General features: G+C 51.9%; 69 protein-coding genes, 1 pseudogene and 3 other annotated features (2 of these 73 running past the window's edge). Of the genes and pseudogenes, 2 read left to right on the top strand and 68 right to left on the bottom strand.

Features of this window, described 5'->3' with window-relative positions; genetic code table 11:
• Nucleotides 1–277: a sequence feature (mutual gap in cmsearch alignment for this rRNA model is longer than 100), on the bottom strand (it extends 2295 nt beyond the left edge of the window).
• A 605-nt stretch (nucleotides 278–882) separates the two neighbouring features.
• Complete coding sequence (pdaB, locus tag CD000_RS14790; protein WP_011229660.1) at nucleotides 883–1638, top strand: polysaccharide deacetylase family sporulation protein PdaB; 756 nt, start codon at nucleotides 883–885, stop codon at nucleotides 1636–1638.
• A 135-nt stretch (nucleotides 1639–1773) separates the two neighbouring features.
• On the opposite strand, the gene CD000_RS14795 is transcribed toward pdaB, so the two are convergent.
• Nucleotides 1774–2373 carry a KinB-signaling pathway activation protein gene (locus CD000_RS14795; protein ID WP_011229659.1) on the bottom strand — a complete coding sequence of 200 codons (600 nt, stop codon included), beginning with the start codon at nucleotides 2371–2373 and terminating at the stop codon, nucleotides 1774–1776.
• 149 nt (nucleotides 2374–2522) lie between these two features.
• Between CD000_RS14795 and gerD the strand changes: the two genes are divergently transcribed.
• The gene (gene gerD, locus CD000_RS14800; protein WP_096225947.1) at nucleotides 2523–3149 is read left to right on the top strand and encodes a spore germination lipoprotein GerD; all 627 of its coding nucleotides are present in this window, start codon (nucleotides 2523–2525) and stop codon (nucleotides 3147–3149) included.
• Between the two features lie 86 nt (nucleotides 3150–3235).
• Here gerD and CD000_RS14805 read toward each other — a convergent pair whose 3' ends face one another.
• The 67 genes and pseudogenes from CD000_RS14805 to clpC form a co-directional block, all read right to left on the bottom strand.
• Nucleotides 3236–4252 (bottom strand): Mrp/NBP35 family ATP-binding protein, encoded by a 1017-nt coding sequence (locus CD000_RS14805; RefSeq protein WP_011229655.1) that lies wholly within the window; start codon nucleotides 4250–4252, stop codon nucleotides 3236–3238.
• Between the two features lie 183 nt (nucleotides 4253–4435).
• Nucleotides 4436–5152: an N-acetylmuramoyl-L-alanine amidase CwlD gene (gene cwlD, locus CD000_RS14810; protein WP_096225948.1), complete on the bottom strand. Its 717-nt coding sequence runs from the start codon at nucleotides 5150–5152 to the stop codon at nucleotides 4436–4438.
• Nucleotides 5153–5218: 66 nt separating this feature from the next.
• Nucleotides 5219–5659, bottom strand: a complete 441-nt coding sequence (locus CD000_RS14815; protein ID WP_011229653.1) for a YbaK family protein — start codon at nucleotides 5657–5659, stop codon at nucleotides 5219–5221.
• 119 nt (nucleotides 5660–5778) lie between these two features.
• Nucleotides 5779–6171 carry a 30S ribosomal protein S9 gene (gene rpsI / locus CD000_RS14820; RefSeq protein WP_011229652.1) on the bottom strand — a complete coding sequence of 131 codons (393 nt, stop codon included), beginning with the start codon at nucleotides 6169–6171 and terminating at the stop codon, nucleotides 5779–5781.
• A 20-nt stretch (nucleotides 6172–6191) separates the two neighbouring features.
• Nucleotides 6192–6629, bottom strand: a complete 438-nt coding sequence (rplM, locus tag CD000_RS14825; protein WP_011229651.1) for a 50S ribosomal protein L13 — start codon at nucleotides 6627–6629, stop codon at nucleotides 6192–6194.
• A gap of 179 nt (nucleotides 6630–6808) precedes the next feature.
• On the bottom strand, nucleotides 6809–7585 hold the full coding sequence (truA, locus tag CD000_RS14830) for a tRNA pseudouridine(38-40) synthase TruA (protein ID WP_096225949.1): 777 nt from the start codon (nucleotides 7583–7585) through the stop codon (nucleotides 6809–6811).
• Nucleotides 7586–7597: 12 nt separating this feature from the next.
• A complete protein-coding gene (locus tag CD000_RS14835) occupies nucleotides 7598–8395 on the bottom strand; it encodes an energy-coupling factor transporter transmembrane component T family protein (protein WP_011229649.1) in 798 nt (265 codons plus the stop codon).
• Nucleotides 8388–9260: an energy-coupling factor ABC transporter ATP-binding protein gene (locus CD000_RS14840; RefSeq protein ID WP_096225950.1), complete on the bottom strand. Its 873-nt coding sequence runs from the start codon at nucleotides 9258–9260 to the stop codon at nucleotides 8388–8390. The genes CD000_RS14835 and CD000_RS14840 overlap by 8 nt, the downstream gene beginning before the upstream one ends.
• Nucleotides 9236–10075, bottom strand: coding sequence for an energy-coupling factor ABC transporter ATP-binding protein (locus CD000_RS14845; RefSeq protein WP_011229647.1), 840 nt, complete (start codon nucleotides 10073–10075; stop codon nucleotides 9236–9238). Before CD000_RS14845 ends, CD000_RS14840 begins: the two co-directional genes overlap by 25 nt.
• A 117-nt stretch (nucleotides 10076–10192) precedes the next feature.
• On the bottom strand, nucleotides 10193–10555 hold the full coding sequence (gene rplQ, locus CD000_RS14850; RefSeq protein WP_096225951.1) for a 50S ribosomal protein L17: 363 nt from the start codon (nucleotides 10553–10555) through the stop codon (nucleotides 10193–10195).
• Between the two features lie 100 nt (nucleotides 10556–10655).
• The gene (locus tag CD000_RS14855; protein WP_011229645.1) at nucleotides 10656–11600 is read right to left on the bottom strand and encodes a DNA-directed RNA polymerase subunit alpha; all 945 of its coding nucleotides are present in this window, start codon (nucleotides 11598–11600) and stop codon (nucleotides 10656–10658) included.
• Between the two features lie 150 nt (nucleotides 11601–11750).
• Nucleotides 11751–12140: a 30S ribosomal protein S11 gene (gene rpsK / locus CD000_RS14860; protein WP_011229644.1), complete on the bottom strand. Its 390-nt coding sequence runs from the start codon at nucleotides 12138–12140 to the stop codon at nucleotides 11751–11753.
• 25 nt (nucleotides 12141–12165) lie between these two features.
• Complete coding sequence (gene rpsM, locus CD000_RS14865) at nucleotides 12166–12531, bottom strand: 30S ribosomal protein S13 (RefSeq protein ID WP_008881920.1); 366 nt, start codon at nucleotides 12529–12531, stop codon at nucleotides 12166–12168.
• 20 nt (nucleotides 12532–12551) lie between these two features.
• Complete coding sequence (rpmJ, locus tag CD000_RS14870; protein ID WP_011229643.1) at nucleotides 12552–12665, bottom strand: 50S ribosomal protein L36; 114 nt, start codon at nucleotides 12663–12665, stop codon at nucleotides 12552–12554.
• Between the two features lie 36 nt (nucleotides 12666–12701).
• Nucleotides 12702–12920: a translation initiation factor IF-1 gene (gene infA, locus CD000_RS14875; RefSeq protein ID WP_011229642.1), complete on the bottom strand. Its 219-nt coding sequence runs from the start codon at nucleotides 12918–12920 to the stop codon at nucleotides 12702–12704.
• 95 nt (nucleotides 12921–13015) lie between these two features.
• Complete coding sequence (map, locus tag CD000_RS14880) at nucleotides 13016–13783, bottom strand: type I methionyl aminopeptidase (protein WP_096225952.1); 768 nt, start codon at nucleotides 13781–13783, stop codon at nucleotides 13016–13018.
• Nucleotides 13780–14433, bottom strand: coding sequence for an adenylate kinase (locus CD000_RS14885; RefSeq protein ID WP_096225953.1), 654 nt, complete (start codon nucleotides 14431–14433; stop codon nucleotides 13780–13782). The genes map and CD000_RS14885 overlap by 4 nt, the downstream gene beginning before the upstream one ends.
• Nucleotides 14434–14476: 43 nt before the next feature.
• Nucleotides 14477–15769 carry a preprotein translocase subunit SecY gene (secY, locus tag CD000_RS14890; protein ID WP_096225954.1) on the bottom strand — a complete coding sequence of 431 codons (1293 nt, stop codon included), beginning with the start codon at nucleotides 15767–15769 and terminating at the stop codon, nucleotides 14477–14479.
• On the bottom strand, nucleotides 15769–16209 hold the full coding sequence (gene rplO, locus CD000_RS14895) for a 50S ribosomal protein L15 (protein WP_011229638.1): 441 nt from the start codon (nucleotides 16207–16209) through the stop codon (nucleotides 15769–15771). Before rplO ends, secY begins: the two co-directional genes overlap by 1 nt.
• 24 nt (nucleotides 16210–16233) lie before the next feature.
• Nucleotides 16234–16422 (bottom strand): 50S ribosomal protein L30, encoded by a 189-nt coding sequence (rpmD, locus tag CD000_RS14900; RefSeq protein WP_014194602.1) that lies wholly within the window; start codon nucleotides 16420–16422, stop codon nucleotides 16234–16236.
• 13 nt (nucleotides 16423–16435) lie between these two features.
• Nucleotides 16436–16936, bottom strand: coding sequence for a 30S ribosomal protein S5 (rpsE, locus tag CD000_RS14905; protein WP_011229636.1), 501 nt, complete (start codon nucleotides 16934–16936; stop codon nucleotides 16436–16438).
• Between the two features lie 19 nt (nucleotides 16937–16955).
• Entirely contained in the window at nucleotides 16956–17318 is a 363-nt protein-coding gene (gene rplR, locus CD000_RS14910; RefSeq protein ID WP_096225955.1) for a 50S ribosomal protein L18, read from the bottom strand.
• 33 nt (nucleotides 17319–17351) lie between these two features.
• A complete protein-coding gene (gene rplF / locus CD000_RS14915) occupies nucleotides 17352–17888 on the bottom strand; it encodes a 50S ribosomal protein L6 (protein WP_011229634.1) in 537 nt (178 codons plus the stop codon).
• A 32-nt stretch (nucleotides 17889–17920) separates the two neighbouring features.
• A complete protein-coding gene (gene rpsH / locus CD000_RS14920; RefSeq protein WP_033008676.1) occupies nucleotides 17921–18319 on the bottom strand; it encodes a 30S ribosomal protein S8 in 399 nt (132 codons plus the stop codon).
• Nucleotides 18320–18352: 33 nt separating this feature from the next.
• Nucleotides 18353–18538, bottom strand: a complete 186-nt coding sequence (locus tag CD000_RS14925; RefSeq protein WP_003247599.1) for a type Z 30S ribosomal protein S14 — start codon at nucleotides 18536–18538, stop codon at nucleotides 18353–18355.
• Between the two features lie 29 nt (nucleotides 18539–18567).
• Complete coding sequence (gene rplE / locus CD000_RS14930; RefSeq protein ID WP_033008675.1) at nucleotides 18568–19107, bottom strand: 50S ribosomal protein L5; 540 nt, start codon at nucleotides 19105–19107, stop codon at nucleotides 18568–18570.
• 27 nt (nucleotides 19108–19134) lie between these two features.
• A complete protein-coding gene (gene rplX, locus CD000_RS14935) occupies nucleotides 19135–19446 on the bottom strand; it encodes a 50S ribosomal protein L24 (protein ID WP_011229631.1) in 312 nt (103 codons plus the stop codon).
• Between the two features lie 36 nt (nucleotides 19447–19482).
• Nucleotides 19483–19851: a 50S ribosomal protein L14 gene (rplN, locus tag CD000_RS14940; RefSeq protein WP_011229630.1), complete on the bottom strand. Its 369-nt coding sequence runs from the start codon at nucleotides 19849–19851 to the stop codon at nucleotides 19483–19485.
• A 49-nt stretch (nucleotides 19852–19900) separates the two neighbouring features.
• Nucleotides 19901–20164 (bottom strand): 30S ribosomal protein S17, encoded by a 264-nt coding sequence (gene rpsQ / locus CD000_RS14945; protein WP_011229629.1) that lies wholly within the window; start codon nucleotides 20162–20164, stop codon nucleotides 19901–19903.
• Nucleotides 20165–20188: 24 nt separating this feature from the next.
• Entirely contained in the window at nucleotides 20189–20389 is a 201-nt protein-coding gene (gene rpmC / locus CD000_RS14950) for a 50S ribosomal protein L29 (protein WP_011229628.1), read from the bottom strand.
• Nucleotides 20389–20814, bottom strand: a complete 426-nt coding sequence (gene rplP, locus CD000_RS14955; RefSeq protein ID WP_011229627.1) for a 50S ribosomal protein L16 — start codon at nucleotides 20812–20814, stop codon at nucleotides 20389–20391. The genes rpmC and rplP overlap by 1 nt, the downstream gene beginning before the upstream one ends.
• A gap of 2 nt (nucleotides 20815–20816) precedes the next feature.
• Nucleotides 20817–21473 carry a 30S ribosomal protein S3 gene (rpsC, locus tag CD000_RS14960; protein ID WP_011229626.1) on the bottom strand — a complete coding sequence of 219 codons (657 nt, stop codon included), beginning with the start codon at nucleotides 21471–21473 and terminating at the stop codon, nucleotides 20817–20819.
• A 3-nt stretch (nucleotides 21474–21476) separates the two neighbouring features.
• Entirely contained in the window at nucleotides 21477–21818 is a 342-nt protein-coding gene (gene rplV, locus CD000_RS14965) for a 50S ribosomal protein L22 (protein ID WP_011229625.1), read from the bottom strand.
• 18 nt (nucleotides 21819–21836) lie between these two features.
• On the bottom strand, nucleotides 21837–22115 hold the full coding sequence (gene rpsS, locus CD000_RS14970; protein ID WP_011229624.1) for a 30S ribosomal protein S19: 279 nt from the start codon (nucleotides 22113–22115) through the stop codon (nucleotides 21837–21839).
• Nucleotides 22116–22148: 33 nt separating this feature from the next.
• Entirely contained in the window at nucleotides 22149–22979 is an 831-nt protein-coding gene (gene rplB / locus CD000_RS14975) for a 50S ribosomal protein L2 (RefSeq protein ID WP_011229623.1), read from the bottom strand.
• A gap of 27 nt (nucleotides 22980–23006) precedes the next feature.
• Nucleotides 23007–23294 (bottom strand): 50S ribosomal protein L23, encoded by a 288-nt coding sequence (gene rplW, locus CD000_RS14980; RefSeq protein WP_011229622.1) that lies wholly within the window; start codon nucleotides 23292–23294, stop codon nucleotides 23007–23009.
• Nucleotides 23294–23917 (bottom strand): 50S ribosomal protein L4, encoded by a 624-nt coding sequence (rplD, locus tag CD000_RS14985; RefSeq protein WP_011229621.1) that lies wholly within the window; start codon nucleotides 23915–23917, stop codon nucleotides 23294–23296. Before rplD ends, rplW begins: the two co-directional genes overlap by 1 nt.
• Nucleotides 23918–23946: 29 nt before the next feature.
• On the bottom strand, nucleotides 23947–24588 hold the full coding sequence (gene rplC, locus CD000_RS14990; RefSeq protein ID WP_011229620.1) for a 50S ribosomal protein L3: 642 nt from the start codon (nucleotides 24586–24588) through the stop codon (nucleotides 23947–23949).
• Between the two features lie 20 nt (nucleotides 24589–24608).
• Complete coding sequence (rpsJ, locus tag CD000_RS14995) at nucleotides 24609–24917, bottom strand: 30S ribosomal protein S10 (protein WP_008881945.1); 309 nt, start codon at nucleotides 24915–24917, stop codon at nucleotides 24609–24611.
• Between the two features lie 296 nt (nucleotides 24918–25213).
• Complete coding sequence (gene tuf, locus CD000_RS15005; RefSeq protein ID WP_011229619.1) at nucleotides 25214–26401, bottom strand: elongation factor Tu; 1188 nt, start codon at nucleotides 26399–26401, stop codon at nucleotides 25214–25216.
• 128 nt (nucleotides 26402–26529) lie between these two features.
• Nucleotides 26530–28608: an elongation factor G gene (gene fusA, locus CD000_RS15010; protein WP_021322059.1), complete on the bottom strand. Its 2079-nt coding sequence runs from the start codon at nucleotides 28606–28608 to the stop codon at nucleotides 26530–26532.
• Between the two features lie 180 nt (nucleotides 28609–28788).
• Nucleotides 28789–29259, bottom strand: coding sequence for a 30S ribosomal protein S7 (rpsG, locus tag CD000_RS15015; protein WP_011229617.1), 471 nt, complete (start codon nucleotides 29257–29259; stop codon nucleotides 28789–28791).
• A 39-nt stretch (nucleotides 29260–29298) separates the two neighbouring features.
• The gene (rpsL, locus tag CD000_RS15020; protein WP_011229616.1) at nucleotides 29299–29721 is read right to left on the bottom strand and encodes a 30S ribosomal protein S12; all 423 of its coding nucleotides are present in this window, start codon (nucleotides 29719–29721) and stop codon (nucleotides 29299–29301) included.
• A gap of 96 nt (nucleotides 29722–29817) precedes the next feature.
• Entirely contained in the window at nucleotides 29818–30066 is a 249-nt protein-coding gene (locus CD000_RS15025) for a 50S ribosomal protein L7ae-like protein (protein WP_011229615.1), read from the bottom strand.
• A 134-nt stretch (nucleotides 30067–30200) separates the two neighbouring features.
• Entirely contained in the window at nucleotides 30201–33800 is a 3600-nt protein-coding gene (gene rpoC / locus CD000_RS15030; protein ID WP_096225956.1) for a DNA-directed RNA polymerase subunit beta', read from the bottom strand.
• A gap of 92 nt (nucleotides 33801–33892) precedes the next feature.
• Nucleotides 33893–37465, bottom strand: coding sequence for a DNA-directed RNA polymerase subunit beta (gene rpoB / locus CD000_RS15035; RefSeq protein ID WP_096225957.1), 3573 nt, complete (start codon nucleotides 37463–37465; stop codon nucleotides 33893–33895).
• A gap of 413 nt (nucleotides 37466–37878) precedes the next feature.
• Nucleotides 37879–38481, bottom strand: a complete 603-nt coding sequence (locus CD000_RS15040) for a class I SAM-dependent methyltransferase (RefSeq protein WP_096226307.1) — start codon at nucleotides 38479–38481, stop codon at nucleotides 37879–37881.
• A 112-nt stretch (nucleotides 38482–38593) separates the two neighbouring features.
• Nucleotides 38594–38962 (bottom strand): 50S ribosomal protein L7/L12, encoded by a 369-nt coding sequence (gene rplL, locus CD000_RS15045; protein ID WP_012820484.1) that lies wholly within the window; start codon nucleotides 38960–38962, stop codon nucleotides 38594–38596.
• Between the two features lie 54 nt (nucleotides 38963–39016).
• On the bottom strand, nucleotides 39017–39517 hold the full coding sequence (rplJ, locus tag CD000_RS15050; RefSeq protein ID WP_011229610.1) for a 50S ribosomal protein L10: 501 nt from the start codon (nucleotides 39515–39517) through the stop codon (nucleotides 39017–39019).
• A 47-nt stretch (nucleotides 39518–39564) separates the two neighbouring features.
• Nucleotides 39565–39728: a sequence feature (ribosomal protein L10 leader region), on the bottom strand.
• 47 nt (nucleotides 39729–39775) lie between these two features.
• On the bottom strand, nucleotides 39776–40477 hold the full coding sequence (gene rplA, locus CD000_RS15055; RefSeq protein WP_011229609.1) for a 50S ribosomal protein L1: 702 nt from the start codon (nucleotides 40475–40477) through the stop codon (nucleotides 39776–39778).
• A 181-nt stretch (nucleotides 40478–40658) separates the two neighbouring features.
• Complete coding sequence (gene rplK, locus CD000_RS15060) at nucleotides 40659–41084, bottom strand: 50S ribosomal protein L11 (protein ID WP_011229608.1); 426 nt, start codon at nucleotides 41082–41084, stop codon at nucleotides 40659–40661.
• Nucleotides 41085–41318: 234 nt separating this feature from the next.
• Complete coding sequence (nusG, locus tag CD000_RS15065; protein WP_096226308.1) at nucleotides 41319–41852, bottom strand: transcription termination/antitermination protein NusG; 534 nt, start codon at nucleotides 41850–41852, stop codon at nucleotides 41319–41321.
• A 114-nt stretch (nucleotides 41853–41966) separates the two neighbouring features.
• The gene (gene secE / locus CD000_RS15070; protein WP_012820481.1) at nucleotides 41967–42149 is read right to left on the bottom strand and encodes a preprotein translocase subunit SecE; all 183 of its coding nucleotides are present in this window, start codon (nucleotides 42147–42149) and stop codon (nucleotides 41967–41969) included.
• 40 nt (nucleotides 42150–42189) lie between these two features.
• A complete protein-coding gene (rpmG, locus tag CD000_RS15075; protein ID WP_369792889.1) occupies nucleotides 42190–42345 on the bottom strand; it encodes a 50S ribosomal protein L33 in 156 nt (51 codons plus the stop codon).
• 156 nt (nucleotides 42346–42501) lie between these two features.
• A pseudogene (locus CD000_RS19300) lies at nucleotides 42502–42633 on the bottom strand (RNA-guided endonuclease TnpB family protein); the annotation flags it as partial.
• Between the two features lie 100 nt (nucleotides 42634–42733).
• Nucleotides 42734–43420: an RNA polymerase sporulation sigma factor SigH gene (gene sigH, locus CD000_RS15080; RefSeq protein ID WP_198962519.1), complete on the bottom strand. Its 687-nt coding sequence runs from the start codon at nucleotides 43418–43420 to the stop codon at nucleotides 42734–42736.
• Between the two features lie 36 nt (nucleotides 43421–43456).
• Entirely contained in the window at nucleotides 43457–43969 is a 513-nt protein-coding gene (locus CD000_RS15085) for an NYN domain-containing protein (protein ID WP_011229603.1), read from the bottom strand.
• A 3-nt stretch (nucleotides 43970–43972) separates the two neighbouring features.
• Nucleotides 43973–44710 carry a 23S rRNA (guanosine(2251)-2'-O)-methyltransferase RlmB gene (gene rlmB, locus CD000_RS15090; protein WP_011229602.1) on the bottom strand — a complete coding sequence of 246 codons (738 nt, stop codon included), beginning with the start codon at nucleotides 44708–44710 and terminating at the stop codon, nucleotides 43973–43975.
• Nucleotides 44710–45135 carry a Mini-ribonuclease 3 gene (locus CD000_RS15095; RefSeq protein WP_012820476.1) on the bottom strand — a complete coding sequence of 142 codons (426 nt, stop codon included), beginning with the start codon at nucleotides 45133–45135 and terminating at the stop codon, nucleotides 44710–44712. The genes rlmB and CD000_RS15095 overlap by 1 nt, the downstream gene beginning before the upstream one ends.
• Nucleotides 45136–45141: 6 nt before the next feature.
• Nucleotides 45142–46542 (bottom strand): cysteine--tRNA ligase, encoded by a 1401-nt coding sequence (gene cysS / locus CD000_RS15100; protein ID WP_011229600.1) that lies wholly within the window; start codon nucleotides 46540–46542, stop codon nucleotides 45142–45144.
• The gene (gene cysE / locus CD000_RS15105) at nucleotides 46520–47257 is read right to left on the bottom strand and encodes a serine O-acetyltransferase (protein ID WP_075261495.1); all 738 of its coding nucleotides are present in this window, start codon (nucleotides 47255–47257) and stop codon (nucleotides 46520–46522) included. Before cysE ends, cysS begins: the two co-directional genes overlap by 23 nt.
• Nucleotides 47255–47490: a binding site (T-box leader), on the bottom strand. Its footprint overlaps the gene before it by 3 nt.
• Nucleotides 47491–47562: 72 nt before the next feature.
• Nucleotides 47563–49035: a glutamate--tRNA ligase gene (gltX, locus tag CD000_RS15110; protein WP_096226309.1), complete on the bottom strand. Its 1473-nt coding sequence runs from the start codon at nucleotides 49033–49035 to the stop codon at nucleotides 47563–47565.
• A gap of 201 nt (nucleotides 49036–49236) precedes the next feature.
• Nucleotides 49237–49713, bottom strand: coding sequence for a 2-C-methyl-D-erythritol 2,4-cyclodiphosphate synthase (gene ispF / locus CD000_RS15115; RefSeq protein ID WP_011229597.1), 477 nt, complete (start codon nucleotides 49711–49713; stop codon nucleotides 49237–49239).
• 14 nt (nucleotides 49714–49727) lie between these two features.
• Nucleotides 49728–50414 carry a 2-C-methyl-D-erythritol 4-phosphate cytidylyltransferase gene (ispD, locus tag CD000_RS15120; protein ID WP_096225959.1) on the bottom strand — a complete coding sequence of 229 codons (687 nt, stop codon included), beginning with the start codon at nucleotides 50412–50414 and terminating at the stop codon, nucleotides 49728–49730.
• A gap of 21 nt (nucleotides 50415–50435) precedes the next feature.
• Nucleotides 50436–51530 (bottom strand): PIN/TRAM domain-containing protein, encoded by a 1095-nt coding sequence (locus CD000_RS15125; protein WP_096225960.1) that lies wholly within the window; start codon nucleotides 51528–51530, stop codon nucleotides 50436–50438.
• 309 nt (nucleotides 51531–51839) lie between these two features.
• Nucleotides 51840–53213, bottom strand: a complete 1374-nt coding sequence (gene radA / locus CD000_RS15130) for a DNA repair protein RadA (protein WP_011229594.1) — start codon at nucleotides 53211–53213, stop codon at nucleotides 51840–51842.
• Nucleotides 53214–53290: 77 nt separating this feature from the next.
• Nucleotides 53291–55230, bottom strand: the 3' portion of a protein-coding gene (gene clpC, locus CD000_RS15135) for an ATP-dependent protease ATP-binding subunit ClpC (protein WP_096225961.1). Its footprint extends 493 nt past the window's final position; the window shows 1940 of its 2433 coding nt (coding positions 494–2433); its start codon lies beyond the right edge, outside the window; it ends in the stop codon at nucleotides 53291–53293.

Consider the following 55230-nt stretch of genomic DNA (forward strand, 5'->3'; position numbering starts at 1 on the left):
TGGTTTGGGCTGTTCCCGTTTCGCTCGCCGCTACTTGGGGAATCGCGGTTGCTTTCTTCTCCTCCGGGTACTAAGATGTTTCAGTTCCCCGGGTGTGCCCTCCATGCCCTATGGATTCAGGCATGGATACTGCCCCATTACGGACAGTGGGTTCCCCCATTCGGACATCTCCGGATCAACGCTTGCTTACAGCTCCCCGAAGCGTTTCGGCGTTTGCCCCGTCCTTCATCGGCTCCTAGTGCCAAGGCATCCACCGTGCGCCCTTTCCAGCTTAACCTATCGCGCTCTCGGCTTCTTCCTTTGCTTTTCCGGTTATCTAGTTTTCAAGGAACGAAGTAGCTCCTTTGAATTCGCTTCTTCGCTGGTTTGCGTCGAGGAATTCGGCTTCTCCGAATCCGCTTGTAGACGCAGACGCAAACGAGACTGCTTCTTGAATTTGCTTCTCTGCAGTCTTGCATCGAGGAATCCCACTTCCTCGAATCTGCTAGAAGACGCAGATGCAAAGTTGCTGCATTGAAACAACTTCTCTGCTGATTTGCAGTCTTGAACTGAAGAATAGTTGAATCTTCCTCTTGCAAACAGCTCTTTTATACTAACATGCCTCTTTTTTCTTGTCAAGATCTTTTCCGTTGCTTTTCGTCACTCACCGCTATCGAACACTCTGTCCGATTAGCGACGATTTTTAATATACCACTTACCAATCAAAAATGCAATATCTTTTTTAGGGGAATTTCAGGAACCGACGCCAGACCGTTCCTTTAGGCTTCCTCCATCTCTTCGACGGTAAGAGGACTGGCAAATAAGTTTCATAACCGCCATGGCTGTCCGCATAAGATGTTATTAGGACAACGATTTTACAATGCAAAAAAGGGGGCCGATGTCATGTTTTACGCGTTGAACGGACGGACGCTGAAAAAAGCTCTCATTATTATCTGCTCCGCCTTTTTCACCGCCGTCGTCTTGTACGCTTATGAAATGAACCGTCCAGTTTTTTCGCTTCCTTCTGGGCCGAAGGCGGTATATAAAGTGGACAACGCCCGCAATGAGGTGGCGTTGACGTTCGATATCAGCTGGGGAGATGAGAATGCAGACAAAATTTTGGATGTCTTGAAGCAGCACGGGATTCAAAACGCGACCTTTTTTTTATCCGCCTCATGGGCCGAACGCCATCCAGCCGTAGTGAAGCGGATCAAAGAGGAGGGGCATGAGATTGGCAGTATGGGATATAACTTTGTCAACTATACGGAACTTGAGAACGCCAAAATCCGTCAAGATTTAATCATGGCGAAAAAAGTGTTTGACATGTTGGGAATTAAACAGGTTGAGCTGCTGCGCCCCCCTGGGGGGAACTTCAACAAAAATGTGTTAAAAGTTGCTCAGTCCCTCGGCTACACTGTCGTCCATTGGAGCATTGACTCGAAAGACTGGCTCAACCCTGGGACAGACCAAATTGTTGAGAACGTCACGAGGGACCTGGAACCGGGCGATATCGTGCTCCTTCACGCATCTGATTCGGCAAAACAGACAGCCAAAGCGCTGCCGAAAATTATCGCTTCCATGAAAGAAAACGGCTACAAAAACGTCAACCTCTCCGAGCTGTTGGCGAATGGCGAAGCCGAAAGCCGCGGGATCGAGTGACACGTTCCGACAGCGGCCTGCGCCGGTGCGGCTGGATTGCGGCGGCAGACAAGCCGCCAATTGGAATGATTGGCTTTTGGCGAACAGCCGTTTTTTCGCGGCTGCCATAAGAAAACAGGCGGCGCCTTGCTTTCTTTATTGTTTCGCGCTGCCTGTCAATTTATGCAGTATAAGAAGCTGGTATGCATTGCATACTAATAAAGGAATCAACATCAAATACAGCCAATCACGGTCGTTGATGCGCAACACGGGAAACCATTCAATGACCGTAACGACGACCATAAAGAACAAAGCCGGAACGAACGCCCCTTTGTTCGTCTGTGCGCTCTTGACGTAGGCAACAACGAGACCAACCACCAAAATGAACAATGCGGTCAATAGATACGGAATGATTGAATCGCCCTTGTCCGCAAACGCCATGTAGCGGAAATACACTAAATCGAACAGCACGAACATGATCAAAACAACCTGCACAGCGTTCCATAGCGAACGGAAGATGCCAAGCCCGAACCGGTGGACGGTTAAATAAGCAAAAAACCCCGCCTGACTGATGACGCTGAAAATAAAGCCAACACCGATATGCCATAACAAAACAGCCATAAATTCGACCATTTCCAGGCGCAACAGCAAGCGCCCGAATTCTTCCCAGTTGAACACAATGCCGACGGCCGCCGTGGCGATGCCGCCGATCAGCAGCGTCGATAAAAATAAACGCACCCATTTGCGGCTGTTCACAGCTTCATCCTCCATCATTTCAGCATAACCCGCTTACCATTTTACCAGCGCCCTTGTGAAAAAGCCAGCTCCGATCTCCCCCATGTATATTTTTTTCGCCAACATTCATATTAAGGGTGAGGGATTTTTGCAGAAAGGAGCTCACTTTCATGAACAAATGCCTACCGCTCCTCTTGCTCAGTTTTCTCGTTCTTGGTTCCTGTGCCCCTCAAGAAATCAGCCCCCCTCCCCCGGATTATGACGAAACGAAAAAGATGGTTGTTGACATTTTAAAAACCGACGAGGGGAAAAAGGCGATTCAAGATATTATGTCGGAAGATCAGATGAAGCAGCAACTAGTCATAGATCAAAAAGCTGTAAAAGAAACGCTGCAACAAATGCTGACATCCGATCAAGGAAAAAAGTTCTGGGAAAGTGCGTTAAAAGACCCGAAATTCGCTGAAAGTTTTGCCAAAGGGCTGCAAGCAGAACATGAAAAAATGATGAAGGCGCTCATGAAAGATCCCGATTACCAGGCGCTGATGATCGATATTTTAAAAGATCCAGAAATGGAAAAAGCCATGGTCGATGTCTTAAAAAGCAAAGAGTTCCGCCAGCATTTGCAAAAGGTGATCACGGAAACGTTGAACAGCCCGCTGTATCAGGCGAAAATTCAAGATATGTTGATGAAAGCAGCTGAAAAGGTTCAGCAAGGCGGAGAAAAACAAGAAGAAGGCGGAGGGGAAGGGGGAGAGGGAGAAGAAAGCACCGGCAACCAACAAGGCGGAGGAAGTTAATCAAGCAAAAAAAGCGTCCGTGCGCTGAAAACCGCCAACGCTCTAATCGGCGGTTTCTCGCCATCGGACGCTTTTTGTGAAACCGATTAATATTTTGCAACGATTTTGCGGGCGATATCCATATAAATTTTCCCGATCGGATGATCTTCTGCGTAAACGGACGGAGCGAAGTCGTCGTCGTTCCAATCCGGCTGCTGAAGCGGCAGCTGCCCTAACAGCTCGGTTTGCAGCTCTTTAGCCAGCTTTTCTCCGCCACCCTTGCCGAAGACATACTCCCGCTCCCCTGTTTTCCGGCTCTCGTAGTACGACATATTTTCGATCACGCCGATAATTTCATGTTCGGTGCGCAACGCCATTGCCCCAGCGCGGGCAGCGACAAACGCAGCGGTCGGATGCGGAGTCGTGACGATAATTTCTTTGCACGACGGCAAGAGCGTATGGACGTCCAAGGCGACGTCGCCCGTACCAGGCGGCAAGTCAAGCAGCAAGTAATCCAAGTCTCCCCATTCGACCTCTTTGAAAAAGTTGTTCAACATTTTCCCAAGCATCGGGCCGCGCCAAATGACCGGGGCGTTGTCCTCGACGAAAAAGGCCATCGAAATGACTTTTACGCCAAACCGTTCGACCGGGATGATTTTGTCGCCCCTCACCGTCGGGCGCTCGGTGATTCCCATCATGTCCGGAACGCTGAACCCATAAATGTCCGCGTCAATCAACCCGACTTTTTTGCCGAGCCGGGCGAGCGCGACCGCCAAATTGACGGAAACGGTCGACTTGCCGACTCCACCTTTGCCGCTGGCAATGGCGATATACGTCGTTTTTTGCTTGTTTTCGCTATATTTCTCCACCACGTCGCGCGGCAGTTCGGCGAACCGCAGCCCGACCGTCGCAGCGCCCGCGTCTTTCAGCTGCTCGACGATCGCCGTTTGCACGCGAAGCTGCTCGGGCGTTCCGGTTTTGGCGAGCGCGATTTTCACGCTGACATGGTTTTTCTCTTCCTTAATTTTGATTTCTTGGATGGCATTCGTCTCTTTAAACGTTTTGTTTAAAAAGGGATCTTTCATCTTTTCAAGAATGGCGCGCACTTCAGTTTCCGTCAACATCGTATTCACCAACCCTTTTGCAAATCAATGACTGTTTCTATAATTGACTATACCATAAACTGTTGGGAAACCGCCATGTTCAGCCTCCATTCCCACTTACTTATAGTGGGAATGGGGATTTCTGGTTCCCTTTGGCAAAGAGCATGTTTAGCCGCCACTGTCCTACTCACAAAAAACCCCCCGCTATTCGCGAGGTGTGTGTTCGTTCGAAAAGTAGCGCAATACCCCTTTGTAAATGGAGGCGGCGAGCTGCGTCTGGTAATGGTCAGAGGCGAGCAGTTCCCGCTCGTCCGGGTTCGACAAAAATCCGACCTCCACAAGCGCGCCAGGTTTTTTCGCATGTTTCAGCAAATAGACCGTGTCAATCATTTTCGCCACCCGGTGAGTGTTTTCCAAGTTCCGCCGCAACTCAGCCTGAATAAATTTCGCCAGCCGCTCGTTTTCGATGAACGACCCGTAATAAAACGTCTGCGCTCCTCGCCAGCGTGGGGATGGGATGGCGTTTAAATGAATGCTGATAAATAGATCGGCATTCGACTTGTTAATGAATGCTGTTCGTTCGCGCAAATCCTCCATTTTCCGTCGGCTGTAGCCGCGTGTGGACGGGCTGGCCAAGTCCCGATCCGTCTCGTGCGTCATCAGGACGAGCGCCCCTTGCTGCTGCAGATAATCGCGCAGCTTTTTCGCCACGTTGAGCGCGATGTCCTTTTCCACCGCCTCGCCACCGACGGCGCCGCCGTCCGGCCCACCATGGCCGGGGTCCAATACGATGATTCTCCCCGATAATGGGAGATTCCATGGTTTTGTTGATGTCAAATCGGAAAATAAAGACGGAAATAGCAAAGTGCTCATAAGGGCGACGGCAGCAAAAGCGACCAGCCACTTCCATTTTTCTCTCATTGTTTCTCCTCCCGCACGTTTCCCTTCTCTATCTTATATGGGACAAGGCGCGGGAATAGAACTCATTCAGCGAAGTTTTAGACGACGCCGTTTTTTGCCCCGCTCAAATCCTTCCGTCCACCAGTTGCCGATATATTGTTCACACGCGTCATACAGCGACTGGCTGAGGAAATCGTTGTCGATATTGCCCCAAAAGCAAAGAAAATCAAACAGCGTATCGATCAAATATTTTTCTTCTTGAGCACATCGACAACGTACGCTGGCCGCCGGCTCCCCATAATAGCCGAATCGGCTGTAGCGAGCGCCGAGCAAATACGCTTCAATGGCCAGATCAATACAGCCTTCCTCAACAACGGATGGGAACATCCGATACGCCGTATAAAACGGAACAAAGTGCTCAAGCGCTTTGGTCCGTAATTTCTCAAGCGACAGTTCGCGCAACATGTTCCGTTCATAGCGAAGCTGCTTTTCCTGCCTTTTTTCCGCCAATGAAGTGATGACTGTCATCGTCTTTCACGCTCCTTTACGATGTAGTGTCTAACGATCGCTCACAATCATACGCGCGGGCGAAAGGCAGAAATAAGCAAAAAACCCAGCCAAATCGGCTGGGTTGGAACATCACGCGATTAACGTTTCGAGAATTGCGGAGCGCGGCGGGCGCCTTTGAGCCCGTATTTTTTGCGTTCTTTAACGCGAGCATCGCGCGTCAGCAAACCGGCCCGTTTCAGCACCGTGCGGAATTCCGGATCGACTTCAAGCAACGCACGGGCGATGCCATGGCGAATCGCACCGGCTTGGCCGGCAAATCCGCCGCCTTGGACATTCACCAAAACGTCGTAGCTGCCAAGCGTTTCCGTCAATACGAGCGGCTGTTTTACCATTTCGATGAGCGCTTCCGTCGGGATGTACTCGCGAATGTCACGCTTATTGACAATGATGCGGCCATCGCCCGGGACAAGGCGGACACGGGCGACCGAGCTTTTGCGACGACCTGTGCCGTAATATTGTACTTGTGCCAAAATCATACCCTCCCTTATGATTATCCGCGAAGTTCATACACTTCTGGTTTTTGTGCTTGATGCGGATGTTCGCTTCCACGGTAAACGTGCAACTTTTTGAACATTTGCCGGCCAAGGCTGCCTTTTGGAAGCATGCCGCGCACCGCACGTTCGATCATTTGTTCCGGGTAGTTCGTACGCATTTCCAGCGCTGTTCTTACTTTTAAGCCACCCGGATATAAGCTGTGGCGATAGTACAGTTTTTTCGTCAACTTTTTCCCAGTCAGTTCGACTTTGTCCGCATTGATGACGATGACGTGATCTCCGCAATCAACGTGCGGAGTGAACGTCGGTTTATGTTTGCCGCGCAACAGCGCCGCTACTTCGCTGGCTAAGCGGCCTAACGTTTTGCCAGCTGCGTCGACAACGTACCATTTACGCTCTACTTCATTCGGTTTCGCCATATAAGTCGTACGCAATGCAGTTCCCTCCTAAAATAAAAAAATGAACAAACAAAATGGTCGTTTATTTCAACACGATTATGGTCCGGGGCTAATCGTGGAAAATACATGCCATATGATATAATAGCTTGCCGGCGCGCCAATGTCAAGAAGATGTTACACAAGGACTCGTTGTCTTAAAAAGCCGGAGAAAACCATCAGCCATCCACCAATGAGTGAACCAAACATTCATCCTCATAGTATACGCGCCATAAATACAGCCCTTCGGCCGGCGCGGTTGGACCAGCGAGGCGCCGATCTTTCGCCGCAAGCAGTGTCGAAATGTCGGCGGGAGAACGCTTCCCTTGGCCGATCTCCAACACCGTGCCAACGATAATGCGCACCATGTTGTACAAAAAGCCGCTGCCGACAAACCGAAACTCGAGCATCGGGCCGTCGGCCTTCACTTCAGCCCGATACATGGTGCGCACCCGGTCTTCGATCAACGTTTTTGCGGAACAAAAGCTTGTAAAATCGTGCGTTCCATGAAGCAAACGAAGCGCCTCGTTCATCGCGCTGATATGAAGCGAATATGGATGCCATGCGCAATAATGGCGGCGAAACACGTCGCGCTCGGCAGCCGTCCATACTTTATAGCGGTATTCTTTCGCTTTCGCCGAAAAACGGGCGTGGAAGTCTGCATCGGCCTCCTGTACAAAGCGAACGACGATATCATCCGGCAGCTGGGCGTTCAACGCCTTTTTCCACTGCTCCGAGGAAAGGGAAAGCGGCGTATCAAAGTGGATCACTTGCCCATAGGCATGAACGCCGGCATCCGTCCTTCCGGAAGCCGCCACACGCACTTTTGTCCCTTTATGCATCCGCCGAAGCACTTCCTCAAACTCGCCTTGCACCGTCCGCTTTCCCGGCTGGATTTGGTAGCCGGAAAAGTGGGTGCCATCATAGGCGATGATGCATTTGATCCGTTGTGTCATGGCCTTCCTCCGCTATGAGCGTAATAAACAAAGCAATACGGCCAGCAGCGCCACAGCCGCTAAAAACGCGATGTCCACCGGCTTCCAAGCGAGCTGGCGGAATTTCGTCCGCCCTTCCCCGCCGCGGTAGCCGCGCGCCTCCATGGCTGTCGCCAGCTCATCGGCTCGTTTGAACGAGCTGATAAACAGGGGCACAAGCAGTGAGACAATGGCTTTCATCCGTTCGGAAAAACGGCCGCCAGAAAAATCAACACCACGAGCCGCCTGTGCTTTCATAATTTTTTCCGTCTCTTCCATCAATGTTGGAATGAATCGAAGCGAAATGGCCATCATCAAGGCGAGCTCATGGACAGGAACGCGCATCTTTTTGAGCGGCCCGAGCAAACTTTCGACGCCGTCGGTCACTTCAATCGGCGTCGTCGTCAACGTCAACATCGTCGTCATCAATACAAGGAGCAAAAACCTTAGGGAAATAAAGACCCCTTGCTTGATGCCGCCTTCATATACAGAGAGCGCACCGATTTGGTAGATGACGTCTCCTTCTTTCGTCATGAATAGATGCAACAGCAATGTAAACAAAACGACCCATAAAATCGGTTTCAAGCCGCGGGCAATGAACGAAAACGGGATGCGAGACAGAGCTGCAAAGGCAAACGCAAACAGCGACAGCAGTGCATACGTCGCCGCATTGTTCGCCAAAAAGACGATCAGGACGTAAGCAAACACGATCAATAGTTTGGCGCGCGGGTCTAAGCGATGAATGACGGAATGACCAGGTACATATTGCCCGATAATCAAATGATTAGTCATGGACGCTCACCTTGGAGAACAATTGCTGGATGGCTTCCGCTGTCTGTTCCAACGTCAAGCATGGCGACGGAATGACAACGCCGAACCGCTTTTCGAGCTGCTGTTTCAATTTGACCGTTTCCGGCACACTCAAACCGATGGCAGCCAGTTTGTCAGCGTCGCGAAACATCTCTTCCGGCGTTCCGTGGCCCCATACCGTTCCTTCATGCATGACGATGATTTCATCAGCGTACCGAGCTGCATCTTCCATGCTGTGGGTGACGAGAACGGTTGTCAACTGCTTCTCACGATGGAGGCGATAAAACATCTCCATCATCTCTTTGCGCCCGCGCGGATCAAGGCCCGCGGTCGGTTCATCGAGCACGAGCACTTCTGGTTCAAGCGCGAGCACGCCGGCGATGGCAACGCGCCGCATTTGCCCTCCGCTCAAATCAAACGGCGATTTCTCCAATACGTCTTCACTCAATCCGACGAGCTTAATGAGCTCCCGCGCCTTCCGCTTCGCCTCGTCTTCCGGTACGCCAAAATTGAGCGGGCCAAAACAAATATCTTTCTCCACCGTTTCTTCAAACAACTGGTGCTCCGGGAACTGGAAGACGACCCCGACCTTTTTGCGCAGCGGTTTCAGCTGCTTTGGCCGCTTATGGCTCGTGATCGTCTCTTCGCCGATCTTCACCGCGCCGCTTGTCGGCTGCAGCAACCCGTTTAAATGCTGAAGGAGGGTCGATTTTCCTGAGCCCGTATGCCCAACCACGGCAACGTACGCCCCGCTTCGGATTGCGACATTGACATCATAGAGCGCCCGACGGGCAAGCGGTGAACGGGCGTTGTACACATGCTCTACTTTTTCGAATACAATGTCCATAGCTCCTCGACCAACTCCTCTGTCGTGAAATATCCAGCCCGAAGCGGAATGCCTTGTTCCCGCAAGCGACTGCCCATTTTCACGGCAAACGGCAAATCAAGACCGATGCGCTCGAGCTTGCTTCCGAGCCGAAAGATTTGCTCCGGCGTCCCTTCTGCCATCACTTCGCCTTTGTTCATCACAATGAGGCGGTCCGCCTTCGCTGCCTCTTCCAAATCATGGGTAATTGACAAGACGGTAATGCGCTGCTGGCGGTTCAGGCGTCGCACCGTCTCAAGCACTTCTTCCCTTCCACGCGGGTCAAGCATCGATGTCGCTTCGTCCAAAATGATCATATCGGGGCGGAGCGCCAAAATGCCAGCGATGGCGACGCGCTGTTTTTGCCCCCCAGACAACCGGTGCGGCTCATAATGGAGAAACGGCTCCATATGGACTTGGCGAATGGCCTCGCGAATGCGCTCGACCATTTCCAAGCGCGGAATGCCGTTGTTTTCAAGGGCAAAAGCGATGTCGTCTTCCACGGTCGCACCGACAAACTGGTTGTCCGGGTTCTGGAACACAAGGCCGACGCGGCGGCGCACCTCCCAAACGGTTGCGTCGTTCAAAAGGCGTCCAAACAAGCGAATGGCGCCCCGCTCCGGCCGAAGCAAGCCGATCAGCATCCGAGCGATGGTCGATTTGCCGGATCCGTTATGGCCGACGATCGCTAACCACTCCCCACGCTCGGCCGTGAAGCTGACGTTTTGCACCGCATAGTCGGATTGATTTGGATAGCGAAAGGACACTCCCTCGATCGACAAGATTGGTTCGGCCATGATCGTTTCCCCTTGCTTCGCCGCGTTGCAAACGCAGCCTGCTAAATGATGGTAAACAAAAAAAGGGCATAGATCCAGTTCAAACGAAACTGTCTCGCCCTTGTTGAAATGAAACCGTTACACGAGTTCAATAATGACCATCGGCGCCCCGTCACCGCGGCGAGGACCAAGTTTCATAATGCGCGTATAGCCGCCTTGGCGATCTTGGTAGCGCGGCGCAATGTCGCTGAACAACTTTTGCAACGCATCCTGGCCGGTTTCGCTGTTGGCGACCTCCTTGCGGATGAATGCCGCTGCTTGGCGGCGGGCATGCAAATCGCCGCGTTTGCCGAGCGTAATCATTTTTTCCATGACCGAGCGCAGTTCTTTCGCCCGCGCTTCCGTCGTTTCAATGCGTTCGTTGATGATTAAGTCTGTTACCAAGTCGCGAAGCAGTGCTTTTCGTTGCGAAGTCGTGCGTCCTAATTTTCTGTACGACATCAAATGTCCCTCCCTTTTAAAGTGATGTGTTCCTCATGGTGGCCATCATCAAAGCAATATGGTGAAAGTGTGTTTCCGGCTTGCCGGCGGAGGCCGGCACTTAGTCGTCTTTGCGCAGGCTGAGGCCAAGCTCAGCCAGTTTCGCTTTTACTTCCTCAAGCGACTTGCGGCCGAGGTTGCGCACTTTCATCATATCTTCTTCCGTTTTTTGCGTCAGTTCTTGAACAGTGTTGATGCCGGCCCGCTTCAAGCAATTGTAGGAACGAACCGAAAGATCGAGTTCCTCGATCGTCATTTCGAGCACTTTTTCTTTTTGATCGTCCTCTTTCTCGACCATGATCTCCGCATTTTGCGCCTCATCCGTCAAGCCGACAAAAATGTTCAAGTGCTCCGTTAAAATTTTCGCTCCAAGGGAAATGGCCTCTTTCGGCCCAATGCTTCCATCCGTCCACACATCAATGGTCAGCTTGTCATAGTCCGTCACTTGGCCGACCCTTGTATTCTCGACTTGATAGGAAACTCGGGAGACCGGCGTATAAATGGAATCGATCGGAATGACGCCGATGGGCTGGTCTTCGCGCTTATTCGCCTCAGCAGGAACATATCCGCGCCCCCGCTTGGCAGTCATGCGCATGCGCAGGCGGCCGCCTTCCGCCAGCGTAGCGATATGAAGGTCCGGGTTTAAAATTTCTACATCGCTGTCGTGAGTGATATCGGCAGCCGTGACAACTCCTTCACCCTGCACATCAATCTCCAACGTTTTCTCTTCGTCTGAATAAATTTTCAACGCTAGTTTTTTGATATTCAAAATGATGGCTGTCACATCTTCAACGACGCCGTCAATCGTTGAAAACTCATGCAAGACGCCGTCGATTTGCACCGATGTTACAGCTGCACCAGGGAGTGAAGACAATAGGATACGACGTAAGGAGTTCCCTAAAGTTGTACCATATCCACGCTCAAGCGGTTCGACGACGAATTTGCCATATTTGGCATCTTCGCTCAGTTCGACCGTTTCAATTTTCGGCTTTTCAATTTCAATCATCGATTATTATACCCTCCTTCAAAACGTCGAGACCCCGATCAAACGGTACACGCCTAACAACATTCCCCCATGAATCTCTCTTTACGCTTGCCTGCCATGGTCTTTATCATATCCCATTATTGACAATGGTGCAAATTCTATACAGGGGCGTTACACACGGCGACGTTTTGGCGGACGGCATCCATTGTGCGGGATGGGAGTGACGTCTTTGATCGCCGTAATTTCCAACCCGGCTGCTTGCAATGCACGGATCGCTGCCTCGCGGCCAGCCCCCGGACCTTTGACGTTCACTTCGACCGTTTTCATGCCATGCTCCATCGACGCTTTCGCTGCTGCTTCAGCCGCCATTTGCGCCGCAAACGGCGTTGATTTGCGCGAACCTTTGAACCCCAGCGAACCAGCGCTCGCCCAAGCAATGGCGTTGCCATGAACATCCGTAATCGTCACGATCGTGTTGTTGAACGTTGAACGGATATGGGCGATGCCTGTATCAATATTTTTTCTTACCCGGCGTTTACGAGTGTTTGTTCTGCGTGCCATTCGTCAAATGACCTCCTTTGCGTGATTATTTTTTCTTGTTCGCTACCGTGCGGCGCGGACCTTTGCGCGTGCGGGCATTGTTTTTCGTGTTTTGGCCGCGAACCGGCAATCCGCGGCGATGGCGAAGACCACGATAGCAGCCGATCTCCATCAACCGTTTAATATTTAACGATACTTCACGCCGCAAATCGCCTTCCACTTTTAAGCGGCCGACGATTTCACGAATGCGGCCAAGCTCTTCTTCCGTTAAGTCGCGAACGCGTGTGTCTTCCGATACGCCGGCTTCTTTTAAGATTTTTTGTGCTGTCGGTTTGCCGATCCCATAAATGTATGTTAACGAAATGACTACCCGTTTATCACGCGGAATATCGACACCTGCAATGCGTGCCATATGATACACCTCCTTGAAAATTACCCTTGGCGTTGTTTATGCTTCGGATTTTCACAAATGATCATAACTTTGCCGCGTCTGCGAATAACTTTGCACTTTTCGCAAATCGGTTTGACAGATGGTCTTACTTTCATGTTGTTTACCTCCCTAATTGAACGGAGTGCATTCCTTTATTTATATCGATACGTGATCCGTCCACGCGTCAAATCATACGGCGACAGCTCCACCGTCACCCGGTCGCCAGGCAAAATGCGAATGAAATGCATGCGGATCTTGCCGGATACATGAGCCAACACCGTGTGCCCATTTTCTAATTCTACACGAAACATCGCATTTGGCAATGTTTCGATGACGGTGCCTTCCACTTCAATTACATCATCTTTCGCCATCGAGCGGCTCTCCCTCCTTCGAATGAGTAACATTGTGTTACGCAAAACCGAACGTGATATCCATGATGATCGAGAAGACGTTTACCCCTTCCCACTTATGAAGTGGGAGACTCATTTCCACAATGTGTTAAAATTTCGCAGCCATCTTCTGTAATGACAATCGTATGTTCGAAATGGGCGCACCGTTTTCCGTCCGCCGTCACGACAGTCCAGTCATCAGCCAACGTTTTGACATGGCGGCTGCCCGCATTGACCATCGGTTCGATGCATAGCGCCATCCCTGGCCGCAAAATCGGCCCTTTATTCGGCGGCCCATAATGCGGGACTTGCGGGTCTTCATGTAAGTGTTGACCAATTCCATGCCCCACATACTCGCGAACGACGGAAAAATGGTGCGCTTCAACATACGTTTGAATCGCATGAGAAATGTTCGTCAAACGAGCGCCTGGCTTCGCCTCGGCGAGTCCGACATACAACGATTGTTCTGTTACGTCGAGCAGCCGCTTCGTCTCCGCATCGATCTCCCCAACGGGATACGTCCAGGCGGAGTCGGCGTGATAGCCTTCATACTGGGCGCCCACATCGATCGTAATAATGTCGCCCTCGCATAACACACGGTCGCCGGGAATGCCGTGCACAAGCTCCTCATTGACTGAAGCGCAAATGCTTCCCGGGAACCCTTGGTATCCTTTAAACGATGGAACGGCGCCATGGGAACGAATCACTTCCTCCGCGATGGCATCCAGTTCCTTTGTCGTGACCCCGGGGCGAATGTGCTTTTGCAATTCTTTCAATGTAAGGGAAACGATTTTTCCCGCCTCGCGCATGAGGGCGATTTCGTGCGCGGTTTTGCAAATGATCATCGAGCAAGTCCCCCGAGCAATTCACGAATATCGGCAAACACCTTTTCCATGTCCTGTTCGCCGTTAATGTGGCGCAAATAGCCTTTTTGCTCGTAAAAATCGAGGAGCAGCTTCATTTGTTTCATATTCACCTCAAGCCGATTGGCCACCGTTGCTTCATTATCATCGGGGCGCTGGTACAGATCGCTACCGCATTTATCGCATACGCCCGGTTTCGCCGGCGGATGAAAAACGAGATGGTACGTTGCTCCGCAGTTGCGGCAAATACGTCTGCCGGTCAGGCGCTCCATTAAGACCTCTTGGCGAACGTCGATATGGATGACATAGTCAAGCTTGCGCCCGATTTCCGAAAGCAACGTTTCTAGCGCCTCCGCTTGAGCGACCGTGCGCGGGAATCCATCGAGCAAAAAACCGTTTTGGCAATCCTCTTTGCTCAGCCGTTCACGGACAATGCCGATCGTCACTTCATCCGGAACAAGGTCGCCGCGGTCCATATACTGCTTTGCCTGCAACCCTAACGGCGTCCCTTCTTTGATCGCCGCTCGAAACATATCTCCCGTTGAAATGTGCGGAATACCGTAAGCCGCTACGATTTTCTCGGCCTGCGTGCCTTTGCCGGCACCCGGAAGCCCCATCAGCACTAAATTCATCCTAACTCCCCCTATCGGCAAGGGATGCCCGCTCTTGCCTTCTTTATTTGATGAATCCACGGTAATGGCGTTTCACCAGCTGGCTCTCAAGCTGTTTCATTGTCTCCAGCGCCACGCCGACGACAATGAGCAAGCTCGTACCGCCAATTTGCGCAGAAGGTGGCAAGTTCGCAACGTTCACGAAGAACACCGGCAGCACGGCAATGACCGCTAAAAAGACAGAGCCGACGAGCGTCAGCCGGTACAAAATTCTCGTTACATACTCTTGTGTATTCTTTCCAGGACGGATGCCTGGAATGTAGCCGCCTTGCTTCTTCAAATTCTCCGCCATTTGCTCCGGGTTGACTTGGACGAACGCATAAAAGTACGTAAACGCGATAATAAGCACGACGTAAATCGTCATGCCAATCGGATGGGTATAATCAAACGTTCGGCGAATCCACAATGTTACATCATTCGTACCAAAAAACGATGCGATCGTCGGTGGTGCAATTAAAAATGAGATCGCAAAAATCACTGGAATAACCCCGGCCGGGTTCACTTTTAACGGCAAGTGGGTGGAATGGCCGCCAACCGGACTCCGGCCTTCAAGCCGTTTGGCATATTGGATCGGAATTTTCCGGAACGCCTGCTGGATGTAAATGACCCCAACGATGACGGCAACGACCGCCAACGCCACAAGCAGGAGCCGGACGATGCGCAAAAACAAATCTTCCCCGACATTTTCAAACTGCTGGGCGTAGATTTGGTTTAGGACTGTCGGAATGCCGGAGACGATCCCTGCAAAAATAATGATCGAAATCCCATTTCCGACGCCTTTGGCGGTGATTTGCTCACCGAGCCACATTAAAAATGCGGTGCCGGCCGTCAAGACGACCGCGATCAGCAAATATGTGCCGATGCCCGGATTTCGAATGAGCATCCCGCCGGCTAAATTGTTGAAGCCGTACGACATGCCAAGCGCTTGGATAAACCCGAGCACGACCGTGAAATAGCGGGTAAACTGAGCTAATTTACGCCGGCCAACCTCGCCTTGCTTCGACCATTCTGTAAATTTCGGAACGACGTCCATTTGCAGCAGCTGGACGATAATCGACGCGGTGATGTAGGGCATAACCCCCATGGCAAAAATTGAAAAGTTTTGCAGCGCCCCGCCGCCGAAAATGTTCAGGACGCCGAATGCATTTAATTCATCTTGCAGCTTGAGCACATCGGTGTTCACGCTCGGAACCGGGATGAACGTTCCGATGCGGAACACGATCAGCATAAGAAGAGTGAAAATGATTTTGTTTCGAATATCACTGACGCGCATAAAGTTGGAGATTGTCCGAAACATTAAATCACCTCAGTTTTACCGCCAGCCGCCTCAATGGCCTCTTTCGCCGATGCCGAGAACTTATGCGCTTTGACCGTCAGCTTTTTCTCGATTTGGCCTTTGCCCAAAATTTTCACGCCCGATTTCAACTTGCTGATGACGCCCGTCTCAAGAAGCAATTCCGGCGTCACTTCCGTTCCGTCTTCAAAACGATTCAGTTTTTCCAGATTCACAACAGCATACTCTTTCCGATTGATGTTCGTAAATCCTCGTTTCGGCAAACGGCGGAACAGCGGAGTTTGACCGCCTTCAAACCCAAGACGAACTCCTCCACCCGAGCGGGCATTTTGACCTTTTTGACCGCGGCCGGACGTTTTGCCGTTGCCCGAACCGATCCCGCGGCCGACGCGCACAGCTTTCTTTCGAGATCCCGGCGCTGGTTGCAATTCATGAAGTTTCATGGCAAAGCACCTCCTTATGATTCATTATTCTTCAATTTCTTTGACTTTGACAAGGTGGGCCACTTTGTTGATCATCCCGCGGATGGCAGGATTGTCATTGTGGACGACCGTCTGGTGCATTTTTCGCAAGCCGAGCGTTCTGACGGTAACGCGTTGGTCTTCCGGACGGCCAATCACGCTGCGCGTGAGGGTAATCGCCAGTTTTTTTGCCATGATCGTTCCCTCCTTATCCTAACAGTTCCTCGACTGTTTTGCCGCGCAATCTCGCTACGTCTTCGGCGCGTTTTAATTGTTTCAGCCCATCAAACGTTGCGCGCACCATGTTGATTGGCGTGTTTGAACCGATCGATTTCGACAAGATGTCGCTGATGCCCGCCAGCTCTAATACAGCACGCGCCGGACCCCCAGCGATGACCCCGGTACCTTCGGAAGCGGGTTTCAAAATGATTTCCCCGGCACCGAAATGGCCGATGACTTCATGCGGAATCGTTGTGCCGACGATCGGCACTTCAATTAAGTTTTTCTTCGCATCTTCAATGGCTTTGCGGATCGCTTCTGGAACCTCTTGTGCTTTTCCGGTGCCAAATCCGACATGGCCGTTTTTATCGCCGACGACGACGAGAGCTGAAAAGCGCAGGCGACGTCCGCCTTTTACGACTTTTGCTACACGGTTGACCGCGACTACACGCTCTTCCAATTCAAGTTTGTTTGGATCGATACGACGCATCGTTGTCCCTCCTTTGTAATTAGAATTCCAAGCCGGCTTCGCGGGCGGCGTCTGCCAATGCTTTTACCCGTCCGTGATATAAATACCCGCCACGGTCGAACACGACTTTTTTAATGCCTTTTTCCAATGCACGTTTGGCGACAAGTTCGCCGACTTTTTTCGCTGCCTCAATGTTGTTCGTCGAATCTAAGCCGAACTCTTTATCCAATGTCGACGCGCTGACAATCGTTGCTGATTTTGTATCATCAATAATTTGTGCATAAATATGTTTGTTCGAACGGAACACGCTCAACCGCGGACGTTCAGCCGTGCCGAAGATTTTTTTGCGGATGCGCGCGTGTCTTTTTTTGCGAACCGCGTTTCGGTCCACTTTCGTGATCATCGAATGTCACTCCTTTCACTTCGCTATGCCGCGTTATTTACCAGTTTTGCCTTCCTTCAGGCGCACCAATTCGCCTTCGTAGCGAATGCCTTTGCCTTTATACGGCTCCGGCGGGCGTACAGCACGAATGTTGGCTGCCAATTCGCCGACGCGTTGTTTGTCTGCCCCTTTGACGATAATTTTCGTTTGGGACGGCACTTCGATTTCGAGCCCTTCCTCTGGCTCAATTTCTACCGGATGAGAATAACCGACGCTCAACACAAGCTTTTTCCCTTGTTTCGACGCCCGGTACCCGACACCAACGAGTTCGAGCGCTTTTTCATACCCTTTCGAAACGCCTTCGACCATGTTGGCAAGCAAGCTGCGCGTCGTGCCATGGAGCGCGCGATGATGTTTTTCATCGCTTGGGCGCGTAACGGTGATCACATTGCCCTCAACGGTGATCGTCATATCCGGATGGAACGTGCGGGTTAATTCCCCTTTCGGCCCTTTGACCGTAACCGTGTTGCCGTTGACCGTAACGGTGACACCGGCAGGAATTTCAATTGGTTTTTTGCCGACACGTGACATGTCAAACACACCTCCATTCTTGAGCAAATAAATTACCAAACGTAGGCGATTACTTCGCCGCCCGTGCCTTTTTGCCGTGCTTCTTTGTCCGTTAAGACTCCTTGCGATGTCGAAAGAATCGCGATGCCTAAGCCGTTTAAGACGCGCGGCACTTCATGAGCCTTGACGTATACGCGCAAACCGGGTTTGCTGATGCGTTTCAGCCCTGTAATGACGCGTTCATTGTTCGGGCCGTACTTCAAGAAGATGCGGAGAATGCCTTGTTTGTTGTCTTCGATATATTCATAATCACGAATAAACCCTTCGCGCTTTAAAATTTCGGCGATTTCCCGCTTGATTTTCGAAGCCGGGACTTCGAGCTTTTCGTGACGAACCATATTCGCATTCCGAATGCGAGTCAGCATATCAGCAATTGGATCTGTCATCACCATTTTGTTTTACCTCCTTCCCAATCAATGGGTTGATTACCAGCTGGCTTTTTTGATGCCAGGAAGTTGACCTTTATATGCGAGTTCACGGAAACAAATACGGCAAAGTTTAAACTTGCGGTAAACCGAATGCGGGCGGCCGCAGCGCTCGCAGCGGGTATACGCTCTTACTTTAAACTTCGGCGTCCGTTTTTGTTTCGCGATCATCGATTTTTTAGCCACGATTTCGCCTCCCTTGCCTTATGGGATCATTATTTTTGGAATGGCATGCCGAGCAACGCCAGCAGTTCACGCGCTTCTTCGTCCGTGTTGGCCGTTGTGACGATCACGATGTCCATGCCGCGCACTTTGTTCACTTTATCGTAGTCAATCTCCGGGAAAATGAGCTGCTCTTTAATGCCGAGCGTATAGTTGCCGCGGCCATCGAACGCTTTTTTCGATACCCCGCGGAAGTCGCGCACGCGCGGGAGCGAGACCGAGATCAACTTATCAAGAAATTCATACATCCGTTCACCGCGCAACGTTACTTTTGCACCGATCGGCATCCCTTGGCGGAGACGGAAGCCGGCGATCGATTTTTTCGCACGCGTTACCACCGGACGCTGGCCGGCGATCAACGTCAGCTCTTCGACGGCGCTGTCTAATGCTTTCGGGTTTTGCACCGCGTCGCCGACACCCATGTTGATGACGATTTTTTCGATTTTCGGCACTTGCATGATCGATTTATAGTTGAACTTGCTCATCAGAGCAGGAACGACTTCTTTTACATACTTCTCTTTTAGGCGGTTCATAAAGGTACCTCCTTTCCTGCGTCACGATTATTTATCTAAAATCTCTCCGGATTTTTTCGCGTAGCGCACTTTTTTACCGTCGACAATTTTGTAGCCGATGCGCGTCGGTTCGCCTGTTTTCGGATCTAACGGCATCACTTTCGACACGTGGATCGGCGCCTCTTTTTCGATGATGCCGCCTTGCGGATTCGCTTGCGACGGTTTCGCATGCTTTTTCACAATGTTGACGCCCTCAACGATGACGCGGTTTTTCTTCGGAAACGCCGCTAGAATGACGCCTTGCTTGCCTTTGTCTTTGCCGGAGATTACTTGCACTTTATCGCCTTTTTTTACATGCATCGCATTCGCACCTCCTTGAAACGCTGTTCCGTTCCATTAAATAACTTCCGGAGCTAAAGAAATGATTTTCATGAAGTCTTTATCGCGCAATTCACGGGCAACCGGTCCGAAAATCCGCGTGCCGCGCGGGCTTTTGTCATCACGGATGATGACGCAGGCGTTTTCGTCAAAGCGGATGTACGAGCCGTCCGGACGGCGCACCCCGCGTTTCGTACGAACAACAACTGCTTTCACGACTTGACCTTTTTTAACAACGCCACCTGGTGTCGCATCTTTGACCGTCGCCACAACGACGTCGCCGATGTTCGCATAGCGGCGCCCCGAGCCTCCGAGCACTTTAATGACAAGCACTTCGCGTGCACCAGAGTTATCAGCTACTTTCAAGCGAGATTCTTGTTGAATCATCGACGAAACCTCCTTTCGGAATTATCTCTCCGAACTAAGTGAAGAACGATTACAGAACAACCGCTTTTTCGATGACTTCCACTAAGCGGAAGCGTTTTGTGGCCGACAGCGGGCGAGTTTCCATAATTTTCACGATATCGCCGACTTTAGCGATGTTATGTTCATCATGCGCCTTATATTTTTTCGAATATTTCACGCGTTTGCCGTACAGCGGATGTTTTTTGTACGTTTCGACCAACACGGTGATCGTTTTGTCCATTTTGTCCGATACAACCCGCCCGACGTACACTTTGCGTTGATTGCGTTGGCTCATTCCACAAACCTCCTCTCAAACACATTATTTATTGGCAGCGAGCTCACGTTCGCGAATAATCGTTTTCATGCGGGCGATGTCTTTGCGCACTTGGCGGATGCGCGCCGTGTTTTCCAATTGACCTGTGGCCAGTTGGAAGCGAAGGTTGAACAATTCTTCCTTCAACGCTTTAATTTTTTGTTCGATCTCGGCAGTGGTCAACTCACGGATTTCTTTCGCTTTCATTACGCTTCACCACCAGTTTCTTCACGTTTTACAAATTTGCATTTGATCGGAAGTTTGTGAGAAGCGAGACGCAATGCTTCACGTGCCACTTCCTCAGAAACACCGCCCACTTCAAACATCACTTTGCCTGGTTTGACAACGGCGACCCAGCCTTCCGGCGCCCCTTTACCAGAACCCATCCGCACTTCAAGCGGTTTTGCCGTATACGGTTTGGATGGGAAAATGCGGATCCATACCTTCCCGCCCCGTCTCATGTAACGGGTCATCGCCCGACGGGCTGCTTCGATTTGCCGGTTCGTAATCCAAGCTGATTCTAATGCTTGCAACCCAAATTCACCGAAATGAACTTCCGTGCCGCCTTTCGCCCGGCCTTTCATCCGTCCGCGATGTTCACGGCGATATTTGACGCGTTTTGGCATTAACATGATTATTTTCCTCCTTCCTCAGCTTTTTTCTTGGTCGGAAGGACTTCTCCACGATAAATCCATACTTTCACGCCGATTTTTCCGTACGTCGTATCGGCTTCTGCTGTTCCATAGTCAATGTCAGCGCGCAGCGTATGGAGTGGAACCGTCCCTTCGCTGTAATGCTCCGAACGAGCGATGTCAGCCCCGCCCAAACGGCCGGATACCATCGTTTTGATCCCTTTCGCCCCAGCGCGCATCGCACGTTGGATCGCTTGTTTTTGCGCCCGGCGGAACGATACGCGGTTTTCAAGCTGACGAGCGATATTTTCAGCAACAAGACGTGCATCCAAGTCCGGTTTTTTGATTTCTACAATGTTGATATGGACGCGTTTACCGGTCAATTGCGCGAGCGCTTTGCGGAGCGCTTCCACTTCCGAACCGCCTTTCCCGATGACCATGCCCGGTTTGGCGGTATGGATCGTTACGTTGACGCGGTTGGCTGCCCGTTCAATCTCCACGCGGGAGACGGCCGCGTCTTGCAGGCGTTTGCTAATGTATTCACGGATTTTCAAGTCTTCGTGCAACAGATCTGCATAGTCTTTTTCCGCATACCATCTCGATTCCCAGTCACGAATGATGCCGATGCGCAGACCGATCGGGTTGACCTTTTGACCCACGGATTATCCCTCCTTCTTTTCTGAAACGACGATCGTAATATGGCTTGTGCGTTTGTTAATGGCGCTTGCCCGTCCCATGGCGCGCGGACGGAACCGTTTCAGCGTCGGGCCTTCGTCGACATACGCTTGAGTAATGACCAAGTTGTTGACGTCCATGTCATAGTTGTGTTCAGCGTTGGCGACTGCTGATTTCAACACTTTCTCAATGATCGGGGAAGCTGCTTTTGGTGTATGGCGCAAAATAGCGAACGCTTCGCCCACTTCTTTCCCGCGAATCAAGTCAATGACTAAGCGCGCTTTACGAGGAGCGATGCGAACGGTTCTTGCAACAGCTTTGGCTTGCATATCTAGAACCTCCTCTCATTACCGTTTCGTTTTCTTGTCATCGCCAGCATGGCCGCGGAACGTGCGCGTCGGCGCAAATTCGCCGAGTTTGTGCCCGACCATGTCTTCCGTGATGTAGACCGGAACATGTTTGCGGCCATCGTACACCGCGATCGTATGCCCAACAAACTGCGGGAAGATCGTCGAACGGCGAGACCACGTTTTGATCACTTGTTTTTGCCCTGTTGCATTCAGTTTTTCGATTTTTTTCATCAAATGCTCATCGCAAAACGGACCTTTTTTCAAGCTGCGACCCATAAGTGAACCTCCCTTCTGAATTGCGCTCGTTCATTATTTCTTGCGGCGACGGATGATGAATTTATCCGATTTGTTTTTCTTTTTGCGTGTTTTGTATCCAAGCGTCGGTTTGCCCCATGGCGTCATCGGCGATTTGCGTCCGATTGGCGCTTTCCCTTCACCACCGCCGTGCGGATGGTCAACCGGGTTCATAACCGAACCGCGAACTGTCGGGCGAATCCCCAACCAGCGGGCGCGTCCTGCTTTCCCGATGTTGACAAGTTCGTGTTGCTCGTTGCCGACTTCACCAACCGTTGCACGGCATTTGCCTAAAATCATGCGCACTTCGCCGGAAGCCAAACGAACGATGACGTATTTTCCTTCTTTCCCGAGCACTTGCGCCGACGTACCAGCTGCACGCACCAATTGTCCGCCGCGGCCCGGTTTCAGCTCAATATTGTGGACGAGCGTACCGACTGGGATGTTCTCAAGCGGAAGCGCATTGCCGATTTTAATGTCCGCATCCGGACCGGACATGATTTCCATGCCGACTTTCAAGTTTTTCGGCGCGATAATGTAGCGTTTTTCACCGTCTGCATAGTTGATGAGCGCGATATTGGCAGAACGGTTCGGATCGTATTCAATCGTAGCAACGCGTCCTGGAATTCCGTCTTTGTCGCGTTTAAAGTCGATAATCCGATATTGGCGTTTATGGCCGCCGCCTTGATGGCGCACCGTAATTTTCCCTTGATTGTTGCGGCCCGCCTTTTTCTTTAACGGAGCAAGCAGCGATTTTTCCGGCTGATCCGTCGTAATTTCCGAGAAATCAAGCACCGTCATGCCGCGACGGCCGTTCGATGTCGGTTTGTACTTCTTGATCGCCATCGGAATGTCCCTCCTTCATCGTTTATGTTACACTTCAAACAGTTCGATCTCTTTGCTGTCCGGCGTCAGCGTGACGATCGCTTTGCGGCGGCGGTTCGTATAGCCGCTGTAGCGGCCGACGCGTTTAAATTTCCCTTTATAGTTCATGATGTTCACTTTGGCTACTTTAACGCCAAAAATTTTCTCGACGGCGTCTTTCACTTCCGTCTTGTTCGCTTTGACGTCGACCTCAAACGTATATTTTTTTTGCCCGATCAAATTCATTGTATTTTCCGTGATGATGGGGCGCTTAATAATGTCGCGGGGGTCTTTCATTATGCAAGCACCTCCTCTACTTTCTCCACGGCCGCCTTCGTAATGACGAGTTTGTCATGGTTGAGCACATCGAGCACATTGATGCCGTTGGCTGCCACCACTTTGACGCCTGGAATGTTGCGCGCCGACAGATATACATTCTCATTCAGCTCGTCGGTCACAATGAGTGCTTTCCGATCCACTGAGAGATTGTTTAAAATTTTGACCATTTCCTTCGTCTTCGGTGCTTCAAGCGATAATTGATCCAATACAACGATGTCGTTTTCGAGCACTTTCGAAGACAATGCCGATTTGATCGCTAAACGGCGAACTTTTTTCGGAAGTTTGTAGCTGTAGCTGCGCGGAACTGGACCAAAGACCGTACCGCCGCCGCGCCATTGCGGAGCGCGAATCGAACCTTGACGGGCGCGTCCTGTCCCTTTTTGGCGCCATGGCTTGCGGCCGCCGCCGCTCACTTCAGCGCGGTTTTTCGTTTTATGCGTTCCTTGACGCATCGAGGCGCGTTGCATAATCACTGCTTCAAACAACACATGCTTATTCGGTTCAATCCCAAAAACGGCGTCGTTCAACTCGATTTCGCCGACCGTCTGACCGTTTTGGTTGTATAATGCTACTTTTGGCATTACGTAGTTCCTCCTTTCTTGGCCGGATGTTATTTCGCCTTCTTCGCCGCTTTCACGGCGCTTTTGACGATGACTAAGCCTTTTCTCGGGCCCGGCACATTGCCTTTAATGAGCAGCAAGTTGCGCTCCGGATCCACTTTCACGATTTTCAAGTTTTGGATCGTCACGCGCTCACCGCCCATGCGGCCCGGCAAGTTTTTCGTTTTGAAAACGCGGTTTGGCGCGATGGACCCCATCGAACCCGGACGGCGATGATAACGGGAACCGTGAGCCATTGGTCCGCGTGATTGACCGTGGCGTTTGATCGCCCCTTGGAAACCTTTCCCTTTCGAAATGCCCGTGACATCGACAATTTCGCCTTCGCTGAAAATGTCAACTTTCACTTCTTGGCCAACTTCATATTCATCGATGTTGGCGCCGCGGATTTCACGAATGAAGCGCTTAGGTGCCGTGTTAGCTTTGGCAGCATGGCCAATTTGCGGTTTATTGGCGCGTTTTTCGCTAATATCTTCAAAACCTAATTGGATCGCTTCGTAACCGTCGTTTTCGATCGTTTTCTTTTGCAGGACGACGTTCGGCGTCGCATGGATGACGGTTACCGGAATCAAATCGCCATTTTCCGCAAATATTTGCGTCATACCGATCTTTCTTCCTAAGATTCCTTTCGTCATGTGTCACACCTCCCAGTCGATCAAAGTTTAATTTCAATATCAACGCCCGACGGCAAATCGAGACGCATTAACGAATCAACCGTTTGCGGAGTCGGGTTGATGATGTCGATCAAACGTTTATGCGTCCGCATTTCGAATTGTTCACGGGAGTCTTTGTACTTATGAACGGCGCGCAAGATCGTATACACCGTTCTTTCCGTCGGCAGCGGGATCGGCCCCGACACTTTTGCCCCAGAACGTTTTGCGGTTTCCACAATTTTCTCCGCCGATTGGTCTAAAATTCGATGATCGTAAGCTTTTAAACGAATGCGAATTTTTTCTTTTGCCATTTGGTTTCCCTCCTTCTTCGCCTATTTTGAAAATAGACTTCTCCACGGAAATTTCCTGCACACCGCCGTGGCAAAGCGGCCGGGTGTGTCAGCAACCTTCCGCTTCATCGCAGTCAAAGACCAACATTTGATATTATACTGGTATGTAAGCAAGATTGCAAGTGATTTCTTTGCTTTTCCCACACTTCTTCTATTATACATAGCTGCCATCCCGTTTTCAACACAGCCGCCAATCTGACGGTCAAGATGGCATCAAAAAAAGGATGTCCATTGCTGGACACCCTTTTTTGCCGTGATTACTCGATGATTTCCGATACAGAGCCAGCGCCGACCGTACGGCCGCCTTCGCGGATTGAGAATTTCGTACCTTCTTCGATCGCGATCGGGGCGATCAGTTCCACCGTCATTTCAACGTTGTCGCCAGGCATAACCATTTCGACGCCTTCCGGAAGCGTGATAATGCCCGTTACGTCCGTCGTACGGAAGTAGAATTGCGGACGGTAGTTCGAGAAGAACGGAGTATGGCGTCCGCCTTCTTCTTTCGTCAGGACGTATACTTGCGCTTTGAATTTCGTGTGCGGCGTGATCGAACCAGGTTTCGCCAATACTTGGCCGCGCTCGACTTCATCACGAGATACGCCGCGGAGAAGCGCACCGATGTTGTCGCCAGCTTCCGCTTGATCGAGAAGTTTGCGGAACATTTCTACACCCGTAACGGTCGTCGTTTTCGGCTCATCCGACAAACCGATGATTTCAACCGGGTCGCCAACTTTCAACGTACCGCGTTCAACACGGCCTGTTGCAACCGTACCGCGGCCCGTGATCGAGAAGACGTCCTCGATTGGCATCATGAACGGTTTGTCCACTTCACGTTGCGGCGTCGGGATGTATTCGTCAACCGCATTCATCAGTTCAATGATTTTTTCTTCCCATTGCGGGTCGCCTTCAAGCGCTTTTAATGCCGAACCTTTGATGACCGGCACTTCATCGCCTGGGAAGTCGTATTCAGAGAGAAGATCGCGAACTTCCATTTCAACAAGTTCAAGCAATTCTTCGTCGTCCACCATGTCGCATTTGTTCAAGAATACAACGATGTACGGAACACCGACTTGGCGGGAGAGAAGAATGTGTTCGCGCGTTTGCGGCATCGGACCGTCAGCCGCCGAGACAACAAGGATCGCGCCGTCCATTTGCGCCGCACCCGTGATCATGTTTTTGACGTAGTCAGCATGGCCCGGGCAGTCAACGTGCGCATAGTGGCGAGCATCTGTTTCATACTCGACGTGCGCCGTCGAAATCGTAATCCCGCGTTCACGCTCTTCCGGAGCAGCGTCGATTTGGTCGTACGCTTTTGCTTCGGCTTTCCCTTGTTTCGCCAAAACCGTCGTGATCGCAGCTGTCAACGTCGTTTTCCCGTGGTCAACGTGGCCGATCGTGCCAATGTTGACGTGCGGTTTCGTGCGCTCAAATTTCGCTTTAGCCATGAGAGATATCCTCCTTAAAAGTAAGATATGAATTTATATGGTTGGGTAAGTATAGGATGCTTGGGAACAAAATGTTCCCAAGTCTTACTTACATAAGTATTTATAGCGAAACTAGCAAGAGAAATCAATTATTCGCCTTTATTTTTTTTGATAATTTCATCGGCGATGTTTTTCGGAACTTCTTCATAGTGGTCAAACACCATCGAGAACGTTCCGCGTCCTTGCGTGTTCGAACGGAGCGATGTCGCATAACCGAACATTTCAGCCAACGGCACCATCGCCCGGACGACTTGGGCGTTGCCGCGCGCTTCCATCCCCTCGATGCGGCCGCGACGGGACGTGATGTCGCCCATGATGTCACCGAGGTACTCTTCAGGGATGACGACTTCGACTTTCATGATCGGTTCCAAAAGAACCGGATCGCACTTCGTCGCGGCGTTTTTCAATGCCAGGGAAGCAGCGATTTTGAATGCCATTTCGCTCGAGTCGACATCGTGGTACGATCCGTCAAACAGTTTCGCTTTAATGTCGACAACCGGATAGCCGGCTAAGACGCCGTTTTGCATCGCTTCTTCCAATCCAGCTTGGACGGCCGGCACATACTCTTTCGGAACAACCCCACCGACGATGGCGTTCTCGAATTCGAAGCCTTTGCCGCGCTCGTTCGGCGAGAATTCGATCCAAACGTGGCCGTATTGACCGCGGCCGCCGGATTGACGGATGAATTTGCCTTCGACTTGCGCCGATTTGCGGAACGTTTCGCGGTAGGCAACTTGCGGCGCCCCGACGTTCGCTTCGACTTTGAACTCGCGGCGCATCCGGTCGACGATGATGTCAAGATGCAACTCGCCCATTCCGGAGATGATTGTTTGTCCCGTTTCCGGGTCGGTGTGAGCGCGGAAAGTCGGGTCTTCTTCTTGCAATTTTTGCAGCGCTTGGCTCATTTTGTCTTGATCGGCTTTCGACTTCGGCTCGATTGCCACCGAAATGACCGGTTCTGGGAATTGCATCGACTCTAAAATGACAGGATGCTTCTCATCACATAGAGTATCACCGGTCGTCGTATCTTTTAAACCTACCGCTGCGGCAATATCACCGGCATAGACTTTCGAAATTTCTTGACGGTGGTTCGCGTGCATTTGCAACAAGCGGCCGATCCGTTCGCGCTTCCCTTTGGTCGTGTTCATCACATATGAACCGGAATCAAGCGTTCCAGAGTAGACGCGAATAAACGTCAATTTCCCGACATACGGGTCAGTCATGATTTTAAATGCCAAAGCGGCAAACGGAGCGTCATCGCTTGCTTCACGTGTCACTTCTTCTTCGGTATCCGGAACGACGCCGCGAATCGCCGGGATGTCAACCGGAGACGGCAAGTAGTCGACAACGCCGTCAAGAAGCAGCTGAACACCTTTGTTTTTGAATGCCGAACCGCAGAAGACCGGGAAGAATTCAACGCTGATCGTCGCTTTGCGGATCGCGGCCTTCAGCTCTTCCGTCGTGATTTCTTCCCCTTCCAAATATTTCATCATTAATTCTTCGTCCAGCTCAGCGACCGCCTCAATCAGCTTGTTATGGTACTCTTCTGCCATATCGCGGTATTCTTCCGGAATGTCAATGCGCTCAATGTTTTTGCCAAGCTCATCATGGTAATGGTACGCGCACATTTCAACCAAGTCGATAATGCCGGAGAATTGATCTTCAGCGCCGATCGGCAGTTGCACCGGATGGGCATTTGCTTGCAGGCGGTCATGGAGCGTTTTCACCGAATACAAGAAATCGGCGCCAATTTTATCCATTTTGTTGACGAACACGATCCGTGGGACGCCATATGTCGTCGCTTGGCGCCAAACGGTTTCCGTTTGCGGTTCAACACCCGATTGCGCGTCTAAGACTGTGATGGCCCCGTCCAATACGCGCAACGAACGCTCAACCTCGACCGTAAAGTCGACGTGCCCCGGCGTGTCGATGATGTTGATGCGATGGCCTTTCCATTGCGCCGTTGTCGCCGCCGACGTGATCGTAATTCCGCGCTCTTGTTCTTGTTCCATCCAGTCCATCGTTGCCGCACCTTCATGCACTTCCCCGATTTTATGAACGCGGCCGGTATAGAACAAGATCCGTTCAGTCGTCGTCGTTTTCCCGGCGTCAATGTGCGCCATGATCCCTATGTTGCGAGTGTTTTCTAAGGAGAACTCTCTTGCCATAGTGGTTATTTTCTCCTTCCTTCAAATATGAAATATAAGTAGATGGCGCCGCCATCGATGGCGCAATCCCCTTGTCTTTGAAGTTGTCCCACGCGCGACCGGAAAGGCCGCAATATATAGGAAGATAGGTGAATAGGCAACCGCAGTGCCTCCTCACCTATTTCCTTTAGGCGACGCTCCTTACCAGCGGTAATGGGCGAACGCGCGGTTCGCTTCAGCCATTTTATGTGTATCTTCGCGTTTTTTCACCGCTGCACCCGTGTTGTTGGCAGCGTCCATAATTTCATTTGCCAAGCGCTCTTCCATCGTTTTTTCGTTGCGAAGACGTGCATATTGCACGAGCCAGCGCAAACCGAGAGAAACGCGGCGGTCCGGACGAACCTCGACCGGAACTTGGTAGTTCGCCCCACCAACGCGGCGAGCGCGCACTTCCAACACCGGCATAACGTTTTTCAACGCTTGCTCAAACACTTCCATTGGATCTTTACCCGTGCGCTCACGGATAATATCAAACGCGGTGTAAAGAATTTTTTGCGCTTTTGATTTTTTGCCGTCGATCATAATTTTATTGATCAAACGGGTAACAAGCTTCGAATTGTAAATTGGATCTGGCAGTACGTCACGTTTAGCAACAGGGCCTCTACGTGGCATAGTGTTTCCTCCCTTCAGGAAAACATTCTCTTCATTTCATTATTTTTTCGCTGCTTTTGGTTTTTTCGCGCCGTATTTCGAACGACCTTGCATCCGGTTCGCTACGCCTGCAGCATCCAGCGCCCCACGGATGATATGGTAGCGTACCCCCGGCAAGTCTTTGACACGTCCGCCGCGGATGAGCACAACGCTGTGTTCTTGCAAGTTATGGCCGATCCCCGGAATGTACGCCGTAACTTCAATCCCATTTGTCAAGCGGACACGGGCGTATTTCCGCAACGCCGAGTTCGGTTTTTTCGGCGTCATCGTGCCGACACGCGTGCAAACGCCGCGTTTTTGCGGAGACGACACATTCGTTTGCTCTTTTTTGAAGCTGTTATACCCTTTGTTCAACGCAGGGGATTTCGATTTAACGACTTTTTTCTCGCGTCCTTTGCGGACCAATTGGTTGATTGTAGGCATGAAAAGATCCTCCTTTCGCATGCATCGTTTAAGCCCACATATCCAGGTGGTTCATCGTTTATGCAAATAAAGGTTTTAGGGGAGAAAGGCAAAACGTTACCGAAGGATCGCCACCGCGGCCGCACCGACTTGGATTTTGCACGCCTTGCCAAGCTTTTTCATCGAATCGACTTTTGTGACCGGCACGTTTGCCTCATTGGCGGCGGCGGTCACTTTTTCGATGATCGGCAAGTCGGCATCCTCCGCCACGATCACTTCCGCTGCTTTCCCTTCCTTTAAAGCCCTTATCGTTTGTTTGGTTCCAATGACAATTTTTCCAGCCTGTAATACTTTTTCATAAGACATGTAACATATCCTCCAAAGTACCAGGTTGTTGGAACACCTTTATTAGACTACCATTTTCTTTGTCGATTGTCAACTGGATTTTTAATTAGATGATGGCCGGCCAAGGAGCGTCTTAGCCGGCCACTTGGTTCGCGTTATTTGGAAGACACCGTGTCGCTAGCCGTTTCCTTTTTGACGGCCGGCTTCACTTTCCGGTAGCGGGCCATACCGGTTCCAGCCGGGACGAGTTTGCCGATAATGACGTTTTCCTTCAAGCCAAGCAGTTCATCACGTTTTCCTTTGATGGCCGCATCCGTCAAGACGCGCGTCGTTTCTTGGAACGAAGCAGCCGACAAGAACGAATCCGTCTCAAGCGACGCTTTCGTGATGCCGAGCAACACCTGGCGGGCCGTCGCCGGCCGTTTCCCTTCGCGAAGAGCTTTGGCGTTGACATCCGTAAACTGGTGGACATCCAACAGCGTGCCCGGCAGCACATCGGTGTCGCCGGCATCGATGACGCGCACTTTGCGCAGCATTTGCCGCACCATGACCTCGATATGCTTATCGCTGATTTCCACCCCTTGCATCCGGTACACTTTTTGCACTTCACGAAGCAAGTACTCTTGAACGGATGTAATATCGCGCACGCGCAACAACTGTTTCGGGTCGACCGAGCCTTCTGTCAGCTCTTGGCCGCGTTCGACGCGCTGACCTTCTTCGACTTTCAGCCGCGCGTTGTACGGCGCTACATACGTACGCGTTTCGACCTCGCTTTGCACGACGATTTCATATTGGTTGTCGCGCGTTTCATTAATCGAAATAACCGTGCCGTCGATTTCAGAAATGACCGCTTGCCCTTTCGGGTTGCGCGCTTCAAACAGCTCTTGCACCCGCGGCAAACCTTGAGTGATATCGTCGCCGGCGACGCCGCCTGTATGGAACGTCCGCATTGTCAGCTGCGTGCCCGGCTCGCCGATCGACTGAGCGGCGATAATGCCGACGGCTTCGCCAACTTCGACGTCCATGCCGGTCGCCATGTTGCGGCCGTAACATTTTTTGCAGACGCCATGGCGCGTGTTGCAGGCGAATACGGAGCGAATCCATACTTCCGTAATGCCGGCTTTAATGATCTCATTGGCGATATCTTCGGTGATCATCTCGTCTTTGCGGACGATCACTTCGCCCGTTTCCGGATGGCGCACCGTTTTGTGCGCATAGCGACCGACAAGCCGCTCTTCAAGCTTGACGACAACTTCCGTGCCATCCGTCAGCGCCCGCGCCAAAATGCCGCGGTCGGTGCCGCAATCTTCTTCGCGGACGATGACGTCTTGGGCCACGTCGACAAGGCGGCGCGTGAGATAGCCTGAGTCGGCCGTTTTGAGCGCCGTATCCGCCAATCCTTTTCGCGCGCCGTGCGTCGAGATAAAGTATTCCAACACCGTCAAGCCTTCGCGGAACGACGACTTGATCGGCAGCTCAATGATCCGGCCGGCCGGGTTGGCCATCAAACCGCGCATCCCCGCAAGCTGCGTAAAGTTCGACGCGTTCCCGCGCGCTCCGGAATCGCTCATCATAAAGATCGGGTTGCGTTTATCAAGCGACTTCATCAACCGGTCTTGAATTTTGTCTTTCGCCGCGCTCCAGATGGAGATGACGCGCTCGTACCGCTCTTCGTCGGTAATCAACCCGCGGCGGAACTGCTTCAAAACCGTATCAACTTTCGCTTGCGCTTCATCCAAAATTTCTTGTTTTTCCGGCAGGACGACGATATCGGCCACGCCGATCGTGATGCCGGCCTTCGTCGAATATTGGAAGCCAAGGTCTTTCATGCGGTCGAGCATCTTCGATGTTTCGGTGATTTTGAACCGTTTGAACACTTCAGCGATAATTTGCCCGAGCACTTTTTTCTTAAACGGCGGCACGAGTTCGCGCTTGCGAATTTCTTCGCGCACGTTGACCCCTTTGTCAAGGAAGTACTTGTCCGGCGTCCGCCCTTCAATGTTTTCCGTCGTCGGCTCGTTGATGTACGGGAACGAATTCGGCAAAATTTCGTTGAAAATGAGCTTGCCGACGGTCGTTAAGAGCAACTTGTTGTTTTGCTCTTCGGTAAACGTTTCGTTTTTCAGCGAACCGGCATGAATGGCAATGCGCGAATGGAGATGGACGTAGCCGTTATGGTAAGCAAGCAGCGCCTCGTCCGTGTCTTTGAACACCATGCCTTCGCCGATGGCTCCCTCGCGCTCCATCGTCAAGTAGTAGTTGCCCAACACCATGTCTTGTGATGGTGTCACGACCGGCTTCCCATCTTTCGGGTTCAAAATGTTTTGCGCCGCCAACATCAACAAGCGCGCTTCGGCTTGCGCCTCAGCTGACAGCGGCACGTGCACCGCCATTTGGTCGCCGTCAAAGTCAGCGTTGTACGCCGTGCAAACAAGCGGATGAAGACGGATCGCCCGCCCTTCCACAAGCGTTGGTTCAAACGCCTGAATGCCGAGACGGTGCAACGTCGGGGCGCGGTTTAACAGCACCGGATGTTCTTTAATGACATCTTCCAGCACATCCCATACTTCCGGATGGACGCGCTCGATTTTCCGTTTCGCGCTTTTAATGTTGTGCGCCAAGCCCCGCTCGACAAGCTCCTTCATAACAAACGGCTTGAACAACTCTAGCGCCATTTCTTTCGGTAAGCCGCATTGGTACATTTTCAAGTTCGGGCCGACGACGATGACGGAACGGCCGGAATAGTCCACGCGCTTGCCGAGCAAGTTTTGCCGGAAGCGGCCTTGCTTCCCTTTCAGCATATGAGAAAGCGATTTTAACGGACGGTTCCCCGGACCGGTCACCGGACGGCCGCGGCGGCCGTTATCGATCAAAGCATCAACCGCCTCTTGCAGCATCCGCTTCTCATTTTGGACGATAATGTTCGGCGCACCGAGATCAAGCAGCCGTTTCAGCCGGTTGTTGCGGTTGATGACGCGGCGGTACAAATCGTTCAAATCCGATGTTGCAAACCGCCCGCCGTCAAGCTGAACCATTGGACGCAACTCCGGCGGAATGACCGGCAGTACATCAAGCACCATCCATGCCGGATCGTTCCCTGAACTGCGGAACGCTTCAAGCACTTCAAGCCGCTTAATGATGCGGGCGCGCCGTTGCCCTTGCGCTGTTTTCAGCTCTTCTTTCAGCGCGGCCACCTCTTTATCCAAATCAATGTCTTGGAGCAGCTTTTTGATCGCCTCCGCCCCCATCGACGCTTGGAACGATTGACCGTACTTCTCGCGATAGGCGCGGTATTCCTTTTCCGACAACAGCTGCTTTTTCTCAAGCGGCGTATCACCCGGGTCGGTGACGACATAGGATGCAAAATAAATGACCTCTTCGAGCGCCCGCGGCGACATGTCAAGAACCAATCCCATCCGGCTCGGGATGCCTTTGAAATACCAGATGTGCGAAACCGGGGCAGCGAGCTCAATATGGCCCATCCGTTCGCGGCGGACTTTCGAGCGCGTCACTTCGACGCCGCAGCGGTCGCAGACGACGCCTTTGTAGCGAACGCGTTTATATTTGCCGCAATGGCATTCCCAGTCTTTCGTCGGACCGAAAATGCGCTCGCAAAACAAGCCGTCTTTTTCCGGCTTTAACGTCCGATAGTTGATTGTCTCCGGCTTTTTGACTTCGCCATACGACCAAGAACGAATTCTCTCCGGGGAAGCGAGCCCAATTTTCATGTACTCAAACTTATTGACATCTAGCAAGGGGTATACCTCCCTTTTTGATCCGTCGGTTTTCCGTTCGCTCAAGCGGCCAATGGCGGGGAACAACTCCCCGCCTGGCCGTTATGGCCGGTTTATTCTTTCGTCACCGCATCTTTCTCTTCGCCGGCTTCTTCCCGTTCGGCCGGTTTGACGTCCACCATGATGGCATCCGGTGCATGGTCATCATCATCATCAAAGTTTTCCATGTTCACTTCTTGTTCATCGCTCGTCAAAATCGTGACGTCCATGCCCAAGCTTTGCAGCTCTTTGATCAACACTTTAAACGACTCCGGCACACCCGGCTCCGGAATGTTTTCCCCTTTGACGATCGCCTCGTACGTTTTGACACGGCCGACGACATCGTCGGACTTGACGGTCAAAATTTCTTGCAGCGTGTATGCCGCCCCATACGCCTCAAGCGCCCATACTTCCATCTCACCAAAGCGCTGGCCGCCGAACTGCGCCTTGCCGCCGAGCGGCTGTTGAGTGACGAGTGAGTACGGGCCGGTGGAACGGGCATGAAGCTTGTCGTCGACCATGTGGGCGAGCTTGATCATGTACATGATCCCAACCGACACGCGGTTATCAAACGGTTCACCCGTCCGTCCGTCATACAGCACCGTTTTGGCATCGCGCGCCATGCCGGCTTCTTCAAGAATGTTCCAAACATCTTCCTCCGTCGCTCCGTCAAAGACTGGGGAAGCGATATGCAAGCCAAGTTTTTTCGCCGCCATGCCAAGGTGCAGCTCAAATACTTGCCCGATGTTCATCCGCGACGGAACGCCGAGTGGGTTTAACATGATGTCAATCGGCGTGCCATCCGGCAAGAAGGGCATATCTTCCTCCGGCAAAATGCGGGAAATAACCCCTTTGTTTCCGTGGCGGCCTGCCATTTTGTCGCCCTCGGAAATTTTCCGCTTTTGCACAATATAGACGCGCACCAGTTGATTGACACCCGGCGGAAGCTCGTCGCCGTCTTCGCGGTTGAACACTTTCACGTCAAGGACGATACCGCCGCCGCCGTGCGGGACGCGCAACGACGTATCACGCACCTCGCGCGCTTTTTCGCCGAAGATCGCGTGCAAAAGCCGCTCTTCCGCCGTCAGCTCGGTCATTCCTTTTGGCGTCACTTTGCCGACGAGCAAGTCGCCGTCTTTGACTTCTGCGCCGATGCGGACGATGCCGCGTTCATCCAAGTTTTTCAGCGCATCCTCGCCGACGTTTGGAATGTCGCGCGTAATTTCTTCCGGACCGAGTTTCGTATCGCGCGATTCGGCTTCATACTCTTCAATATGAATTGATGTATACACGTCTTCTTTGACGAGCCGTTCGCTCATGATGATCGCGTCTTCGTAGTTGTAACCGTCCCATGTCATAAAAGCGACAAGCACATTGCGGCCAAGCGCCAATTCGCCCTTATCCATCGACGGGCCATCGGCCAAAATTTCGCCCTTCTCAACGATATCGCCTTTTTTCACGATCGGCCGCTGGTTGTAGCACGTGCCTTGGTTCGAACGAACGAATTTCAGCAACCGATATTTATCTAGATCACCCTTGACTTCTTTGCCGTCCACTTCAATCAGCCGACGCACCCAAATTTCCTTTGCTTCGACGCGCTCGACGATGCCGCGGTGCTTGCAAATGACCGCTGCGCCCGAGTCTTTCGCCGAAACATACTCCATCCCCGTGCCAACGATCGGCGCTTCGGGTTCCAACAGCGGCACGGCTTGCCGCTGCATGTTCGCTCCCATCAGCGCGCGGTTCGAGTCGTCGTTTTCCAAAAATGGGATGCACGCCGTCGCTGCCGAGACGACTTGCTTCGGCGAAACGTCCATGTAGTCGACGCGATCGCGCTTGACGACGATGTTCTCGCCGCGGAAACGGGCGACAACGTTTTCTTCAAGGAACGTGCCGTCCTCCGCAAGCGGTACGTTCGCCTGCGCTACAACGTAATTGTCCTCTTCATCGGCTGTCAAATAATCGATTTGGTCCGTCACCCGTCCTGTTTCCGGATCGACGCGCCGGTATGGCGTTTCAATAAAGCCGAACTTGTTCACTTTCGCGTAAGTGGACAGCGAGTTGATGAGTCCGATGTTCGGACCTTCCGGCGTTTCAATCGGACACATCCGCCCGTAGTGCGAATAGTGAACGTCGCGCACCTCAAACCCAGCGCGCTCACGTGTCAATCCGCCAGGGCCAAGCGCGGACAGACGCCGCTTGTGCGTCAGTTCGGCCAATGGGTTCGTTTGATCCATGAACTGTGACAGCTGCGAGCTGCCGAAAAACTCTTTGATCGCCGCGATCACTGGGCGGATGTTGATCAGCTGCTGCGGCGTAATCGTGTTCGTATCTTGGATCGACATGCGCTCGCGCACGACGCGCTCCATGCGCGACAGGCCGATGCGGAATTGGTTTTGCAATAGTTCGCCGACCGAACGGAGACGGCGGTTGCCTAAATGGTCGATGTCATCCGTATCGCCGACGCCGTGGAGCAAGTTGAAGAAATAGCTGATCGACGCAATGATGTCAGCCGGTGTAATATGTTTGACATCCTCGGCGATGAAGCCGTTGCCGATGACGTTGATCACTTTTTCGCCATCCGGGTCATTCGGGGCATAAATTTTGATCGTTTGCACCGAAATGTCCCCGTCCACCACCCCTTCGGCCGGGCGGTATGTCTGTAAGCCGACCCCTTTTTCCAAATACGGGAGCAGGCGATTCAGCGTTCGGCGGTCGATCATCGCTCCAGCTTCGGCGATGACTTCCTTGGTTTCGGGATCAATGATCGTTTCCGCGAGCCGCTGATTGAACAGGCGGTTTTTAATATGAAGTTTTTTATTGATTTTATAACGGCCTACGCTCGCCAAGTCATAGCGCTTCGGATCAAAAAAGCGCGACGCCAGCAAATTTTTCGCATTCTCAAGCGTCGGCGGCTCTCCCGGACGAAGACGCTCGTAAATTTCAATCAACGCTTTTTCCGTGCTGTCGGTATTATCTTTTTCAAGCGTATTGCGCAAGTATTCGTTGTCGCCGAGCAGATCGATGATTTCTTGGTCGGAGCTGAACCCAAGCGCACGGAGAAGCACCGTAACGGGCAGTTTACGGGTGCGGTCGATGCGAACGTAAACGACGTCTTTCGCATCGGTTTCATATTCAAGCCATGCGCCGCGGTTCGGAATCACTGTCGCCGAGTAGCCGCGTTTGCCGTTTTTATCAACTTTGTCGCTGTAATAGACGCTTGGGGAACGGACGAGCTGGGAAACAATGACGCGTTCCGCCCCATTGATAATAAACGTTCCGGTTTCCGTCATGAGCGGAAAATCGCCCATAAACACGTCTTGTTCTTTCACTTCGCCCGTTTCTTTATTAATCAAGCGAACTTTGACGCGAAGCGGCGCCGCATATGTAACGTCGCGTTCTTTCGCCTCTTCGACCGTATATTTCGGTTCTCCTAAACTATAGTCGATAAATTCAAGCGAGAGATTGCCGGAAAAGTCTTCAATCGGGGAAATTTCCCTAAACATTTCCCGCAGCCCTTCATCGAGAAACCATTGGTAGGAGGACGTTTGAATTTCGATCAAGTTCGGCAATTCCAGCACTTCGCTGATGCGTGCATAGCTTCTGCGTTGGCGGTGTCGCCCGTATTGAACTAGTCGGCCTGTCAAGAGTGATTCACCCCTCAAATGTAGACATTAGTGAAAACCGGAACCGGAACAGCTCCATCATCCGCTCTGCTCAGCAATCAATGCCTTCAAGGCGGACTGGCCGCTCCGTCATTCCGGGGCAAAGCACTAGGCATGCATGCGGCCGGCCCCCGCCATCCGGGCGGAAACGGCTTCGTTGCGTGCACCGCCGTTTCATTTAGGGGATTTAACACGCTCCCGGCGCGAGGAAACCAGGCGTTGAGTTGAATGGAGAAAAAAAGAAAATGGTTTCTATTCCAATAGAAAACCATATGGTTCGTTGTTTATTGATTTTATCATTGTTTCCATTGCGTCCAAAATTATACGTCATCCCCTCTGCACGGGAAATGTGCATATTTAGCATTTTATAATGCTACCACAATAAAAAAACGGTGTCAACATTTTTTCGCCTTTATGATATAATATCCTTTTTTCTTCGCGACGACTTCTACAGCAGGAAAGCATTCGTTCAGCTTTTGCAAGGCCGATGGGGCGCCTTGCTTTTTTTGAATGACGACCCATAGCTCGCCATGATCGAGCAGATGATCGCGGCTTTGTTCAAAAATCGCGTAAACGACCCGTTTGCCAGCCCGGATCGGCGGATTGGTGACGACCGCTGCAAATCGCTGTTCTCCGACTTCCGAAAAAAGATCGCTTTTGTAAATCACCGCATTGCCAATCCCGTTTGCCTGCTTGTTTTCCTGCGCCAGTTCGAGCGCCCGCTCGTTGACATCAATCATGTGAACGCGCCGGTTTGGAAACGATTTGGCCAAGGCAAGCCCGATCGGCCCATATCCGCAGCCGACATCCAACAAATCCCCAGCCACTCCCGGTTCCTCGAACGTTTCAATTAACAGGCGTGTGCCAAAGTCGACTTCGCGCTTTGAAAACACTCCGCTGTCGGTCGTAAAGCGGAATTCATGCCCCCGCAACACGTACGTCCACGTTTGCGGGTTTCGCTCCGACGTCGGATTGACTGAGTAATAATGCTCGCTCATCATCATCCCCTCCTCCTTGTCGACAGGCTGCACTGCCTTCCGTTATATAGTGTAACAAAAAAGAGGCCGTCCCTTGCTTCGGGCAAGCCTCTTTTTTTCAATGGCGCAGCCATTACTTGATTTCGACTTTCGCGCCAGCTTCTTCGAGTTTTGCTTTGATTTCTTCTGCTTCTTCTTTCGCAATGCCTTCTTTGATCGGCTTCGGGGTGTTGTCGACCAAGTCTTTCGCTTCTTTCAGGCCGAGGCCAGTGATTTCGCGAACGACTTTGATGACTTTGATTTTTTGCGCGCCGGCGTCGGCAAGAATGACGTCGAATTCCGTTTTTTCTGCCGCTGCTTCAGCGCCAGCTGCTGCGCCGCCCGCGACAACAACCGGAGCCGCAGCTGTTACGCCGAATTCTTCCTCGATCGCTTTCACCAATTCGTTTAATTCCAATACGGTCATATTTTTCACTGCTTCAATGATTTGTTCTTTCGTCATCACAACTTCCTCCTTTGTTTTCTGAATGATTGTTAAGCACATATCGATGCGCCATTACGCGCCTTGTTCCTCTTGCTTGTCAGCCACCGCTTTAATCGCAAGCGCAAAGTTGCGGATCGGGGCTTGAAGAACGCTAAGCAACATCGAAAGCAACCCTTCGCGGGACGGGAGTTTCGCCAACGCATCGATTTCTTCTTTGCTGGCGATGTTCCCTTCGATGACGCCGCCTTTGATTTCCAATGCTTCATGCGTTTTCGCAAACTCGCTTAAAATTTTTGCCGGCGCCACGACATCTTCATTGCTGAAGGCGATGGCATTTGGACCGGTGAACACTTCATCCAGTCCTTCCAAGCCGACTTCCGCGAGCGCCCGGCGGGTCAAGGTGTTTTTGTACACTTTAAACTCGACGCCTGCCTCGCGCAGCTGTTTGCGCAACTCGGTCATTTCCGCCACGTTCAAGCCGCGGTAATCAACGATGACGGTTGCCTTGCTGGCCCGGAATTTGTCTGCGATTTCCGCGACCACTTGTTTTTTCAGTTCAATCGCGCTCGACACGTCCTGCACCTCCTGTAAGGAAAATGAGAGAATACCACTTATACCGTCTGCTCAATAAAAAACCTCCATGCCGCGTAGACATGGAGGTGTCGTTCAACGCACCGCCGCTCGTCCCCGACGCAGGGCGCGCTGTTCTATCGTCCACATACCTCGGTAGGAAATTAAGCCTCAAACAGGCACCTACTGTCTACGGTACAAATGATATTCATTTGTTCAGCCAAATGGCATTTTAACAGACGGACAAACAAAAGTCAACGGTTATTGTGCAACAGCAACCGTGGACGGGTCAACCTTGATGCCAGGGCCCATTGTCGATGTAATCGTGACGTTTTTCACGTACGTCCCTTTTGCCGCCGCCGGTTTGGCTTTCAAAATTGCTTCATAGACAGCCGCGAAGTTTTCAGCCAATTTCTCGTTGTCAAACGACACTTTGCCGATCGGAACATGGATGTTGCCCGCTTTGTCGACGCGGTATTCCACTTTACCAGCCTTGATTTCCTGCACCGCTTTTGCTACGTCAAACGTGACTGTTCCGGTTTTCGGGTTTGGCATCAACCCTTTCGGCCCTAAAATGCGGCCGAGTTTCCCGACTTCACCCATCATGTCCGGCGTAGCAACAACGACATCAAAGTCAAACCAACCTTGCTGGATTTTGTTGATATATTCTGCATCGCCGACATAGTCAGCGCCAGCCGCTTCTGCTTCTTTCGCTTTTTCCCCTTTCGCGAACACCAACACGCGCGCCACTTTCCCTGTGCCGTGCGGCAGGACGACGGCGCCGCGAATTTGTTGGTCCGCTTTTTTCGGGTCGACGCCCAAACGGAACGCCACTTCCACCGTGGCATCGAATTTCGCGATGTTCGTTTTTTTCACGAGCTCGATTGCTTCAGCAATCGGGTATGCTTTGGAGCGGTCGACGAGCTTCAATGCTTCTAAGTATTTCTTTCCTCTTTTCGGCATGTGAAAAATCCTCCTCGATTGTGGTTTTAGCGGAAAAACCTCCCACATTGAACGTTCTTCGCTTCTTTCGAAAACGAAGAAGCGGACGGATGCCCATTCATCGGGCCCGTCTTGCTGTTTTTGTTCATGGAGAGAGAGGTTGCCCAATGACGCAACCTCCCCTACAAACGACGCACCGGCTTTAGTCTTCAATCACAATGCCCATGCTGCGGGCCGTGCCTTCGATCATGCGCATGGCCGCCTCAATGCTCGCCGCATTCAAATCCGGCATTTTCAGCTCAGCGATCTCACGTACTTTGTCGCGTTTAATTGTCGCCACTTTGTTGCGGTTCGGTTCGCCGGAGCCCGATTCAATGCCCGCCGCTTTTTTCAGCAATACAGCGGCTGGCGGCGTTTTCGTGATGAATGTAAATGAACGGTCTTCAAAAACCGTAATTTCAACCGGAATGATCAACCCTGCTTGGTCCGCCGTGCGGGCATTAAACTCTTTGCAAAACGCCATAATATTGACACCGGCTTGACCCAACGCAGGACCTACTGGCGGCGCCGGATTCGCTTTCCCTGCAGGAATTTGCAGTTTGACGACCTTGATTACTTTTTTCGCCACGAGACACACCTCCTTAAGTCCGTGATGTGGTATTAGGGATTGCCCCTCCCACTCATCCGGCTCCGGTCTACTGAGCCGTTTTCCTATCTCCCGTTCAGTTGAGAGGATCAGCGTAAAAACAAAACGGCTCCCTTATACAAGTGTATAAGTTCACCGCCATATGTCTCTGTTTAAGAGACATACTGACTTTAAAATAGTATCACTTTTCCCTATCAATTGCAAGTTCTTTATCCATTAGATTTTTTCTATTTGCGAAAACTCAAGCTCCATCCGTGTTTCGCGCCCAAACATATCGACAAGCAGCTTCACTTTATGTTTATCCGGGTCAATCGCTTCAATTTTCCCTGTAAAGTTCGCAAACGGACCTTCTTTGATCCGCACCGTTTCATTTACCTCATAGTCTACGTCAACCTCGGCAAGCGGCATGCCCATCCGCTTCAAGATCATTTTTACTTCTTCCTCCATAAGCGGCGTCGGTTTCGAACCAGCTCCGCTTGAGCCGACAAATCCAGTGACGCCCGGCGTGTTGCGCACGACATACCATGAGTCATCCGTCATGACCATCTCAACGAGCACATAGCCAGGGAACACTTTCTTTTTCGTCGTTTTCCGTTTTCCGTTTTTGACGTCCGTCTCCGTCTCTTCCGGAACGACGACGCGAAAAATTTTATCTTGCATTCCCATCGATTCGACGCGTTTTTCCAAATTGGCTTTCACTTTGTTTTCATATCCCGAATATGTATGGACAACATACCAGCTTTTCTCCATCAACAAGCCTCCCCAAGGCGGTTTTCGTTTTGTTTTTTTTGCGCAAAACAAAAACCCGTTGCCGGGTTCCATACGCGCACGATTATCTTTCATTATAACATATCCTTCGTCCGCTTATTCAAACACGAGGCGAATCAACTCAGAAATGCCGAGGTCCACAACGGCAAAAAAGACGGTGAAAAACGCCACCGTGGCCAACACGACCGCCGTGTAGTTCACTAACTCCTTCCGGTTTGGCCAACTCACTTTTTTCAGCTCGCGTACGACTTCTTTTAAAAAGTTGATTACTCGCTGCATCACTCGTACCTCCATCATCGTTCAAAACTATCTCCACCGTCTATTTCGTTTCACGATGGATTGTATGTTTGTTGCATGTTGAGCAAAACTTGTTGGCCATAAGGCGCTCACCAAGGCGACGTATTTGTTTTGCTGCCGTATAGTTTCGGCTTGCGCACTGCACGCAAGCCAGCGTCACTTTTTGGCGCATCAGCATTCCACCGTTCCTGCGAGATGTCCATAAAAATTTATCATATTGGCTGTTTCGCTGTCAATGACATCTTTTGATGCGGCGTTGCGATGCTGTGAACTACCCCCACTTAATTTTCTAGCGAAAATTTGAAGTGGGGGCTTCCAAAGAAGTTTGACTGCTTCAAGCAATCCTTATTCTTTGAGGCGTGTCCACTTCGCCGCTAGAGCATAAGACACTCAGGTCTACAGCTTTACTTTTCTTTAAGATGTTTAATGCGCCATTGACATCAGCATTAATTAGTTTGCCAGACTTTTTTACTGAATCTATCCTATTTTCAGCAAAATATAGTTAAGGCGATTCATCTCCCACTTACTCCGCTTCGCTTCGTTGAAGTGGGAGTCTTCTCGCCTAATTAAGATAAACTGATCTCGCGGTATTCCAAATATTTCTCGAGCTTCCGCTTGACGCGTTGCAACGCGTTGTCGATCGACTTGACATGGCGGTTCAGCTCTTCGGAAATTTCCTGGTATGAGCGTCCATCCAAATACAAAGCGAGCACTTTCCGCTCGAGGTCGCTGAGCAGTTCCGCCATCTTTAGTTCAATATCATCGACTTCCTCGCGGTTGACAATCAATTGTTCCGGGTCCGTCACCTGCGTGCCGGACAACACATCCATCAGCGTCCGGTCAGATTCATCGTCATAAATCGGCTTATCCAAGGAAACGTAAGAGTTGAGCGGAATATGCTTTTGGCGGGTCGCCGTTTTAATCGCGGTAATCATTTGCCTTGTGATGCAAAGTTCTGCAAACGCTTTAAATGAGGAAAGCTTGTCCCCCTTAAAATCACGGACGGCCTTATACAGACCGATCATTCCTTCCTGAACGATATCTTCCCGATCAGCTCCGACTAAAAAATAGGAGCGAGCTTTGGCGCGCACAAAGTTTTGATATTTATGGATTAAAAAATCAAGTGCTTCCCCATCCCCTTCGTGAACGAGCGCAACAAGCTGCTCATCGTCCAGCTGATGATAACCTTTCCCTTTCATTGCTTTCAAGCATTCCCCCACGCGGATCCCCCCGACCGCATCAATCGCTAACATGTATTATACAGGACAAATTTTTACAGCGTCAACCGCTCATTTTTCTCCTCTTCGCCATTTTTCAAAAATTTCAGCAATCCTATCATTTAGCGGGACTTTGGAGATCGGAGTGCGTTGCCGCATCGCTTTTACTTTTTGGGAAATGTCCCGCTCAACCGTCTCGACTTCATCCAATAGCTCGCGCGCCGACTTGCGCAGGGCGCCTTGGCCGAACACCGTCCATTGTTCGGTGTAGTCGGAGGTAGCGACATACACTTTTGTGCGCGCATTCATCAATGTTTTCGCCAACCGTTCAATTCGCTCATCGGCCGTCTCATGTTCCTTTGTAAAAATGACATCGACGTCGTAATGTTTATACTTTTTCTCGTTTCCTTGCACGAGGTGGGCATCGAATACAATCACGACATGGTCCCCGGTGAATCCTTTGTAGTCAGCCATTTTTTCAATCAATAAATCCCTTGCCGCTGCCAGATCGCCCTCTTCTTTCAGCCGGCGCAGCTCCGGCCAAGCACCGATCATGTTATAGCCGTCGACAATCAAAATGTTCATTCGCTATTCTCCCAACGGATACCGCTTCCGGTACACCTCGTACATGAGCAGGCTGGCGGCGACAGAGGCATTGAGTGAGGTGACATGGCCGCGCATCGGCAACCGGAACAAGAAATCGCACTTTTCAAGCACTAGGCGGCTGATCCCTTTTCCTTCGCTCCCGATTACGAGCGCCAACGGCATCGTGCCATCGAGCGAGCGGTAGTCGTCTTGAGCCGATGCATCCGTTCCGGCTACCCACACTCCGCGCTCTTTCAGCTCGTCAATCGTCCGCGCCAAGTTTGTCACACGCGCGACCGGAACGTGCTCAATCGCCCCGGTCGACGCCTTCGCCACCGTTTGGGTCAGCCCGACCGAACGCCGCTTCGGAATAATGAGGCCGTGCGCCCCGACCGCATCAGCGGTGCGCATGATGGCCCCTAAATTATGCGGATCCTCAAGCTCATCCAAGATGAGAAAAAACGGCGCCTCGCCCCGCTCGGCGGCGCGAGCGAACAAGTCATCAATTTCATAGTAGCGGTAAGCCGCCGCCTGAGCGATCACCCCTTGATGAGCTCCTTCAGCCATCTGATCAAGCTTGCGCTTCGGGACATATTGGACGAGCACGCCCCGCCGCTTTGCCCATTCAAGCACAGGTTCGACGGTATGGCGCTGCGCCCCTTCCGCGATCCAAATTTTATTGATGTCGCGCCCGGCTTTGAGCGCTTCAATGACCGGATTTTTGCCGATAATGTAGTCCATCATTCCAACGCCCTTTCTTCCCTTTCAATAATGGCAAACGAACGGCCGATCAGCTCATCAACCCGCTTTTCATTATTAACCAAAAAATGATAACCGATGAGCGCCTCAAAGGCCGTGCTATGCCGGTATGTTTGCACATCCGTATTTTTCGGGATTGTGCCTGATTTGGCATTGCGGCCGCGGCGGACGATGTCCTTTTCCTCCTCGGTCAGGACGCCCTCGTCAAGCAACGCCAAAATCACTCGCGCTTGCGCCCGCGCCGACACATAGCGGACCGCCCGCCGATGCAGCTCATGCGGCCGCACGCTGCCGCCAGCAAGCAAATGGCGTCGCACATACACCTCGTACACGGCGTCGCCAATATAGGCAAGCGCCAGTCCATTTAACTGCTTCACATCGTTGACCGTTTCAAACTCCGCCATCATCGCGTGCTATCCCCGTTTCCATCTCGTTCCTTGCGGCGTGTCTTCCAAAATAATGTTTTTTGCTCTCAACTCGTCGCGAATGCGGTCGGCCAGCGCAAAATCGCGGTTTTTCCGCGCTTCATTGCGCTTTTGGATCAACGCCTCGATTTCCTCATCAAGCAGCTCATCCTGCTTCAAGGTGAGTCCAAGTACGTCCGCCAGCTGTTCGAACTCGCGCAAAAACGCGTGAATGACCTTCTCGGATGTCGTTTTTTCCTGCAAGTACAAGTTGGCCTGCTTCGCCAGTTCAAACAATACGGCAATGCCGTTCGCCGTGTTGAAATCGTCGTCCATTTCACGGATGAACGAGGCGCGGATGTCGGCAATGCGCGAAACCCATTCCTCGTCATTGTCCGTTAAGTTCGTGCTTGCCTGCAGGCGATGCTGCAAATTGCTGTACGCCGTCTTCAGGCGCTCGAGTCCGCGCCGCGCACTCTCAAGCAGTTCCTCGCTGTAGTTGATCGGATGGCGGTAATGCACCGACAGCATGAAAAAACGCAGCACTTGCGGGTCGATCTCCCGGATGATATCGTGAACGAGCACGAAATTGCCAAGCGACTTCGACATTTTTTCGTTGTTAATATTTAAATACCCATTGTGCAGCCAATATTTCGCGAACGGTTTGCCGGTCAGCGCCTCCGACTGGGCGATTTCGTTTTCATGGTGCGGGAATGTCAAGTCCTGGCCGCCGGCGTGGATATCGATCGTATCGCCCAAATATTTGCGCGCCATCGCCGAGCATTCGATATGCCAACCAGGCCGCCCTTTCCCCCATGGACTGTCCCAACAAATTTCTCCTTCCTTCGCTGCTTTCCAAAGGGCGAAATCAAGTGGATCGTCTTTTTTCTCCCCAATTTCGATGCGCGCCCCAGCTTGCAGCTCATCGATCGATTGATGAGACAGCTTGCCGTATTCGCGGAACTTGCGCGTCCGGTAATACACGTCGCCGTCGACTTCGTAGGCATATCCTTTGTCAATGAGCGCCTGAATGAATTCGATAATCGTATCAATGTTTTCGGTCACCCGCGGATGGATGTCCGCTTTTTTGCAGCCAAGCGCCTGAATGTCTTCAAAATACGCCTCAATAAACCGCTCAGCGATCGCCGGCACGCTCTCGCCGAGCTCGCGGGCCGCTTTGATCAGCTTGTCATCGACGTCGGTAAAGTTCGATACATACGTCACATCATAGCCGCGGAACTCCAAATAGCGGCGGATCGTGTCAAAAACGATGGCGGCCCGAGCATTGCCGATGTGAATATAATTATAGACGGTCGGGCCGCACACATACATTTTCACTTTATTCGGCTCCAGCGGCTCAAACGGTTCTTTTTTTCGCGTCAGTGTATTATAAAGCCGGATGCTGCTCATACTCGTTCTTCCTTTCTTGTTGTTTCAATGCCTCAAGCTCGCTTTTCAGCCGGGCGATTTCCTCTTCAAGCTCCCGAAACCGGTCGGCGATCGGGTCAGGAAGGTCGGTATGGTTTAAATCTTTCTTCACTTTCACCCCGTCGCGCACAACGACGCGGCCCGGAATGCCAACGACGGTCGAATTGGGCGGTACGTCTTTTAACACGACCGACCCAGCGCCGATTTTCGAGTTTTCCCCGATCGTAATCGAACCGAGCACTTTCGCGCCGGCAGCGATCAAACAGTTGTCTTTGATCGTCGGGTGCCGCTTCCCTTTTTCTTTCCCTGTCCCGCCTAATGTGACCCCTTGATAGACAGTGACATTGTCGCCGATTTCGCACGTTTCGCCGATCACCACGCCCATGCCGTGGTCGATGAAAAAGCGGCGGCCGATTTTCGCGCCCGGATGGATTTCAATGCCAGTGAAAAAGCGGCTGATTTGCGAAATCAAGCGGGCAAGAAAGTAAAATTTCCGCTTGTAAAGCGCATGGGCGATCCGATGCGCCCAGATGGCATGCAGGCCGGAATACGTTAAAATGACTTCCAAATAGCTTCTCGCCGCCGGGTCTTGCTCAAAAATGACCTCAATATCCTCTTTTAACGTTTTAAACATAATGTCCTCCCTCCATCCCTCTAAGTTGTCTTGAATAAAAAAGCGTCCCTGTGCCGCAGACACAGAGACGCTTTTGGCGCGGTTCCACTCTGTTTAGCGAAACGGGGCGCCGTTTCGCTCACTCGATTCCGATAACGGAGATGCTCCGCTCCCCTCTACTGCAGAACGTCTCTGTTCCGGTTCGAAAGGAGACTCCGAGGCGCACTTCAGACAGCACCGAACATAAGCCGCTTCCAGCCAAGGCGGCTCTCTCTGGGATGCCGATGCTTCCTACTTCTCCTCGTCAACGCTTTTTCTTTATGCGCTTGTTCCATCGAAACTTTATATTATTATACCACATCCATCATGCAAACGTGCATAGAGGCCGATTAAAATTTTTCTTGCAACGCCCGCTCCAGCCGCTCGATCACTTTTTCTTTGCCGAGCAACTGAATGGCAAACGGCAGCTCCGGTCCGTGCGTTTGTCCCGTCACCGCCGCGCGGATCGGCATAAACAACTTTTTCCCTTTTTGCCCGGTCGCCTTTTGCACCGCTTTAATGGCCGCTTTAATCTCGTCTGCCGTAAACGGCTCAAGCTCACGCACGTTCTCAAGGAAGGTGGAAAGCACAGCCGGCACTTGCTCTTCAGCAAGCACTTGACGCGCCTCGTCCTCGTAGTCGATTTCTTCTTTAAAGAACAGCTCAGACAGCGGGACGATCTCCGCACCGTAGCTCATTTGCTCTTGATACAAAGCAATTAAATCGCGCGCCCATTGCCGCTGTTCGTCCGTCATATCCGCCGGCAGGCGCCCGGCTTTCACTAAATGCGGCAAGGCCAGCTCGACAAGCCGGTCAAGATCAAGTTTTTTGATATATCGGTTGTTCATCCATGTCAGCTTTTTCGTATCAAACATGGACGGCGATTTTGACAGCCGGGAGACATCGAACATGCGGATCAGTTCGTCTTTCGTAAAAATTTCTTCCTCTCCTTCCGGCGACCAGCCAAGCAAAGCGAAAAAGTTGAACATCGCTTCCGGCAAATAGCCAAGTTCTTTGTATTGCGAGACGAACTGAATGATTGATTCATCGCGCTTCGACAGCTTTTTCCGCTGCTCGTTGACGATCAACGTCAAGTGCGCGAACTGCGGCGGCTCCCAGCCGAAATACTCGTATACCATGAGCTGCTTCGGCGTATTGGACAAATGTTCCTCACCGCGAAACACATGGCTGATTTCCATTAAATGGTCGTCGATGACAACAGCGAAATTGTATGTCGGAATGCCATTCGCCTTGACAATCACCCAATCGCCGCCGACATCTTTCGATTCAAACACCACTTTGCCGCGCACTAAATCGTAAAACTCGTACGTTTTCCCTTCCGGCACCTTCAGGCGGATCGTATACGGCTTCCCTTGCGCCTCGAGCTCCGCGACCTGCTCCGGCGTCAAATGGCGGCATTTGCCGCTGTACTGCGGAGCGGCGATGCCGGCCGCCCGCTGCGCCTCCCGCTCGCGCTCGAGCTCTTCCGGCGTGCAAAAACATTTGTACGCATGCCCTTGCTCAAGCAATTCATTCACATATTTTCGGTAAATATCGAGCCGCTCCGTTTGCCGGTACGGCCCGTAGCCGCCATCTTGATCAATCGATTCATCATAATCAATGCCGAGCCATTTTAAGTTTTCGAGCTGCGACTTTTCGCCGCCTTCGACGTTCCGTTCAATATCCGTATCCTCGATGCGGACGATCATTTTTCCACCGTGATGGCGGGCAAACAAATAGTTAAACAGCGCTGTCCGCGCCCCGCCGATATGCAAATGGCCGGTTGGGCTCGGCGCATAGCGCACGCGCACCTCTTTTGCCATCATCCAAACCCTCCACTTCCATCAAAGCTTGTGCCATTATTGTACCGTTTATCGCGGCAAAGTTCAAAACAGACAGCTCTCACCTAAGCCGCACCACGCCGCCGACGCCCCCCTTTACACCTCCTAGCCAGGACGGCGAACAAAGCGCTTATGTATTAAAGAACGAGGCCTTCCCAAATGATGCTGCCAAAGGCCGCTCCATTAGCTTTTTTGCAGCAAGACGACCGCCTGGGCGGCAATGCCTTCCCCCCGCCCAGTGAATCCAAGCTTCTCCGTCGTCGTTGCCTTCACATTGACTTGCGAGCGCTCGGCTTCCAGCAACCGAGCAATCACCGCCCTCATTTCTTCAATATATGGCGCCAGCTTCGGCTTTTGTGCGATGATCGTGCAGTCGGCGTTCACGAGCCTATACCCTTCCTGCCGAGCGAGCGCCCATACGTGCGCCAACAGCTCAGCCGAGTCGGCATCTTTAAAGCGCGGATCTGTGTCTGGAAAATGCCGGCCGATATCGCCGGCGCCGATCGCCCCAAGGCATGCGTCCGCCACCGCATGAAGCAGCACGTCGGCATCTGAGTGGCCGAGCAGCCCCTTTTCATACGGAATAGTAACGCCGCCAATGATCAGCGGACGCCCTTCAACAAGCTGATGGACGTCAAACCCTTGTCCAATGCGAAACATCTCTCCACCCCCATCTATTCGGCCATCCGGCTTGCCAAAATCGCTTCAGCAAACAAAAGGTCCTCCGGCGTCGTCAGCTTAATATTGCGATAATCCCCCTCAATGATCTTCACCGGCTTGCCGATTCGCTCCACAAGGCTGGCGTCATCCGTGCCGAGATAGCCAGCCTGTTTCGCCGCTTCGTGCGCTTCCATGATCAAAGACAGACGAAAAGCTTGTGGCGTCTGCACCGCCCACAAGCTGGAACGATCAATCGTCTGTTTGACAAACAAACCGTTCGCTTTTTTGATCGTATCTTTCACCCGCACTGCCGGGATCGCCGCCCCGTACTGAACAGCGGCGTTCACTAGCTCGTGCAAATGATGGACGCGGACAAACGGGCGGGCGCCGTCATGGATGAGAACAATCTCCTCCCCCGCGAGCGCCTGCAATCCGTTATAGACGCTATGCTGCCGCTCCTCGCCGCCGTCGGTAAGCGCGGCGACTTTTTGAATGCGAAAGCGGGCGAGCAGCTGCTCAAATCGGCTTCGCTCGGCTGGGTTGACGACGAGCACGATGCGGGTGCACCGCTCATCGCGCTCAAACACGTTCAGCGTCCGAACGATGAGCGGCTCACCGCCAAGCTCAAGGAATTGCTTGTTCATGCCGGCGTTCATCCGCTTTCCTCGCCCGGCCGCCAAGACAATCGCTTCGTAATTCATTGGCCGTTTCCCCTATTCGTTTTACAACGCTTTTTGCAGCAGTTTCAATTTGGCAAAAATCATTCTCCCTGCAGATGTTTGTAACACGCTGGTGACTAAAACGTCAACCCGTTTGCCGATATATTCTTTGCCATCTTCAACGACGATCATCGTCCCGTCGTCCAAATAGGCCACGCCTTGGTTATGCTCCTTCCCATCTTTAATGACGTGTACGTTCAGCTCCTCGCCTGGCAACACGACCGGTTTGACGGCATTCGCTAAATCGTTGATATTCAAAACACGCACGTTTTGCAGCTCACATACTTTGTTTAAATTGAAATCGTTCGTCACGACAACGCCTTGAAGCTGCTTCGCCAGCTTGACGAGTTTGCTGTCGACTTCCTGGACGTCGCTGAAATCCGCTTCATGGATTTCCACTTTCATCGCCATTTCTTTTTGGATGCGGTTCAAAATATCCAAGCCGCGGCGGCCGCGGTTCCGCTTCAGCACATCGGACGAATCGGCGATATGCTGCAATTCTTCGAGCACAAACCGCGGAATGACAAGCGGCCCTTCCAAAAACCCGGTTTGGCAAATGTCTGCGATCCGCCCGTCGATGATGACGCTCGTATCCAAAATTTTCACAGCACCGCCCTTTGACGGTTCGTTTTCCGCTTCTCCACCTTTTTTCTTCGCCATGCGATTGGACAAGGAAAATAAGTTCATCAACTCATTCCGTTTCTTTAAACCGACGCGAAACCCTAAGTAGCCAAGCAACACCGTCAAAAAAATCGGCAACACCGTATTCAACACTTGAATGTGAAACGACTGCAACGGCATGACAACGAAAAACGCGATAATAAGACCGAAAATCAGCCCGAGACTGCCAAACAGCACGTCGGCGGCCGGCGCCCTCACGAGCGTTTCCTCCACCCAGCGAATCATGTCGACCACATAATCGACAAGCCAAAACGTCAACAAAAAGAAAACGACTGCCCCCAGCACCGCCAGCGTATAAGAATTATTGAGAAGCGGCATGCCGCTCACATTCATCACCTTAAGCAAGTCAGGAAAAAACATGGCGCCTAACGTTCCGCCCACGGCGAGGAAAAATAATTGCACAATGCGTTTGACCATCAGCCCATCTTCACCTCCCTATTTAACATTATAAACAGTTTCCAATGTTTGAAACCAATTGGAAGGCAATTTTTAATCGTTTTTGAACATTCGACATCTGCTTGTAACAATAGCAGAAAACGCCGGCCAAACGCCGTAGTTGTTTCGGATCTCCCTACTATATTTTTACGTACATCAGAGCGAAAAGGTTCAATCCTTTTAGGCTGTTTATGCCTCTGCTTGAGCACTTAAGAATGAAGAGGCGATGAATTTTTGATCGCTCATATCCCCTTGGACACGAAGAAGCGGGCCGCGCAGGCGAAAGAGCGATTAACACATTGTATGCTCAAGCGCCTCGGCCACATGCGAAACACCGATCACTTGCACACCTTTTGGCGGCTGCCAGCCGGCTAAATTGTTTTTTGGCACAATGATACGGGAAAATCCTAATTTTACCGCCTCCTGCACGCGCTGTTCGATGCGCGAGACGCGGCGCACCTCTCCAGTTAAGCCGACTTCGCCGATAATGACATCCGCCGGATTCGTCGGCCGATCGCGAAAGCTCGAGGCGATGCTGACAGCGACCGCCAAGTCAATTGCCGGCTCATCAAGCTTCACGCCGCCCGCCACTTTCAAATAAGCATCTTGGTTTTGCAACAGCAGCCCAACCCGCTTTTCGAGCACGGCCATCAAAAGCGACACACGGTTATGGTCAAGGCCGGTCGCCATCCGTCTCGGGTTGCCGAAGCTCGTCGGCGAGACGAGCGCCTGGATTTCCACGAGCACCGGCCGCGTCCCTTCCATCGCCGCCACGACCGTCGAGCCAGCCGCTCCGCGCGACCGTTCTTCTAAAAACACTTCTGATGGGTTTTCCACTTCCTTCAGCCCAATGTCGCGCATCTCAAAAATGCCGATTTCGTTCGTTGAGCCAAAACGGTTTTTCACCGCTCGCAAAATGCGATACGTATGGTGTCGCTCCCCTTCAAAATAGAGAACGGTGTCCACCATATGTTCGAGCAGGCGCGGCCCGGCGATCGCCCCTTCCTTCGTCACATGACCGACGATAAAAATGGCAATGCCTTTTGTTTTCGCCAGCTTCATCAGCTCGGCCGTGCATTCGCGCACTTGGGCGACGCTGCCCGGTGCAGAGGAAATATCGGTGCGATACACCGTCTGAATCGAATCAATGATGACACAAGCAGGTTGAACCGTTTCAACCGCTGCCACAATGTATTCCAAATCTGCTTCCGCCAACACGTACAGCTGATCGCACTCCGCACGAAGGCGTCCAGCGCGCAGCTTTACTTGTTTGACCGATTCCTCACCGGAGACATACAGCACTTGATGCCCAGCGGCGGCCAGCTGCGCCGATGTTTGCAAAAGCAACGTTGATTTGCCAATGCCAGGGTCGCCGCCGATCAAAACGAGCGAACCTTTGACGATTCCACCGCCCAGCACGCGATCGAGCTCCGCGCTGTTCGTTTTCATGCGCGGCTCTTGCACCGCCTCCACGGCTGTAATCGGGACCGGTTTGGCCGAACCCGCCCGCTCCGAATGAAGAAATGCGCCGCGCACAGTCGGTTTCTCCTGCTCAATTTCCTCAACAAACGAATTCCATGTTTGGCATCCCGGACAGCGTCCAAGCCATTTGGCCGACTCATATCCACACTCTTGGCAAACGAACTTCGTTTTCTTCTTCGCCATCGATCTTAACCCTTTCTGTAACGTTTTCCAACGAAAAAAAGGCATGGGCAGGAAGTTGCCGCATGCCTTTTCTTCCCTCACACGACCGCTTGTTTCGACAATACGACAAACTCCCCGTCTTTGACATCCACGACGACTTTTTGCCCTTTGGCGATCGTGCCTTTTAACAATTCTTCGGACAAACGGTCTTCAACATGCTTTTGCAAGGCGCGGCGCAGCGGGCGGGCACCGTATTCTGGATCGAACCCTTCGGCGGCGATTTTCTCAATGGCGGCCTCCGTCAGCTCAAGATCAATGTCTTGCTCTTTCAGCCGCTTCACGAGCGTATCGGCCATCAATCGGACGATTTGTTTCAGATGGTCTCTTTCGAGCGAATGGAAGACGATGATTTCGTCGATCCGGTTTAAAAACTCTGGACGGAATGCTTTTTTCAGCTCATCCATCACTTTGCTTTTCATATCTTTGTATTGCTGGTTCCCGTCTTGAATGTTGAAGCCAACGTACTTATTCCGTTTCAGAGCATCGGCGCCGACGTTGGACGTCATGATGATGATCGTGTTGCGGAAGTCGACCGTCCGCCCTTTCGAGTCAGTCAGCCGCCCATCTTCCAACACTTGCAGCAAAATATTGAACACGTCCGGATGCGCTTTTTCCATCTCATCTAACAGGACAACCGAATACGGCTTGCGGCGCACTTTTTCCGTCAGCTGGCCGCCTTCTTCATAACCGACATACCCCGGCGGCGACCCGATGAGCCGCGATGTCGAGTGTTTTTCCATATACTCGGACATATCGATGCGAATGAGGGCGTCTTCATCGCCAAACATCGCTTCTGCCAAGGCTCGAGCCAACTCCGTTTTCCCAACCCCGGTCGGACCAAGGAAAATGAACGAACCGATCGGGCGTTTCGGGTCTTTCAGGCCAGCACGGGCGCGGCGCACCGCTTTGGCGACCGCTTTGACCGCCTCGTCTTGGCCGACGACACGCGAATGCAAAATTTCTTCCAGCTTGAGCAGCCGCTCCGTTTCCGTCTCAGCGAGCTTCGATACCGGAATGCCGGTCCAACTCGAGACGACCGCGGCGATGTCTTCGACCGTCACTTCCAAATTTTCTTGGCCTTGTTTTTCTTTCCACGCACGTTTCGTTTCCTCCAGTTCTTCGCGCAGCCGCTGTTCCATATCGCGCAGCGACGCCGCTTTCTCAAACTCTTGGCTTTGCACGGCCGCGTCTTTTTCTTTCCGCACTTCCTCGAGCTTTTGTTCAAGTTCTTTCAATTTCGGCGGTGCGGTGAACGAACGAAGGCGCACTTTCGAGCAAGCCTCGTCGATCAAATCGATCGCCTTATCCGGCAAGAAACGGTCGGTAATGTAGCGGTCGGACAACTTGACGGCTTGCACGATCGCCTCGTCGGAAATCGAAACGCGGTGGTGCGCTTCATACCGATCGCGCAACCCTTTTAAAATTTGGATCGATTCTTCCACTGTCGGTTCATCAACGTAAATCGGCTGAAAGCGGCGTTCAAGCGCGGCGTCTTTTTCAATATATTTCCGGTATTCATCGAGCGTTGTCGCGCCGATGCATTGAAGCTCCCCGCGCGCCAACGCCGGTTTCAAAATGTTCGACGCGTCGATCGCTCCTTCCGCCCCACCGGCGCCAATTAATGTATGCAGCTCATCGATAAACAAGATGATGTTGCCCGCTTGACGAATTTCATCCATCACTTTTTTCAGTCGGTCTTCAAATTCTCCACGGTATTTCGTTCCGGCGACGACTGTCCCCATATCGAGCGTCATGACCCGCTTGTCGCGCAGCGTTTCCGGCACTTCGTTATTGACGATTTGTTGGGCTAACCCTTCAGCAATGGCCGTTTTCCCAACGCCCGGCTCGCCGATCAACACAGGATTATTTTTCGTCCGCCGGCTTAATACTTCAATGACGCGCTGAATTTCTTTACTGCGGCCGATGACCGGGTCCAGCCGCCCTTCGCGGGCAATCGCTGTCAAATCGCGGGCGAGGC

The sequence above is a fragment of the Geobacillus sp. FJAT-46040 genome (assembly GCF_002335725.1).
GTDB lineage: Bacteria > Bacillota > Bacilli > Bacillales > Anoxybacillaceae > Geobacillus > Geobacillus thermoleovorans.

Excerpts from the sequence above, each read along its gene's own strand:
- truA (WP_096225949.1), bottom strand. The coding sequence starts at position 7,585 with ATGACACAACGGATCAAATGCATCATCGCCTATGATGGCACCCACTTT.
- cysS (WP_011229600.1), bottom strand. The coding sequence starts at position 46,542 with ATGAGCAGCATCCGGCTTTATAATACACTGACGCGAAAAAAAGAACCG.
- ispF (WP_011229597.1), bottom strand. The coding sequence starts at position 49,713 with ATGTTTCGCATTGGACAAGGGTTTGACGTCCATCAGCTTGTTGAAGGG.
- rpmC (WP_011229628.1), bottom strand. The coding sequence starts at position 20,389 with ATGAAAGCGAAAGAAATCCGTGAGTTGACCACTGCCGAGATCGAACAA.
- rpmD (WP_014194602.1), bottom strand. The coding sequence starts at position 16,422 with ATGGCAAAAAAACTGGCGATTACCCTCACGCGCAGCGTGATTGGCCGT.
- CD000_RS15040 (WP_096226307.1), bottom strand. The coding sequence starts at position 38,481 with ATGAGCGAGCATTATTACTCAGTCAATCCGACGTCGGAGCGAAACCCG.
- rplR (WP_096225955.1), bottom strand. The coding sequence starts at position 17,318 with ATGATCACGAAAGTGGACCGAAACGCGGTTCGCAAAAAAAGACACGCG.
- rpsJ (WP_008881945.1), bottom strand. The coding sequence starts at position 24,917 with ATGGCAAAAGAAAAAATTCGCATTCGTTTAAAAGCTTACGATCATCGA.
- rplN (WP_011229630.1), bottom strand. The coding sequence starts at position 19,851 with ATGATTCAACAAGAATCTCGCTTGAAAGTAGCTGATAACTCTGGTGCA.
- rlmB (WP_011229602.1), bottom strand. The coding sequence starts at position 44,710 with ATGGACTACATTATCGGCAAAAATCCGGTCATTGAAGCGCTCAAAGCC.
- pdaB (WP_011229660.1), top strand. The coding sequence starts at position 883 with ATGTTTTACGCGTTGAACGGACGGACGCTGAAAAAAGCTCTCATTATT.
- rpsG (WP_011229617.1), bottom strand. The coding sequence starts at position 29,259 with ATGCCACGTAGAGGCCCTGTTGCTAAACGTGACGTACTGCCAGATCCA.
- rplC (WP_011229620.1), bottom strand. The coding sequence starts at position 24,588 with ATGACGAAAGGAATCTTAGGAAGAAAGATCGGTATGACGCAAATATTT.
- rplA (WP_011229609.1), bottom strand. The coding sequence starts at position 40,477 with ATGCCGAAAAGAGGAAAGAAATACTTAGAAGCATTGAAGCTCGTCGAC.
- rpmJ (WP_011229643.1), bottom strand. The coding sequence starts at position 12,665 with ATGAAAGTAAGACCATCTGTCAAACCGATTTGCGAAAAGTGCAAAGTT.
- tuf (WP_011229619.1), bottom strand. The coding sequence starts at position 26,401 with ATGGCTAAAGCGAAATTTGAGCGCACGAAACCGCACGTCAACATTGGC.
- CD000_RS15125 (WP_096225960.1), bottom strand. The coding sequence starts at position 51,530 with ATGGTCAAACGCATTGTGCAATTATTTTTCCTCGCCGTGGGCGGAACG.
- rplB (WP_011229623.1), bottom strand. The coding sequence starts at position 22,979 with ATGGCGATCAAGAAGTACAAACCGACATCGAACGGCCGTCGCGGCATG.
- nusG (WP_096226308.1), bottom strand. The coding sequence starts at position 41,852 with ATGGAGAAAAGCTGGTATGTTGTCCATACATATTCGGGATATGAAAAC.
- rplW (WP_011229622.1), bottom strand. The coding sequence starts at position 23,294 with ATGAAAGACCCCCGCGACATTATTAAGCGCCCCATCATCACGGAAAAT.
- radA (WP_011229594.1), bottom strand. The coding sequence starts at position 53,213 with ATGGCGAAGAAGAAAACGAAGTTCGTTTGCCAAGAGTGTGGATATGAG.
- CD000_RS15025 (WP_011229615.1), bottom strand. The coding sequence starts at position 30,066 with ATGTCTTATGAAAAAGTATTACAGGCTGGAAAAATTGTCATTGGAACC.
- rpsH (WP_033008676.1), bottom strand. The coding sequence starts at position 18,319 with ATGGTGATGACAGATCCAATTGCTGATATGCTGACTCGCATTCGGAAT.
- rpsE (WP_011229636.1), bottom strand. The coding sequence starts at position 16,936 with ATGCGTCGTATCGATCCAAACAAACTTGAATTGGAAGAGCGTGTAGTC.
- gerD (WP_096225947.1), top strand. The coding sequence starts at position 2,523 with ATGAACAAATGCCTACCGCTCCTCTTGCTCAGTTTTCTCGTTCTTGGT.
- secY (WP_096225954.1), bottom strand. The coding sequence starts at position 15,769 with ATGTTTCGGACAATCTCCAACTTTATGCGCGTCAGTGATATTCGAAAC.
- CD000_RS14805 (WP_011229655.1), bottom strand. The coding sequence starts at position 4,252 with ATGTTGACGGAAACTGAAGTGCGCGCCATTCTTGAAAAGATGAAAGAT.
- rplX (WP_011229631.1), bottom strand. The coding sequence starts at position 19,446 with ATGCATGTAAAAAAAGGCGATAAAGTGCAAGTAATCTCCGGCAAAGAC.
- gltX (WP_096226309.1), bottom strand. The coding sequence starts at position 49,035 with ATGGCAAAAGAGGTGCGCGTGCGCTATGCGCCGAGCCCAACCGGCCAT.
- rpsK (WP_011229644.1), bottom strand. The coding sequence starts at position 12,140 with ATGGCACGCAGAACAAACACTCGTAAACGCCGGGTAAGAAAAAATATT.
- rpsL (WP_011229616.1), bottom strand. The coding sequence starts at position 29,721 with ATGCCTACAATCAACCAATTGGTCCGCAAAGGACGCGAGAAAAAAGTC.
- CD000_RS14815 (WP_011229653.1), bottom strand. The coding sequence starts at position 5,659 with ATGACAGTCATCACTTCATTGGCGGAAAAAAGGCAGGAAAAGCAGCTT.
- sigH (WP_198962519.1), bottom strand. The coding sequence starts at position 43,420 with ATGTTAGCGATTGATGCGGTCGGGGGGATCCGCGTGGGGGAATGCTTG.
- CD000_RS14855 (WP_011229645.1), bottom strand. The coding sequence starts at position 11,600 with ATGATTGAAATTGAAAAGCCGAAAATTGAAACGGTCGAACTGAGCGAA.
- fusA (WP_021322059.1), bottom strand. The coding sequence starts at position 28,608 with ATGGCAAGAGAGTTCTCCTTAGAAAACACTCGCAACATAGGGATCATG.
- rplL (WP_012820484.1), bottom strand. The coding sequence starts at position 38,962 with ATGACGAAAGAACAAATCATTGAAGCAGTGAAAAATATGACCGTATTG.
- rplE (WP_033008675.1), bottom strand. The coding sequence starts at position 19,107 with ATGAACCGCCTAAAAGAGAAGTATGTAAAAGAAGTCGTTCCTGCTCTG.
- CD000_RS14835 (WP_011229649.1), bottom strand. The coding sequence starts at position 8,395 with ATGACTAATCATTTGATTATCGGGCAATATGTACCTGGTCATTCCGTC.
- rplP (WP_011229627.1), bottom strand. The coding sequence starts at position 20,814 with ATGTTAATGCCAAAACGCGTCAAATATCGCCGTGAACATCGCGGACGG.
- rplV (WP_011229625.1), bottom strand. The coding sequence starts at position 21,818 with ATGCAAGCCAAAGCTGTTGCAAGAACCGTTCGCATCGCTCCTCGTAAA.
- rpsQ (WP_011229629.1), bottom strand. The coding sequence starts at position 20,164 with ATGAGCCAACGCAATCAACGCAAAGTGTACGTCGGGCGGGTTGTATCG.
- rpsM (WP_008881920.1), bottom strand. The coding sequence starts at position 12,531 with ATGGCACGCATTGCAGGTGTCGATATTCCGCGTGATAAACGGGTAGTC.
- rplO (WP_011229638.1), bottom strand. The coding sequence starts at position 16,209 with ATGAAACTTCATGAATTGCAACCAGCGCCGGGATCTCGAAAGAAAGCT.
- ispD (WP_096225959.1), bottom strand. The coding sequence starts at position 50,414 with ATGAATTACGAAGCGATTGTCTTGGCGGCCGGGCGAGGAAAGCGGATG.
- infA (WP_011229642.1), bottom strand. The coding sequence starts at position 12,920 with ATGGCGAAAGATGATGTAATTGAAGTGGAAGGCACCGTCATCGAAACA.
- CD000_RS15085 (WP_011229603.1), bottom strand. The coding sequence starts at position 43,969 with ATGAACATTTTGATTGTCGACGGCTATAACATGATCGGTGCTTGGCCG.
- CD000_RS14885 (WP_096225953.1), bottom strand. The coding sequence starts at position 14,433 with ATGAATTTAGTGCTGATGGGGCTTCCGGGTGCCGGCAAAGGCACGCAG.
- rpmG (WP_369792889.1), bottom strand. The coding sequence starts at position 42,345 with ATGCTGATGCGCCAAAAAGTGACGCTGGCTTGCGTGCAGTGCGCAAGC.
- secE (WP_012820481.1), bottom strand. The coding sequence starts at position 42,149 with ATGCAGCGAGTAATCAACTTTTTAAAAGAAGTCGTACGCGAGCTGAAA.
- rplQ (WP_096225951.1), bottom strand. The coding sequence starts at position 10,555 with ATGTCGTACAGAAAATTAGGACGCACGACTTCGCAACGAAAAGCACTG.
- CD000_RS15095 (WP_012820476.1), bottom strand. The coding sequence starts at position 45,135 with ATGATGGCGGAGTTTGAAACGGTCAACGATGTGAAGCAGTTAAATGGA.
- rplF (WP_011229634.1), bottom strand. The coding sequence starts at position 17,888 with ATGTCACGTGTCGGCAAAAAACCAATTGAAATTCCTGCCGGTGTCACC.
- map (WP_096225952.1), bottom strand. The coding sequence starts at position 13,783 with ATGATCATTTGCAAAACCGCGCACGAAATCGCCCTCATGCGCGAGGCG.
- CD000_RS14840 (WP_096225950.1), bottom strand. The coding sequence starts at position 9,260 with ATGGACATTGTATTCGAAAAAGTAGAGCATGTGTACAACGCCCGTTCA.
- rplD (WP_011229621.1), bottom strand. The coding sequence starts at position 23,917 with ATGCCAAAAGTAGCATTATACAACCAAAACGGTCAGACGGTCGGCGAA.
- cwlD (WP_096225948.1), bottom strand. The coding sequence starts at position 5,152 with ATGAGAGAAAAATGGAAGTGGCTGGTCGCTTTTGCTGCCGTCGCCCTT.
- CD000_RS14845 (WP_011229647.1), bottom strand. The coding sequence starts at position 10,075 with ATGGCCGAACCAATCTTGTCGATCGAGGGAGTGTCCTTTCGCTATCCA.
- rpsS (WP_011229624.1), bottom strand. The coding sequence starts at position 22,115 with ATGGGTCGCAGCTTGAAAAAAGGTCCGTTTTGCGATGAGCATTTGATG.